At 61.1% G+C, this 48339-nt stretch carries 50 protein-coding genes and 1 pseudogene; 25 read left to right on the top strand and 26 right to left on the bottom strand.

All coding sequences use genetic code 11. The features are described 5' to 3' along the window. Nucleotides 1–177 precede the first annotated feature (177 nt). Together IIE29_RS16375 and IIE29_RS16370 are read left to right on the top strand one after the other, a co-directional pair. Nucleotides 178–420 (top strand): hypothetical protein, encoded by a 243-nt coding sequence (locus IIE29_RS16375; RefSeq protein WP_137826639.1) that lies wholly within the window; start codon nt 178–180, stop codon nt 418–420. Nucleotides 421–623: 203 nt separating this feature from the next. Further along, a complete protein-coding gene (locus IIE29_RS16370; RefSeq protein WP_209326361.1) occupies nt 624–1097 on the top strand; it encodes a hypothetical protein in 474 nt (157 codons plus the stop codon). A gap of 12 nt (nt 1098–1109) precedes the next feature. On the opposite strand, the gene IIE29_RS16365 is transcribed toward IIE29_RS16370, so the two are convergent. Together IIE29_RS16365 and IIE29_RS16360 are read right to left on the bottom strand one after the other, a co-directional pair. Further along, nucleotides 1110–1652, bottom strand: a complete 543-nt coding sequence (locus IIE29_RS16365) for a hypothetical protein (protein ID WP_209326360.1) — start codon at nt 1650–1652, stop codon at nt 1110–1112. Between the two features lie 15 nt (nt 1653–1667). Then, complete coding sequence (locus IIE29_RS16360; RefSeq protein ID WP_209326359.1) at nt 1668–2252, bottom strand: prepilin peptidase; 585 nt, start codon at nt 2250–2252, stop codon at nt 1668–1670. Nucleotides 2253–2373: 121 nt separating this feature from the next. Here IIE29_RS16360 and IIE29_RS16355 point away from each other — a divergent pair, with 121 nt between their 5' ends. Beyond that, nucleotides 2374–3576, top strand: a complete 1203-nt coding sequence (locus IIE29_RS16355; RefSeq protein ID WP_209326358.1) for a hypothetical protein — start codon at nt 2374–2376, stop codon at nt 3574–3576. On the opposite strand, the gene IIE29_RS16350 is transcribed toward IIE29_RS16355, so the two are convergent. The 3 genes from IIE29_RS16350 to IIE29_RS16340 all read right to left on the bottom strand — a co-directional run bounded on the left by IIE29_RS16350 (nt 3562) and on the right by IIE29_RS16340 (nt 10073). Further along, nucleotides 3562–4137, bottom strand: a complete 576-nt coding sequence (locus tag IIE29_RS16350) for a helix-turn-helix domain-containing protein (protein WP_137210839.1) — start codon at nt 4135–4137, stop codon at nt 3562–3564. The genes IIE29_RS16355 and IIE29_RS16350 overlap by 15 nt on opposite strands. Further along, complete coding sequence (locus IIE29_RS16345) at nt 4134–9170, bottom strand: hypothetical protein (RefSeq protein WP_209326357.1); 5037 nt, start codon at nt 9168–9170, stop codon at nt 4134–4136. Before IIE29_RS16345 ends, IIE29_RS16350 begins: the two co-directional genes overlap by 4 nt. Nucleotides 9171–9869: 699 nt before the next feature. Further along, nucleotides 9870–10073 (bottom strand): hypothetical protein, encoded by a 204-nt coding sequence (locus IIE29_RS16340; RefSeq protein WP_246476015.1) that lies wholly within the window; start codon nt 10071–10073, stop codon nt 9870–9872. A gap of 596 nt (nt 10074–10669) precedes the next feature. On the opposite strand from IIE29_RS16340, the gene IIE29_RS16335 reads away from it, so the two are divergent. Next, nucleotides 10670–11338, top strand: coding sequence for a hypothetical protein (locus IIE29_RS16335; RefSeq protein ID WP_209326355.1), 669 nt, complete (start codon nt 10670–10672; stop codon nt 11336–11338). A gap of 117 nt (nt 11339–11455) precedes the next feature. Here the strand turns inward: IIE29_RS16335 and IIE29_RS17275 are convergent, their stop codons facing one another. From IIE29_RS17275 to IIE29_RS16320, 3 genes are all read right to left on the bottom strand, one after another. Beyond that, on the bottom strand, nt 11456–12217 hold the full coding sequence (locus tag IIE29_RS17275) for an endonuclease domain-containing protein (protein WP_425491482.1): 762 nt from the start codon (nt 12215–12217) through the stop codon (nt 11456–11458). Between the two features lie 106 nt (nt 12218–12323). After that, complete coding sequence (locus IIE29_RS16325; RefSeq protein ID WP_209326353.1) at nt 12324–12833, bottom strand: hypothetical protein; 510 nt, start codon at nt 12831–12833, stop codon at nt 12324–12326. Between the two features lie 416 nt (nt 12834–13249). Continuing rightward, the gene (locus IIE29_RS16320; protein ID WP_209326352.1) at nt 13250–13627 is read right to left on the bottom strand and encodes a hypothetical protein; all 378 of its coding nucleotides are present in this window, start codon (nt 13625–13627) and stop codon (nt 13250–13252) included. Nucleotides 13628–13857: 230 nt separating this feature from the next. Here IIE29_RS16320 and IIE29_RS16315 point away from each other — a divergent pair, with 230 nt between their 5' ends. The 3 genes from IIE29_RS16315 (at nt 13858) to IIE29_RS16305 (ending at nt 16515) form a co-directional block, all read left to right on the top strand. Further along, a complete protein-coding gene (locus tag IIE29_RS16315) occupies nt 13858–14283 on the top strand; it encodes a LexA family protein (protein WP_137826651.1) in 426 nt (141 codons plus the stop codon). After that, nucleotides 14273–15559, top strand: coding sequence for a Y-family DNA polymerase (locus IIE29_RS16310; protein ID WP_209326351.1), 1287 nt, complete (start codon nt 14273–14275; stop codon nt 15557–15559). Before IIE29_RS16315 ends, IIE29_RS16310 begins: the two co-directional genes overlap by 11 nt. Before the next feature lie 266 nt (nt 15560–15825). Then, nucleotides 15826–16515 carry an SOS response-associated peptidase gene (locus IIE29_RS16305; protein WP_137210826.1) on the top strand — a complete coding sequence of 230 codons (690 nt, stop codon included), beginning with the start codon at nt 15826–15828 and terminating at the stop codon, nt 16513–16515. A gap of 59 nt (nt 16516–16574) precedes the next feature. Here the strand turns inward: IIE29_RS16305 and IIE29_RS16300 are convergent, their stop codons facing one another. Next, a complete protein-coding gene (locus IIE29_RS16300; protein WP_023164785.1) occupies nt 16575–16802 on the bottom strand; it encodes a hypothetical protein in 228 nt (75 codons plus the stop codon). Between the two features lie 529 nt (nt 16803–17331). Between IIE29_RS16300 and IIE29_RS16295 the strand changes: the two genes are divergently transcribed. The 4 genes from IIE29_RS16295 to IIE29_RS16280 all read left to right on the top strand — a co-directional run bounded on the left by IIE29_RS16295 (nt 17332) and on the right by IIE29_RS16280 (nt 19420). Continuing rightward, nucleotides 17332–17931, top strand: a complete 600-nt coding sequence (locus tag IIE29_RS16295; protein ID WP_209326349.1) for a hypothetical protein — start codon at nt 17332–17334, stop codon at nt 17929–17931. 122 nt (nt 17932–18053) lie between these two features. Continuing rightward, nucleotides 18054–18389: a hypothetical protein gene (locus IIE29_RS16290; RefSeq protein ID WP_209326348.1), complete on the top strand. Its 336-nt coding sequence runs from the start codon at nt 18054–18056 to the stop codon at nt 18387–18389. Nucleotides 18390–18516: 127 nt separating this feature from the next. Then, nucleotides 18517–18918: a hypothetical protein gene (locus tag IIE29_RS16285; RefSeq protein ID WP_209326347.1), complete on the top strand. Its 402-nt coding sequence runs from the start codon at nt 18517–18519 to the stop codon at nt 18916–18918. Between the two features lie 85 nt (nt 18919–19003). Beyond that, complete coding sequence (locus IIE29_RS16280) at nt 19004–19420, top strand: hypothetical protein (protein ID WP_209326346.1); 417 nt, start codon at nt 19004–19006, stop codon at nt 19418–19420. A 32-nt stretch (nt 19421–19452) separates the two neighbouring features. Here IIE29_RS16280 and IIE29_RS16275 read toward each other — a convergent pair whose 3' ends face one another. Then, complete coding sequence (locus IIE29_RS16275) at nt 19453–20019, bottom strand: hypothetical protein (RefSeq protein WP_137210821.1); 567 nt, start codon at nt 20017–20019, stop codon at nt 19453–19455. A 139-nt stretch (nt 20020–20158) separates the two neighbouring features. Here IIE29_RS16275 and IIE29_RS16270 point away from each other — a divergent pair, with 139 nt between their 5' ends. From IIE29_RS16270 to IIE29_RS16255, 4 genes are all read left to right on the top strand, one after another. Beyond that, nucleotides 20159–20425 (top strand): hypothetical protein, encoded by a 267-nt coding sequence (locus tag IIE29_RS16270; RefSeq protein ID WP_209326345.1) that lies wholly within the window; start codon nt 20159–20161, stop codon nt 20423–20425. A 285-nt stretch (nt 20426–20710) separates the two neighbouring features. Further along, nucleotides 20711–21235: a hypothetical protein gene (locus IIE29_RS16265; RefSeq protein WP_209326344.1), complete on the top strand. Its 525-nt coding sequence runs from the start codon at nt 20711–20713 to the stop codon at nt 21233–21235. Between the two features lie 41 nt (nt 21236–21276). Beyond that, nucleotides 21277–22236 carry a helix-turn-helix transcriptional regulator gene (locus IIE29_RS16260; RefSeq protein ID WP_209326343.1) on the top strand — a complete coding sequence of 320 codons (960 nt, stop codon included), beginning with the start codon at nt 21277–21279 and terminating at the stop codon, nt 22234–22236. Then, entirely contained in the window at nt 22233–23093 is an 861-nt protein-coding gene (locus IIE29_RS16255; RefSeq protein WP_209326342.1) for a hypothetical protein, read from the top strand. Before IIE29_RS16260 ends, IIE29_RS16255 begins: the two co-directional genes overlap by 4 nt. 15 nt (nt 23094–23108) lie before the next feature. Here the strand turns inward: IIE29_RS16255 and IIE29_RS16250 are convergent, their stop codons facing one another. The 16 genes from IIE29_RS16250 to IIE29_RS16175 all read right to left on the bottom strand — a co-directional run bounded on the left by IIE29_RS16250 (nt 23109) and on the right by IIE29_RS16175 (nt 36983). Beyond that, the gene (locus IIE29_RS16250; protein WP_209326341.1) at nt 23109–23348 is read right to left on the bottom strand and encodes a hypothetical protein; all 240 of its coding nucleotides are present in this window, start codon (nt 23346–23348) and stop codon (nt 23109–23111) included. Between the two features lie 194 nt (nt 23349–23542). Then, nucleotides 23543–24490, bottom strand: coding sequence for a hypothetical protein (locus IIE29_RS16245; protein WP_209326340.1), 948 nt, complete (start codon nt 24488–24490; stop codon nt 23543–23545). Further along, entirely contained in the window at nt 24484–25032 is a 549-nt protein-coding gene (locus IIE29_RS16240) for a hypothetical protein (RefSeq protein ID WP_209326339.1), read from the bottom strand. Before IIE29_RS16240 ends, IIE29_RS16245 begins: the two co-directional genes overlap by 7 nt. Before the next feature lie 11 nt (nt 25033–25043). Continuing rightward, nucleotides 25044–27860 carry an AfsR/SARP family transcriptional regulator gene (locus IIE29_RS16235; RefSeq protein ID WP_209326338.1) on the bottom strand — a complete coding sequence of 939 codons (2817 nt, stop codon included), beginning with the start codon at nt 27858–27860 and terminating at the stop codon, nt 25044–25046. Next, nucleotides 27860–28285, bottom strand: coding sequence for a pilus assembly protein TadG-related protein (locus IIE29_RS16230; RefSeq protein ID WP_281389175.1), 426 nt, complete (start codon nt 28283–28285; stop codon nt 27860–27862). Before IIE29_RS16230 ends, IIE29_RS16235 begins: the two co-directional genes overlap by 1 nt. After that, a complete protein-coding gene (locus tag IIE29_RS16225; protein ID WP_137210806.1) occupies nt 28282–28713 on the bottom strand; it encodes a TadE/TadG family type IV pilus assembly protein in 432 nt (143 codons plus the stop codon). Before IIE29_RS16225 ends, IIE29_RS16230 begins: the two co-directional genes overlap by 4 nt. Beyond that, nucleotides 28710–29123, bottom strand: coding sequence for a TadE family protein (locus IIE29_RS16220; RefSeq protein ID WP_209326336.1), 414 nt, complete (start codon nt 29121–29123; stop codon nt 28710–28712). The genes IIE29_RS16225 and IIE29_RS16220 overlap by 4 nt, the downstream gene beginning before the upstream one ends. Further along, the gene (locus tag IIE29_RS16215; RefSeq protein ID WP_209326335.1) at nt 29099–29359 is read right to left on the bottom strand and encodes a hypothetical protein; all 261 of its coding nucleotides are present in this window, start codon (nt 29357–29359) and stop codon (nt 29099–29101) included. The genes IIE29_RS16220 and IIE29_RS16215 overlap by 25 nt, the downstream gene beginning before the upstream one ends. 130 nt (nt 29360–29489) lie before the next feature. Next, the gene (locus IIE29_RS16210) at nt 29490–30371 is read right to left on the bottom strand and encodes a type II secretion system F family protein (protein WP_209326334.1); all 882 of its coding nucleotides are present in this window, start codon (nt 30369–30371) and stop codon (nt 29490–29492) included. Next, entirely contained in the window at nt 30368–31207 is an 840-nt protein-coding gene (locus tag IIE29_RS16205; protein ID WP_209326333.1) for a type II secretion system F family protein, read from the bottom strand. The genes IIE29_RS16210 and IIE29_RS16205 overlap by 4 nt, the downstream gene beginning before the upstream one ends. Beyond that, nucleotides 31204–32730, bottom strand: a complete 1527-nt coding sequence (locus tag IIE29_RS16200) for a TadA family conjugal transfer-associated ATPase (RefSeq protein ID WP_209326332.1) — start codon at nt 32728–32730, stop codon at nt 31204–31206. Before IIE29_RS16200 ends, IIE29_RS16205 begins: the two co-directional genes overlap by 4 nt. Beyond that, complete coding sequence (locus IIE29_RS16195; RefSeq protein WP_023164811.1) at nt 32727–33551, bottom strand: CpaE/TadZ family protein; 825 nt, start codon at nt 33549–33551, stop codon at nt 32727–32729. The genes IIE29_RS16200 and IIE29_RS16195 overlap by 4 nt, the downstream gene beginning before the upstream one ends. Beyond that, the gene (locus tag IIE29_RS16190; RefSeq protein WP_209326331.1) at nt 33544–34233 is read right to left on the bottom strand and encodes an SAF domain-containing protein; all 690 of its coding nucleotides are present in this window, start codon (nt 34231–34233) and stop codon (nt 33544–33546) included. The genes IIE29_RS16195 and IIE29_RS16190 overlap by 8 nt, the downstream gene beginning before the upstream one ends. A gap of 9 nt (nt 34234–34242) precedes the next feature. Continuing rightward, nucleotides 34243–34695, bottom strand: a complete 453-nt coding sequence (locus IIE29_RS16185) for a hypothetical protein (RefSeq protein ID WP_209326330.1) — start codon at nt 34693–34695, stop codon at nt 34243–34245. Nucleotides 34696–34928: 233 nt separating this feature from the next. Continuing rightward, nucleotides 34929–35828, bottom strand: coding sequence for a ParA family protein (locus IIE29_RS16180; RefSeq protein WP_137825992.1), 900 nt, complete (start codon nt 35826–35828; stop codon nt 34929–34931). Between the two features lie 369 nt (nt 35829–36197). Then, nucleotides 36198–36983 carry a hypothetical protein gene (locus tag IIE29_RS16175; protein ID WP_137210793.1) on the bottom strand — a complete coding sequence of 262 codons (786 nt, stop codon included), beginning with the start codon at nt 36981–36983 and terminating at the stop codon, nt 36198–36200. Between the two features lie 561 nt (nt 36984–37544). Between IIE29_RS16175 and IIE29_RS16170 the strand changes: the two genes are divergently transcribed. From IIE29_RS16170 to IIE29_RS16960, 10 genes and pseudogenes are all read left to right on the top strand, one after another. After that, complete coding sequence (locus IIE29_RS16170; RefSeq protein ID WP_209326329.1) at nt 37545–38693, top strand: conjugal transfer protein; 1149 nt, start codon at nt 37545–37547, stop codon at nt 38691–38693. A gap of 15 nt (nt 38694–38708) precedes the next feature. Then, on the top strand, nt 38709–39050 hold the full coding sequence (locus tag IIE29_RS16165; RefSeq protein ID WP_209326328.1) for a hypothetical protein: 342 nt from the start codon (nt 38709–38711) through the stop codon (nt 39048–39050). Then, on the top strand, nt 39047–39646 hold the full coding sequence (locus tag IIE29_RS16160; protein WP_209326327.1) for a hypothetical protein: 600 nt from the start codon (nt 39047–39049) through the stop codon (nt 39644–39646). Before IIE29_RS16165 ends, IIE29_RS16160 begins: the two co-directional genes overlap by 4 nt. A gap of 1 nt (nt 39647) precedes the next feature. Next, nucleotides 39648–42239, top strand: a complete 2592-nt coding sequence (locus IIE29_RS16155) for an ATP-binding protein (RefSeq protein ID WP_209326326.1) — start codon at nt 39648–39650, stop codon at nt 42237–42239. A gap of 2 nt (nt 42240–42241) precedes the next feature. Continuing rightward, nucleotides 42242–44341, top strand: a complete 2100-nt coding sequence (locus IIE29_RS16150) for a hypothetical protein (protein WP_209326325.1) — start codon at nt 42242–42244, stop codon at nt 44339–44341. Between the two features lie 3 nt (nt 44342–44344). Beyond that, nucleotides 44345–45457 (top strand): M15 family metallopeptidase, encoded by a 1113-nt coding sequence (locus tag IIE29_RS16145; protein WP_246476014.1) that lies wholly within the window; start codon nt 44345–44347, stop codon nt 45455–45457. Nucleotides 45458–45491: 34 nt separating this feature from the next. Continuing rightward, entirely contained in the window at nt 45492–46055 is a 564-nt protein-coding gene (locus IIE29_RS16140) for a hypothetical protein (RefSeq protein ID WP_209326324.1), read from the top strand. 347 nt (nt 46056–46402) lie between these two features. Next, nucleotides 46403–47101, top strand: a complete 699-nt coding sequence (locus IIE29_RS16135) for a TnsA-like heteromeric transposase endonuclease subunit (RefSeq protein ID WP_209326323.1) — start codon at nt 46403–46405, stop codon at nt 47099–47101. Continuing rightward, nucleotides 47085–47678: a COG3415 family protein gene (locus tag IIE29_RS16965; RefSeq protein ID WP_246476013.1), complete on the top strand. Its 594-nt coding sequence runs from the start codon at nt 47085–47087 to the stop codon at nt 47676–47678. The genes IIE29_RS16135 and IIE29_RS16965 overlap by 17 nt, the downstream gene beginning before the upstream one ends. 192 nt (nt 47679–47870) lie before the next feature. Continuing rightward, nucleotides 47871–48339, top strand: a pseudogene (locus tag IIE29_RS16960) (hypothetical protein); the annotation flags it as partial.

The following is a 48339-nucleotide window of genomic DNA, read 5'->3' as shown; positions in this document are numbered from 1 at the left end:
CCGTGCGGATGCACGTAGCAGCTGCGCCTCACTCAGGCATCGCGTACGGGATCGGCAAGCCGATCCCCGATAGGCTTTGTTTTCAAGCTGTGGAGGTAGGTGAGGGATGGAGGGTACGTTACTCAAGTGTTATGTTTGGCGGATTTGGTAATCTATGTGAAGTAGATCTGAGGAGCAATGATGAAAATTGAGGACCGCAAAAGCTTGGTGAGCGTGGCAGAGATCGCGGAGATGATGGAGGTCTCTCCTGCCACGGTCCGTTCGTATGCCTGGCGTGATCCGCAGTTTCCGGAGGTCAAGGAGCGTGTGGGGCGATCGCCAATGCGGGATAAGGCCGAAGTGGAGGCGTATATCTCAGCTCGGCATGGGCGGGTCAACGGTGGCCGCCGTGGGAACTGGTGGCGAGAGAGTCCGAAATGACCGATGGGCTCGCTCCTCCGTGGGTGGCTCTGGCCATTCTGAAATACGGTGCCTCTCCTCGTGGGGGAGTGAATACCGCGGTGATGGCTCGCCGGCTACGGGTCTCTCAGCGGACTGTGCAGCGTTGGCTCCACGATGGGATTCCGGCGAAGCGGGAAAGGAACCTGTGGCGGGGTTGGCACCCCCGCCGGGATCTCTTGTCGATGGAGCGTGAGAAGCTGCGCAATGCCCTCGGCGCGAAAGATGCTCTGAAGGTGGGGCGCCAGCGGGGGATCCTGCCTTCGTGGAGGGCGCAGGGGTTCCTCGAGGAGCATGTGGTGTGGATTCGGCAAATGGGTCCCCGGCGCAATCGAATTCCGGTCCTGCGCATTCAGTCCTCTAGACATGATGCTGATGCGGGGTTGCGGGTTCTCTCCTGGTTGGAGACCTACACTGCGGCGGCTACTGCTCTAGGTGAGGCCGGAGGTCTTCCTGCTGAGTTTATGGAGGAGACTGGCGTGCGTGCTCTGATTCGGGTTCCGACAGCGTTCGATGGCGAGATCGTCAAATATAGCACCCTGCATGCTGCTGGCGATTATCGGATTCGGGGGCGCAAAATCGGTGTGATGGGGTCCCGCCACAGTTTGATGTGGCTCGATGGTGGTCCGGAGGTTTGTCTTGGCGATTACGCTCGCTGATAGACACTCGGACTATTTGCTGTACTTGGCCCAGAGCAACAGGGCTGCTGCTCCCGCGATGATGACGAAGGTCAGGGCGGCTACGCTCATTGGGATGCTGGCAGCCACTCTGGTGTAGGCGTCATTGGCGAGGCCACCTGCTGCGAGCACGGTTGGGATAGCGAAAGCGGCAAGTCCGACCCCCCAGTGGGTGTCCAGGTCGACAATTGCTCGATATACGGCGAGGACGCCGGCGATGAGGTAGGGCGAGACGGCAGCTGCGCGCCACTGGAACTCGGCGTCCATGTGCCGGGGGATGTCCGCGGGCAAGAGGATGAAGGCGTAGAAGAGCAGGACGAGCGTGGTGAGGATGCCGAGGCCGCCGAGGATGCGCATAACTGGGTGTTCATAGCTGCCGAACGTGAGGTCGAAGAGGACCTCACCGACTTTGTCGACATAGATGAAGATCGTGAGGCCGATAAGGGCGATCAGGCTGTAGATGATCCATTCCGTGAGGCTCCAGATCTCGAATTCGACGGCGGGGGTTTCGTTGATGGTGTTGAAGAACGTGATCATGGTGCCCTCCTCGGGTCAGACAGAGGTGAGTAGTCCGGTGATGATGGTCGCGCTTAGGAGGAAGGGGCCGAAAGCGAGCTCGGCCGATGCTGGCTGTCTCAGGCGCATGATTGCGGCGCAGATGGCTCCGCAGATGAATGCGCCCGCGAAGGCGGCCAAGAGTGTCTGGGCGCCGAGCGGGCCGATAACGAGTCCCATGACGGCTGAGAGCTTGATGTCTCCCAGGCCCATTCCCGCTTTCGTGAGGATGGAAAGGGCGTAGAAGGCCACGGTAGCGATGGCTGCGGCAATGGCGCCAGAGAAGAGCGGGGCCCAGTTGTGGGTGAACGCGCAGATCAGAGTCATGCCGATGGCTGCGATGATGCCCCAGATGAGAGTCAGAAGGTCTGGGAGTCGGTGTTCGCGCACGTCGACTGCGGCCATGGTGGGGCCGAGGAGGGCTATTGCGATGAAGCCTGGAGACGATGGTGAGGTCAGGTCTGTCAGGGTGGCTGTTCCGGCGGCGAGCACTATGCTGCCGCCTGCGATGGCCAGGAGCGTGCTCTTATGCGGGCCGGGTGGAGTGAAGATCCGATGCCATTGCTGCTGAGTCTCGGTCATGGTGACCTATCGCCGGAGGGGTACGGTGTCGGATGTCGCCCTGACACCCATTCGTTTAGTTATAGCTATCGTATCAATAAACTTAGATATAGAGTAGCAGTATCCAAACGAAGGAGTGGTGATGGGACCTTACACATCAATCGACAGCCCTCTCAGCATCTATGGTGCTCTGGCAGTCGCTTACGACCATGGAACGCGGTTGACGCTACCTACGTTTCGTGGGTACGTCAGCAATGGCGATGCGCCTAAGCCTGCTGCACATGTCGGTAGGCAACCTTTCTGGGAGAGGTCCGAGATCACGGCCTGGGCCTCGGAATTCCTCCGCGATGCGAGGAAGCAGGAACCTGTGCAGGGTCCCGGCCGGCTTGAGCTGGAAATCATCGATCATCTCAATGCGCAGTGGCTCGAGCTCGACTCAGAGCAGATCGAAGTGATGAGTGATGCTGAACTGGCCTTCGAATGTTGGAAACGACTCCCTGGCCTCATCAGCAGGCTTCGGAACCTGCAGCAGTCCTGGGCGCAGAAAGTCAAGTGGCATGCAGATGAGCTCGAGCTGTACTCCGAACGGCCGGGGCTTCCCTCCTTGGCGACGGTGCTGCAATGGATGGGAGATCGTCGAGTAGCTCGGCAATGCCAGGAAGAGCTGGAAAGGGTGCAGGAGAAGCACCTGCATACGTCCAATCTGCTGTCCATCGCGGAAAAGGACCTTGATCGGTGTGAGACCTGGTTGGCTCAGTTGAGGGGGTGGGCGCGCTGGTCCGAAACTCTGCAGCGAGATGCTAGAGAGTCCGCGGCTTTAGAGCGATGGTGGGATGCGCTCGATGCCGAGGTCGAAAGGTGGTCAGGTCGTGCAGTTCCGATGAAAGAATTCGCGATGAGCAGTCCCGATCATGTCTCGTATGTGATGGATGAAGGTGACTGGGGAACGTTGTCGGAGCAACAGAGAAATGCTGCCGACAGTGGTGCGATTGTGCTTAGCGGGGCTGACTATGGGTACTACTGGACTGTGCCGGGATGGAGCGGACGGTGGCGGCTGAGCTGGATCCTAAGTTCGGGAGAGCTCTATCTGGAGTACCGCAATCCTCACGAAGCGCTCGTTGTAATCCCAGTAGCGAAGACCCCGGCACAAGGCCGAACCACCAGCATGGCTGATGTGTCGAGATGGTTGGAACCCTTCGAAAGGATCCAACGACGCAAAGGAGCTCTAGGGCTGCTTGCTCGAGAGATCGAGGTGCAGAGCAAGCTTGGGTGGCCGAGCCTGGTGCGTGACGAGCATCGGGCCGGATTCCTGGAAGCCTTTGTGGACCGTTCAGGGGCGGTCTGAGAGGTTGATGTCGTAAATCTCTCCGAAGTCCCAGTCCTCGAGGTATCGGTCACCGTAGAGGTCGCGCAGCTGTTCCATGGCGGCGTCATCTCCTCCCTCAGCCCAGGCGTCGAGGAGCATGTTGGTGTCATCAGGGCTCAGTGGTCCCGGAAGGGTGACGTCCCGGTCACGAAAGTACTCGGTGCCGGCTTTCCGTGGGCCCTGCATCGCTCCGATCGACACGTACTTGCCGCGCTTGATCCCGGATTTCAGGCCCTTGACGATCGCACGGCGACCACGCTTGGTTGTCGCTGCCTGTCGAGATCTCTGGTTGATGGTCTTCAGGTGTTTCGACGATGGGCGGTTCGTCTCTTTGCCGGAGGTGGTGATCCACCGCTGCACGGTGCGCTGAGAGACTCCGAGTTTCTGTGCCGCGGTCTTGGTATCGACGCCTCCCCTGCGGTTGGTGCCGAACGCGGCCTGGAGCTTCTCGCGAATGTTGCCTGATCCTTCACCGGTGACGTCTCCGCCGCGGCCGGTGAAAGCGTTGAAGAACAGGCCTCTGCGCTTCTTGTCGCTCATTTCAGGCTCTCCATCCACTCAGCGTGGTCGATCAGTTCGTCCTTGCCTTCCCACTTCCCGCCGCCGAGGTGGGGCAGGTGATCGGCGAGGAGACCGGACTTCTCACATGTGAGCTTCCCGAGCTTGAAATCGAGATCTTCGGGTCGTCCTGGCCATGCGGTGATCGGGTTCGGGTCGTTGCTCGCGTACACGATCGTGTCTGTACCGACTGCTACCGGCCAGGCGCCTGAGTTCGAACCAATCGTGGTGATCTTGCGCAGGATGTTGGCCCGCGCCTTGGCTACGATCGAGAACCAGCGTTCCGGCGCAAACCCATCTTTCGTCGAGTGCTTGCGTGAGGCGAATGTGCCGAAAGTCGTGGTGTAGATGCGCTTGACCATGTCGGAGACGATGAGATCGGCGTGAGCGGGATCCTTGGCCGCGTTGCGGGCATCCCGGAGGATCTTGTACCAGGGCTCGAGGATACGCAGGTGCTCTTCCCAGACCCAGGCCTCATGGATCTGCGGGTCGACCCCGAGGTCTCGAGCGATCTCGAGCGTGGGAGTTGTGACCCAGAACGTTCCGTCCTCTGCGAGATGCCGGGGTGGATTGAGCGGGTGCGGGATCCTCCAGTCGCCGGCATCGACTCCGGTGATCTTCCAGATACCGGGGATCTTCGGGTCGAAGGTGGGCGTTGTGGTGTGGCTGGGTTCTCCATAGCCGAGTTCCAGCCCGGAGGTCACGGACAGGTAGGACCCGGACCGGTCGTAAGCGTGGACATAGGTCATGGTGGCTTCGTCCTCGGTGGGTGGCCTCGACCAGGAGAAATCGACCTCGAGATTCGCCGTCTCGAGTGGTTCGGGTGGAGTATGCGGAGTGAAGAGCTCGAGGCGCTTGTTCTTCGCTCGTGTGGTCTTGAGCAGGTCGATACCGGTGACCGAGGCACCGTGGGAGAAGGGCCTGCGCAGTGCTCGGGCGATGCGCAAGAGCCGGTCGGCGAGCTCGCCGGGAGCGGGATCATCAGCGAGGAGCTCGAGCGTATGGTCGACCAGTGCGGTGACGACGACCATGACTCTCTGGGACCGGTCAGTGGCCGAGGACGGCCACAGGCGAGTCCACCCGGTCATCGCATCAGCATCGCCTCCGAGTGACCAGTCGGAGGTGGAGAGGAAGCTGATGCCCTTGGTCGCGTCCTTGAAGGCTTGAGTCCGTCGAGCGGGACGCACATCGTCGATGGCATCGATGGGTATCCCAAGATTTAGGGCTACGGCATCAGTGAGCCAGATCTGGCCCTCGTAGTGGTGGTAGTCGTCATAGTCGAATCCAAGGCCGTGGTCGAGGGCCAGCTGAGCGACATCACCAATCGTGTTGATGTCGGTGACTTCGTAGTGGATGCCACCAGGCAGGTGCAGCCCATCGGTATGCAGGACTGCGGCCGGGATCCCGACCGCCGGCGCCGGCGCCGGCTTCTGCGCTGTCGGTGTCTGCTGTTTCGGAGCCTCGCTGGTCGTCCGTGGTGCCGGGGTGGGCTGGAGTGCCGCTGTGCGTGCGTCCAATGCCGCTTCTCGGCGTTGACGGGTCGAATCCACCCAGCAGGTCACGTGGAGCGGGAATCGGCCGTCGAAGCGCAGCATGGTGGGTTCCTGGCATCGCAGGCATGCTTCCTGGGTGCCGATGGTGGGAGCAACCCGGTGTCCCTCGGCATCGTCGAAGACCATCGAGGCGGCATCTTCAGGAGTTATGCCATCGACTTCTTCGGGGCTCGCGCCCATGGCGTCTGAGTTGTCGTCGGTGGGGGCCGGAGGGGTGGGGTCGGCGAAGGTGAGGACCTCGGTGGGGGTTGGGCCACCATCGAGGGGGAGCATTCCCTGAGGATCCTCGGTGCCAGGTTCGTCGCCGAGGATCCGGTCGAGGTCGAGGACGGCGAATCTGCGACGGGCGCCGAGGGCGGGGATGTTGCGCACGAGAGTGAAGCGCGGGGTTGTGCCTTTGCGCTCTTCTGCCTTGAGGTAGCCCTCGTTGTAGAGAGCTCGGCGGGCGGTGCGTTCGTCGACGGAGATCATTTCCGGGACGAGGCTGAGAGCAGCTTTGAGAATGACACCGAGCTGCCGTTCGGGCAGGAGAAGTTCGGAGGAGCCGTCTTGGCGAATCGCGACATAGCCGTGGTGGCGGCCGAGAGGCTCGGGAGCGGCTTGTTCTCCGTCGTACCCTCCGCGGGTGGGTCGTCTCCAGCCGAGGCGGCGGTAGTGCTCGGAGGGGCACCCGCCTTCGATGGCTTCGACGTGCCCGTGGCCTCCTTCGAACCAGGTCACGAGGAGGGAGCGGATACGGGCGCCGGTGCGCATGGGGGCATCGGGGTCGACTGCGGCTTCGGAGGCCGTGGTGAGGGCGGAGAAGACGAGTTGCGCGGTCTGGTCGGCTTCCGTCTCGGTGATGGTGTTTGTCTCGGTGAGGAACTCCAGGAACGCCTCCCAGGCCGCGGCGAGTCTGCTGGTCGCTGCAGCGATGTCGTCGGAGACGTGGCGGGCCCGGAAATCGACCTCGAGGTGAGCGGCGCGTTCGGCGAACTCACGCTGTTTGGTGTGGAGGTCATTGGCCACGATCCACTGCACGAAGCTGCTCATGAGGAGGTTTCGGTCCTCGCGAGCTTCGGGGCGGTCTAGAGCGATGATCTTGTCGAGTTCGGTGTCGTTGGCATCGATCGGCACGCTGAAGGCACGCCGTTCGTCGCTGAAGTTGGCGGGAGGGATCTCGGAGGAGATGATCGCCGAGGTGTGTGGGGGCAGGGACGAGGAGATCTTCTGCCCGGTGCGGTCAGCCCGGTCGCGGGCGACAGCTCCAAAGATGGACCGGATGAAGCGGCCCATGGCCTTCTCTGCTGCGGCTTGGCCGTCAACGCTGGGAGTGACGTCATCGGCGAAGAGGCAGGTGTCTCGGGCGTGCATCGTCTTGAACCGTGCGACGGTGGCGGTGTCGCCGATGCCGGTGAGTGAGAGTGTCGGAGTCTTCCGGTCCCAGCTGGTTCCGAAGTGGTGCATGGCCAGGGTGGCTACACCGGTCTTGCGGGATCCGGGGAGACCGACGAGGACAAGAGAGTAGTCCATGGGGCCGAACACGGAGCCGAAGACCTGGCCGAGGAGGGGCGCGGCGATCCGGTGAGGCAGACCGTTGAGCATGCCGCCGGCTCCGCCGCGGCCGAGAGCCTGGCGAAGAGCTGCACGGTCGGTGGTTGGTGTCATCAACGAGTAGCGGCCGAGGGAGGAATGGAGGTTCGTGGGGATCTCGACGGGCCCGTGGGCGGTGATGGCGCCGCCGGCGTGAACGAATCCGATTCCGTGGCCATCGATGTCATGCCAACCGGTGGACTGGTAGATCGATCGGTGGTCCCAGATCCCTGAGACAGCCTTGATCGCGTCCCAGACTTCAGCGCGGCCGTTCTTCGTCGACGAGTAGGTGACACCGGGCAGTGCCAGGCCTTCGAGCCACACTGATTCACGTGCATCGTCGAGAGTGACCCTCTTGAGGTACTTCTCTCTGCTGAGCGGGTGCACGTACTCGAAGACGAAGTGGGTGACGGGTACATAGTCTTCGATCGTCGCGGAAGTCGGATCGGTCCCGAGTTCGGGATCGGCGGCGGCTCCGGCGATGACCTCGGCAGCGGGGGCTTCGACCGAGACCACGCGGACGTCGAGGTTGATGATGAGCTTCTTGGTCTTGTCGAAGTCACCATCCTGGTTCGGCTTGTAGGTGACCTTGTAGATTGCGCCGTCGTTGAGTTCGTAGCGAGGACCGCCTTCGGGGATGGCATCCAGCGCGGTGCGGTGGCGTTCGGTCCGAACTTCGCTGAGCTCGATAGGTGCGACGAAATCGTCTGCAGGTGGCTCCTCACCGGTGATGGGATCAGTGTCGGCAGGGACGGGGAGTCCAGCGAGCTCGTGAGCGGTCCGAGTAGCGACCTTGGCTGCGGCGAGGTCCTCATCGACAGCGGCAATGATCTCGTCGACTCCGTCGAGGCGCTTGGCCATTTTCTGCAGGGTCGCGTAGTCGTCGGTTGCCTGCTCGAACTTGCGGCCGGTATCGGCTGCCCACCAGGAGACCGCCTTCGTGTGCTCGTCAGCCTTCTTCGGGTCGGCCTCGGCTGCGGCTGTCCGCGCCTGAGCTTCATCGAGTGAGGTCTGGATCTTGGCGCAAAGCTCGTGGAATTCGGCTGCGTGCCACATCAGCTCGAGCGTTGGGAGGGAAACCGGGATGAAGTCATCGACGCCGAAACCAGCCTCGATGTGGTCTGTGAAGTCTGCCTTGGCTGAGTCGACCTTGGGCAGGAGCAGAGTGACGGAGGCCCCTCGGGAAAGGAGCTGCTGGTGCAGGCCCACGCCGCGCTTGTATCCGGCGAGATCCCTGTCGATCACGATGCGGACCTCGGCGTCGAGGAAGATCGGCAACAGGGTCTCGGGGAACGATCCTGCGCCCTGTGTGTTGGTGGTCGCGACGAGGCCGAGCGTTTCGGCGGTTTCGACGTCCTTTTCGCCCTCGAGGCACCAAACGGGGGTCTGGGCGTCGATGGCCTCAAGGATCTGGGGGTGGCGGTAGAGGACGGGCTGGAAATCGAGTGGCTTCGTCGTCGCCCATTCCGTGCCGGCCCAGAATTCCTGCTTGAAAGACTTGTGGCGGGCGCCGGAATCGTCGTGAGCTTCGAGGCGATGGACGCGCTGGGTTTCGGTGCCCTCGGCATTGAAGTACCGGTAGGTGTGCGTCTGTTCCCAGGTCAGTGTTGAGGGATCGATCTTCTCGGGCGCGGTGAGGCGGCGTGGGGGGCGTCCGGACTTCTTTCGTCCGGTGCCGGCGCGGCGCTGTCGAGGGCTCCTGCTGGATCGGGGTCCTGCCTTCTTGGGCAGTGGTTCGTCGAAGAGATCGGCCTGCGTGAGGCCCAGAGCGCTCGTGAGGTCGTCGATCGGGGTGTCCGGTGCGGACATGAGGTGGAGGAGAGTCGCACCGTTCTTCCATGTGACGTGAAGACTTGGCGTGCGTTCGTCGAAGAGGGGGTTGAAAGCCATGAAGTCGCGGGATCCGCGGCCTTTGCTTGGCTGGAGGCCCATGTCGGTCAGAGCGTCCCATACGCGATCAATCGAGGCAAATGCCTGTGATTGAGGGTGTGGTGCCCCTTCATTGGGCGAAACTGTCATGGTAAAATTCCTAGTGACTTCCTGATATAGCTTGTCGGCTTGTTAGGTTCCTAGTCCGGATGGAGTTCCCGCTCCATCCGGACATTTTTTTGCGCTACTTGTCTCTGATCTCCCTGGCTCGCTCCGCGAAGGTTCTGCGTACGTCCGGATCCGTCAGATACGCGTCGACAAATGCGCGCGTGAGATGCCCTATGGTTACGCCGTCTTGGGCGGCGGCCACTTTGAATGCTTGGTACTGATCTGACTCGATGTCCGCGTTGAGGCGTTTGGAGGATGCTGGCATCGCCTGAGTTTTCTCCTGGAGTAAGAGCATCTGGCTGCCTCCCTCTCATTGCAGAATCTATACGTGTACACACTTGAGTATATGAGTAAATGAGTGAAAGGCAAGAGGTAGACACGCCCTGTAACCGAGGCTGGAGATCCCGTACTTCGAAGCTGCGCCCGGGTAAAATGGGTACAACAAAGGCGCTCGTGTTGATGTGAGAACTCAGCGCGGAGCGTGCATAAGAAGTAATTTCGAGGATTCCCCTGTATGCGGCCAGGCATGCGGGGGTTTCTTGTGTCTGGAGGTCAGACTGCCACGGGCAGCACCTCCTTCTGCTGCTCATCGAGGTAAGCCGGTACGGATAGATCGTGGGCCTTGGCCATGATGAGCGCGAGGTAGTCAGATAGCTCGAGACCTTGGCGTCGAGCTTCGTCGCGGTATCGCTTGAAGTGCTCGGTAGGGAAGCGCGCCGTGGTTGCGACGCGGTCGCCTTTTGATCGTCTAGCCATGGTCCCCATTCAAACTGAATCTGATTCAGATTGACGGTTCCTGCTGCGCGTGTCGCCAAGTTTCTCGTCCCCCTTGTTGTTCTTTGCCCATGTAAGCGAGCGGATTGAACGGATCTGACAGGATCCAGAAATTTTTCTCGAGGCCTCAGGGAGGCTGCGTCTGCGAAAAGTAGGCGTCCTGTCTCACCCTTCAGCTAGATGTGTTCTAAGGCTGTGGTTATGGTGATTGTGGTGACGGGAGATCATCGTTCCAGGTCAAGTGGCATAAATGGCCGATTTTGGAAGTGGTGAGCAGGGGTGCCTCTCGGCTGCCACTGAAGGGGCATATTCCCAGGTCAAGGCATGTAAATGGGTGCTCACCACTCGAAGTGGTGAGCGAGTGGTGATTTTGTGGTGATTCAAGCGAAATCACCACAAAATGGCGAAAAGTAGGCGTTTCGAGGAGACTAGTTTTAGATACCGTTTGATGCATCTAGATGTGTACAAAGTTTTATGATGCTTTCGACTGCTCTTCTACATTATGAGAGAAGTATGTTGCGGTGTGATGCCATGTCGAGGAGTGCCGTGAGTGGTGGTATGTCCCTACGCTTGTACATATGAGCGGCAGCCGGCGGTTTCTTTTCGACGAGTGGGAGCGTGAAGCCGAATCCTGGTATCAGGGTCATGGCTTTGCGAGGACGCGCGTTGCCGAGAAGATGGAGCCAGCTGGTTGGGCGGCGTTGTGGGCAGGGTGCGATATCGCTACGGCGCATCCTCAGCTGGACGATCTGAGGTCAGTAGCTGCAGCCCATCGCGGCAGTAGCGATTGGATCGATGTGGGCTTCGCGCTGGCTGGCCATGAGCTCGCATGCTTCAAAGGGGTACTTCCCCAGTCCGAGATCCCTCTTGTCATCGACCTCTCGGTTGCAGAGATCCGGAAGGCGCTGCAGGCGGCACGATCTGGACATGCTGAGCCGAACCGTGGCGTTGTGCAGTGGGCGCTCGAGCCGGATTCGTTGCCGGATAATCCGTACCTGCGATTGCTTGAGGTGGTGTCGCTTTTGAGCCAGTGGGAGAAGGCCCACAAGCTGCTGCGGGCGACCATGGACTCTTGGCTGACGCGAATGGCGTGGAGGCAGGGAGTGCCGCTGACGAGTTTGGCAGACGCCGCGGGGCGCCCAGCGGCATGGGTCCGCCATAAAGTTGGGGGCACTCCCCCGCCGCAGCCAGTGGTCACTCTCGATTGGTGGCGAGGCGAGAAGCAGCGTCGAGCGCGCTCAGGATGAGCCGCGGATCTCCCCGGTCAGCGCAAAGTTGCGCCAATTGCTCCAGACTTCTGAGAAGGGCACTGACGGCCCGAAGAGTGTTGATGCTGATTTCGCGCTACAGAGTTCGTTGGGGCTCTAGGTGTGGTGATTGGGGTGGCGGATCTGTCCTGTGACTGGAGGCGAGTTCAGATACTCGGCGTAGGGACATACCGAGAGGTGGAGGCATTCGTCGACGTGGCGATTGCAATATCGGCACAGCAAACCGCGCACATTCCCTGTGGAATGGTCATGATCGATGATCGATCCAACTTCGTTATGGCAGATTGAGCATGCCAGCCCCTGGAACGCGATGAGATCAGCATAGATCTTCGCGAGCTTCGCGGATCTGTGATGGATCAGAGGATCGGTCGGCGGCCAAATCGGGAGCTCTGGTCGGCAGCGAAGATTCTCCGGGACTAGCTCAGAGGGAAAGTCCAAGTGTCTCGGCCGAGGAACACGGAGAGGTGAATCGGCATGGTGATCTACGCAGATGAACGCCTTCGTTCTCGGATCGAATAGGTGATACCGGCCATCGAACCCTTCTCTGGCTTCGATCTCGGTCGGCGTCCGATCGCGATCACGAGGAGGAATCGGACAGGGATGCAGACTGATGCGAGCAACGGCCTGGTCGAATTCGCAGCCGCGGAACTCACACCGGTTTGAGTACCAGCGAAGCCCATGATGTTGGACCCAGGACCGCCGAGCGGGTGGCAAGTCGGAAAGGGCGAGGATGGGTACATAGGAACGCCCGGTGAAGCGGCGGGGATTCGCCCTGCTCACGATCTTTCGCGCAGTGCCCGGGGCGATTCCGTAGGCGGCACCAACCGCTCGGGCGGAGAGCTGATGCTTCTCGGCCATCCAAGCGATTGCGGCATCTGTGATCTCGTCGGATCTGAATGGTCGTGGCATGGAGGGTATCCCAACAGAGTCGGCCGTCGTTGGCAGGAGTTCGGTTCTAGTGGCTTCAGAGACAGAGTTCCCCTACTGAGGAGTCCTGATCGGGTGTGGCTGTCAGGAACTCTGTGGGGTGGAAGGTGGGGAACTCATCGCCGAGCGCAGCTTGGAGAGGGCGAGTGAGTGGTGTGTAGTTGCTTGCTGTGATGAAGCGGCGGGCGTCGACGGCGGCGATGGCGTCGGCGCTGAGGTGCCAGACCGTTGACCAGAGATCCTGCCATTCTGGGTTCGATGAGATGAGCTCGGGTCCGACCCACTGTCCGCGGGCTTTCAGTGCGTCCCCGGCGGCTACCGCTGGCTCAACTCCGGCGCGAAATGCTGCTTCCCAGGTGTTGTCCCACGGCGATTGTTCACGCCGGTCATATGCGGTGTTCCAGGCTTGAGTGCCCGTCGCAAAGCGGAGCTGCGCTCGGAAGTCGTCGTTGTCGAAGCTGGCGATCGTGCGAGCTTCGGAGAGCGTGAGGTGGGCGATCCGCTCAAGGAGGTGTGTGGCCTCGGGTGTTTCTGGTGTCCCAGCCATGGTGCCGTCCTTCGGTGGGGTGATTGTGCTGCTTGGAGCTCACAGGATACGGCGTGGCTCTGACATGCTGTCCGGTGTCCTATTGCGGTGGGGCTGTGGTGCGGGTTGACATTCGGGTGTGCAAGATTTCGAGGATCTTTGCGCGGTCTTCCGAGCAGAGATGTTTGGTTGCAGAGGCTTGTTCGATGTCGGCCAGAGTGGTCGACGTAATCCGTTGTTGGGCGACCTCATCGGCCAGTCTGATCAGCTCAGGAAGACTCTTCATGTCTTCGATCTTCCCAGAATCCTTGCGGTGATGTCGGTCGTCATTGCTGCCCACGGCGGACGGCCCGGGCGTTGATCTTCTCTGCCCGGGCGATTGTTGCGGCGAAGCTGGTGGGGTCGAGGACCCAGGTGGTCTCAGGCATCAGTGCTCCTCACGAGCAGTCGAGTTCGGGCCGATCCTTGTAGAGGATCTGAACGGCGCCAGCGAACGGGATTCCGAAATCAGCCAGCGGACCGAACGCAGCGTCTTCATCGTCGGAGCCTGCGATGTAGGTGACATATCCGCCGTAGTAGTAGTTCCCGTCGTCGTCATACATGCGGAAGCGCACCCGGTGTGAACCGGACTTCTGGACGATTTCGAGAAGGTGATCGTCGGCGTTTGAAGGACCGAGGCGGCCCTTGCTCCGGCCGTTTTCGATGCGGTCTTCAGTGATCACCCAGGCGTATGTTGCGGCGGTAGCGTCGATGCTTCCGTCGATCGTGGGGATCCAGGTCTGCTTGACCATTCCGAGCGGGGTGGTGGGTGTCATCACTGCTCCTTAAGCTATGTGACATAGACAAATATAACCAATGATATATCGCTGCGCAAGCGGGAGGGACATACCACTCCGCGCGGCGAGGTGGAGGCCTCTTGGTTGATATAGGCCACCAGCCTGCGCGGGTCTGACATGACTCTTGCGAATCCTCCGCCCCTCTCGTGGTGGTCACAGGGGAATGCTCTACAGTATTAGAACTGAAGTTCTATTGATGGTGGTGTGTGATGACCTTGACCGTGCTTCCCCTCAGAGCGCGCACTCCCCTGCAGCTCGTCTATCCTCTCGAGGCGATTCGAGCAGGATTCCCCTCTCCGGCGCAGGACTACGCGGACTCTTCGATCGACCTCAACGAGGTGCTCATCGCCGACAAGACGTCGACTTTCATCGTGAGAGTGGCTGGTGATTCGATGGAGGGTGCCGGCATTTTCGACGGTGACGAGATCCTCGTCGACCGGTCACTGGAACCGAGGTCCGGTGATGTCGTCGTGGCCGTCGTGGATGGGGAGCTCACACTCAAACGGTTGATCATCGATGCTCGCGGTGCCCACCTCGAGGCAGAGAACGCTGCCTATCCCCCGATCTATGTGTCTGAGCTCTCGGAGCTCTCGGTGTGGGGCGTGGTTACCTACGGGATCCGCCATGTCCGATGATCGAACGCAGCAGATTGCCCTCGTCGACTGCAACAGCTTCTACGCTTCGGCGGAGCGAGTCTTCGACCCCACGCTCGAGGGCAGGCCTGTCGTGGTGCTCTCGAACAACGACGGATGCGCAGTCGCGATGTCGGCTGAGGCGAAACGCCTCGGGATCCCGATGGGCGAGCCGTGGTTCAAGCTCGAGCCTGATGCGGCCCGACTCGGTCTCGTGGCGAGATCATCGAACTACGAGCTCTACGGAGATCTCTCCTCACGAGTGATGGAGTTGCTTGGCCGGTTCTCGGCTTGGCAGGAGGTCTATTCCATCGACGAAGCATTCCTTGGTCTCACCGGCACCCTCGGCGAGCTGGGAGACACCGGTCGATCAATGAAGGCTGCTGTGGCCAGGAATGTCGGCCTTCCGGTCTGTGTGGGAATCGCGCCCACCAAAACCCTGGCGAAGATGGCCAACAAGTGGGCGAAGACCGTGCCCAGCTTCGGCGGTGTGTGCGTGTGGGAGCAGGTGCCGGCAGATGACCGCCAGGCGCTCATGCGGCGGCTTCCGGTCACGGAGATCTGGGGTGTTGCTGGTCGGCTCGGCGCCCGCCTCGCGGGCCTTGGTATCTACACGGTCGCTGACCTTGCCGAGGAGGACCCGGCAATCATGCGCCGGCGCTTCTCCGTTGTCCTCGAGCGCACGATCAGGGAACTCAACGGTGTCCCGTGCATCGCATTTGAGACGCCGAAAGAGGGCAAGGACCAGCTGATCTTCTCGAGGTCGTTTTCGAAGAAGATCACCGAGGTGAATGAGATCCGCCAGGTCCTCTCGATCTACGCACAACAGGCTGCCGCGCGGCTGGCGCGTCATCGGCAACAGGCCAAGCAGCTGCTTGCTTTCGCGGGGACATCCCATTTCGTCGCCGCGGCCGATCGCCACCACCCGAGCGTATCCGTTCCACTCCCCGTGCCGACTGCCGATCCCGTCGACCTCACCAAAGCTGCGTTGAGGATCCTCCCCGAGATCCGCCAGGGCGCCCGCTACGCCCGGGCCGGAGTCATCGTCACAGATCTCTCCCCCGCTGGGGTGCAGCCAACGTTGCCGGGGTTCACCTCGGAGATGGAGGCCAAGCAGATCGCAACCATCATCGACGAGGTGACGACCAAGCTCGGCCGTGACAATCTCGGCCTTGGATTCGGCGGGCTGAAGTCAGGGGTGGACTGGCAGATGGCCCGAAACATGCTCTCGCCGAGGTGCACGACTCATTGGAGCGAGCTCGCTATCGTCAGGGCCTGATCCGAGGGGCCGGCGCTGGAGATGTCAGAGCAGCGTGATAGATCTGAGGGCATGTCGACTCTTGGCCCCTATCAGGACCCCGCCGTACGTGAGTGGTTCGATTCTCTGCCCAACCCGGACTACTGGGAGAACTGCCGGCGAATGGGAGAAGAAAGCCTGGCGCGGGCGAGAGCAGAGCATGCGGCGCAACGCGGAGAATAGCGCGCACAGCATGTCGACTGAAAGCTGCCCGTGACTGTTGGCCGTAGCCATGGGAGACTGCGAGCATGTGCGGACGATACACGCTGGATGTGACCTCAGCCGAGCTTGGACAGATGCTCGACGGCGATATGACGGTGGAATGGACCCCGTCATGGAACATCAAGCCGACTCAACGAGTGCCGGTCTTTCGCGAAACAGTATCGGACGATGGCGAGATCCGCCGAGTCGGTGATCTCGCACGCTGGTCGCTTCTCCCTCCCTGGGCGACTGAACCAAAGCTGAAATTTCCCACGTTCAATGCCCGCAGCGAAGGATTGGCCGCGAAAGCGACATGGCGCGGCCCTATCAAACGATCAAGGGCGATTCTCCCCGCAAGCGGCTACTACGAGTGGAAGACGGACGGGAAGGTCAAGACACCGCACTACATTCACCTCCCCGAGGGCGAGCTCCTGTTCTTCGCGGGATTGTATTCGTGGTGGAGGCCGAAGGGCTCGGACGATGAGTGGATGCTCACCGCGACGATCATTACCCGGCCCTCGTGCGGGCCTGCTGGGGAGCTGCATGATCGGGCGCCCGTCGTTCTCCCGGCAGATTTCGTCAATGAGTGGCTGGACCCTCTCACGGAAGGCGATCAAGGCCTCGTCGACGCCGCAGTCTCGGCAAGCACGCCGCAGATCGAAGCTCTCCAGTTTCATGAGGTCGGGAAGATCAGCGGGGACATACCAGAACTCACCGAGCCGGTGGCCGACTCTTGAGCAGTCGGCGAGGTCGACCCGAGCCCCGAAGCACGATCTGCAACGCCCACGGAAACAGGTCACGAGGGGGCGATGAGCGTGTGCAGGGCAGAGGCGGCTGACAGTGCTGCGGTGAGCCCTGTGATGATTCCGGCGAATCCGGCTCCGCCGGCGCTCCACCCGTTCTCGATGCAGGTGAGCATCGCAATTCCGCCTGCGGCGGCTCCGAGTACGCCGGCAACGATCAGAATGACGGCGGCGCGGAGGGTGAGCAATGGGGCCTTGGGCTCTGGAGGCTGCGAGGTCATGAGCGATCCTTTCCTGCGGGTCCACTTCAGAATGCCCTGCGATCGCGTCCGCCGCGAGCGGGCGGAATGGTAAGATTAACCCGCCAGTCAGTTAGCCATATAAGCTATATACAGGCGGGTTAATCCATTGGGGTTAGTAAGCAAAAGTTCTGTGGAAAATCTTTCGGAGGCGTTCGGGATGGAGACGAAGCGGCAACGTCGTGAGTGGGCGCAGAGAACAAAGACCTGGAGCGGAGTCAAGACGTCAGCGGAAGCTGCCACGGGAGTGTTGGCGGACTATGTCGATGACGTGGCGAGTCCTGTGCGGTTCCGGCGAGGACTTTCATGTTTGTCCGTTCGAATCGCCGACCCTAATGTGTCGGACCGGAATGCTCCACCACGTGACCTGAGGCCTCCTGCCACCAGGTTGATCACTTCTCGTGGCATTGCGCTGCAGTTCGCGCTCATCGCGTTTGCTGTGACACAACAAGGGAATGCGGATCTCCCGATCCGTCCTCGGAGTGGGGATGCTAGGGGGTGGACGGACCTGGTGGCCTCGCCTGTGCTGGAGAGCAGGGATGGGTCTGGGATCCTGCGTGGCATCCCAGAGAAGAAGCGGCAGCAGATCAAGACCGCACTGAAGAGTATGAGCGGGGCCGGGCTGGTGCATCTTGGCGCCAGTGGGAGGGAGTATGAAGGGTTCCAGCTCTACGAAGAGTCAGGAGTTGCCGAGCGAGGTGACCTGATTCCTTACAAGCCACCAAAGCGCAAAGAGCCAAACGTGTTCAGTCTCCCCCGGGGGTTTATGACCAATGGGTGGGTTCATGTGCTCACTGACAGCGAGCTCGCGGTCGTCTTGATGCTCTCGTGTCGAGTGTTAGCGCATGAGGGTGCAGAGCCTGGGTTCGTATGGTTCGAAGCCAGTGATCGGGTTCTTCACTACGGTCTCGGGCGGGAATCGTTTGGGCCTGCTCTCAAACCGTTGGAGAAGCTGGGCCTGTTGGAGGTGCGAAGCATCAATCGGCACCCGGACGGGCATGTGATCGGATTCTCGACGGACGGGCTGGACGCTCGTCCGCATCGACTTCGATTGATCAAGGAAGGCTTTGACGAACCTGCCTGGCAGGTGGCTGCCGAAGTATTTGGCTGATCGCCGCCTGGTGATTTCAGCCTAACCGTGGTCGACGACGATGGTCTGTCCCCAAGGGGTTGCGCCTCAAAGGGAGTGCATTTAGACTCTAAATACACAAATCATCGAATGAAGGAGTCGAAGTGAGTACTGCAGCAGAGGTGATCCGTTCGCAGATCAATCCCATGGTTCTGATGAGCCTCGGTGCGAGTGAGCTCGTGTCCACTGAGGCGAATGAGGGCAGGCCAGCGCTGGCCTTCTGGGCGAGGATCCTGCCATTCAACGCGAAAGGCAAGCGGCTGAGCCGCCCAGCGAAAATGCGGGTCTACATCGAACTGACACCCGCGGATCTCTATGACATCACAGTGGTGCACTCGAAGGCCGGCGAGTACGGGGTTCACTTCGAGATGGAAGGTGTGGGCGCCGAGGACCTCAATCGAGTATTGCTCTCGCTCGACTCGGATGGAGATCGGGAGTAAGAGCGAAGCGAAGCGGCACCCTGGGGAGGGTGCCGCTTCTACACAAATCATCGCTATGAGGGCGATGTTGCTGGGTATCACTCCAGCAGAACCAGACTACCGAATGACCAAGCTGAAGGGGAACGTCATGGCAAGAGTTCAGGCCTCGGAGGAAATGCTCTCCCGGCGTGTGAGGAAAGGCATTCGAGTAGATCTCGAAGCAATGGATCTGGCCAAGGGTGCCTGGCTATGGGCTTATGAGAACCGGGTCACCGATGCCCCCTCGTTCGGCGACTGGGTGAACGAGGCGATCGCCAGGCACCACGGCGCCGATCCGGTCGAAGGGAAGAGCTCGAGCGAGTGGATGAGCGCGCGCATGTATTGGATCGACAAGGACAAGCTCGATCTCCTCGGGGATAACGCCGGTCGAGTCTTCCGTGGTGCCGTCGCCGCGGCCGCCGAGGAGATCGTCACCGAGGCGCGGACTCGGGGCGTGGAGATCCGGCCGCTCGCGGGTCGACTGCCATCGAAGGTGTGGCGGAAATCTTGATGAGTGCGCGAAGAGGGGTTGCGTGCCGCGAATTGTGCATTTAGACTCTAAATACACAGATCATCGAATGCAGGAGGGACATACCATGACCGGAGGCAAGGCACCTGAAGACATGACCCTGGCCGAGCTCGAAGCAGAGCTGGCTGGCCCGATCGAGCGTGACCGAGAAGAAGTGGTCTCGGCCTCCTACTATGCGCGGATGGATGACCTGCGGGCGCTGACGGTTCGTGCTGTTACTGAGTTTCTGGGGGGCTTGTCGCAGGATGACTTCGACACACTCGTGCGCCCGATCCTCGACGAAGATGAGTATGGCGCCGAAGACCGGGCAGTGATGCGGGAATATGCGGCCCAGGCGGCTGTGACGGCCCCCGACGCCGACGAGCTTCTCGCCGAGCGCAAGCGCCAGGAGCGCGAGCGGGTTCGCGCAGAGGAACGTCAGGCACAGGCGGAACATGATCGCGAAGTCATCCGCCGAGCGCTGGGACCGAGACAGGGCGAGTGAGATCTCGAAATATCTCTGGGGCTCGGGTGAAGCTACGGCTTTGCCCGAGCCACAAACCATTTATCGGCCCTCTTGGATGCAGGGTGAGATCTCGTTTGCACCCAATCGGCCATGGCTCCGGCTCCCTCGCGTCCTTCAGGGATGCCCCGCAGATCGCCGAGGTCCGCGGCGTGCGTGATGAGCCCGTGTGAGGCTCCGGCAAGGAGCTTTCCGGTATAGCCGATAATCAGGCAGCCGGGTGGTGCTGCATGCTCCCAGCGGCCAGCTTCTTGCCAGCATGATCCGACGACGAGGATCTCAAGAGCAGATTCCCTCAGCCCCAGGTCGATCGGATCGAGGAGAGTTTCAGTTGATCCGAGGCAGAGACTCCCTCGTGAGCCATGGGCGTCGATCAAGGTCGCAGCGCACTTCTTTATCGTGGATATGGCTGGAGCGAGTAGATCGAGCGAGTCGATATCGAATGATGCGAGTTCGGTGCCGAGCTTCTTTGCGTGCTGCTGTGCTGCGCAGTGGATGTGGTTGCCGGGCGCTTCGAGATCGTAAGTCGACGATTCCCTGTCTTCGCTGAAAGGCAGAGAGAGCAGTCCATGAGTGCACATGGTGGGAGGCTACCTCAGGGGGTCACCGGCTGCGTATCAGTAGAGCTGGGAGGGGGACATACCAGGCCGGTCGCAGGGCTCATCGAAGCCGGGTGCCCATCCGCCTGCAATCTGATTAGAGGTCGGCACAGTGGGAATCATGGATACCAAACCACTGGCACAGGATCAGTTCACTTGGCTCGGCTTCATCATCGTGGCACTCACGCCGGCGTTCCCCGCTGACGTGCAGCCGGCGATTGGCAGCGTGGGGCAATTCGTTGCGGCAGTTTCGATCATCAGGCTCCACCTCGGAGACGAGGCGGCGGCCATGGTGGGGCACCGCTTCAATAAAGGTTGTCAACGACAACAATTAACGATAGAGTGGGGATCAAAGTTCATAGAGGAAGGGGGTGATCCCCATCGATAAGCGAGTGAAATCGCTCATCAAAGCCCTGGAAGGACAAGGGTGGCGGTGCAAGGAATCCCGCAAAGGCTTCATGTGCTATCCACCCGATGTGAATCAGACACCAGTCGCGATCCACAAGACACCTTCCGACTCCCGCTGGTACAAGAACACCTTGAGCCAGCTGAGGCGCAGGGGCTTCACGGAGTGAATCCGGCGGGGTGTTGGTCCGAGAATCGGGCCGGCGCCCCGGCCGGTGGCCTCTCGCATATCGATCGGAATTGCCCATGACACAAGGAAGGAGCAGCAATGACTAGATGGCATGCAGCAGTCACGTTCACCACGGCCGGAGGATTCGGTGAGGACGAGGCGCTCGAGGCCCTCGACGCGCTCGTCGAACACGGTGCTGCGGTTTCGCCGGCAGCTGATGCTCGAGGCGGAGAAATCGCATTGAGCGTCACGGCCGAGTCGGCGGTCGCCGCCGCCGTGGAGGCCGAGCGGGTCGTGACCGGCGCGGTACGTCCCCTGGCGGGCGCGGTTGACGTGGTGGCGATAGAGGCCTCCACAGAGGAGGCCATGGACCGGCGGCTGGCGGAGCCGATCTTCCCCGATGTGGTTGGCTTCGCGGAGATCGCGGACATGGCGGGGGTCACCCGGCAGCGCGCTCGCGCATTCGCGAAGATCGACGGGTTCCCTGCCCCGGTGATCACCACGGCGCAGGGAGCCCTCATGACTCGGGCGGCGGTGGCCAGGTGGCTGGAAACGCGGTCGACGCGGCCCGGTCGGCCTCGGAAAGCAGCGGCCGAGGGTGCGGATGCCTCGCCGTTAGAATGAGAGTAGAATTGCATATACGCAAACGTTAGGAGGTGGCAGATATGGAAGCAGCAGCGATCATCAAGAAGATCCGTGCCATGAGCGGGATCACCAGGAAAGAGCTGGCGCAGCTTGCCGATGTGTCGCCATCTACGATCAGCCGCATCGAACGCGGCGAGATGGATCCCACCTGGGGCACGATGCAGAAGATCTTCTCCGCCACGGGATACCAGCTCAACGGGACCTCCGTGGTCTCTAGCGGGGACACCTCGGCGATCCAGGCCGCGAACGTCTACCTCGAACCGCTCCTCAGGCAGGCTCTCGCGCCGATGGCTGGCACCGTCCGGGCAACGGCAGCGTCCTCGGGGAACGTGCTGACTGAGGCGGCTCGCACGGCAATAGGATCCGCCGCGGGGAAAGCAAGCTCTGCTGTGGCGGCAGCGGTTGCGGAGGCCGTGAGGGAACCCATGAGGGCAGCGGCGTCCCCGGCGGTCCAGGAGCTCCTGTCGAATGTGAAGATCCCTACCGGTGAGTGGGCTGATCGGTGGAAGAGGACCGGGTGGCTGAAAGACTCGGCTGGAGTCGATGATCTGGTGGCGATCGCTGTGACTGCCGGCAATGCTGGGAAGGTTGCCAGGCGTCGCGGTGCCCGGGTCCCGGTCGAGATCCCGAAAGGATGGCGTGACCTCGTCGACCGGCTGGAGGAAACAGGCGTGGACTATGCCGTGTCCGGGATCGTTGCCACTTGGGAGGACCGATCTGATGCGCAGGCAGGTGCTCCGTTGATCTATGTGAGCGATCCCCGCGGCGTGGCTGAGCAGCTCGGGTTGGAACGGGCTCGGCCGGGGCGGGGAGTCCTGCTCCTGGAGGCCATGAGCGGTGAACTCGACGATGTCGAGAACGAAGGCGGCATCCGGTTCGTCCCGCGGTCGAGGGCTCTGCTTGATGCCTTCTCTGGCCCCGGTCGGGATCCGGACAAGGCGGAGGATTTGCTCCGAGCGATCTGGCAGGACGCATCATGAGCGGCGATTTCGACCTGATCGATCCGGGCACAGTGCTCTCCCGACGAGCGCTCATCGATGTCATTGTCGGCTTGTCCGAGCACCTGGAGGCCCTGACGGTATTGGGTGGCCACGCAGTGATCGAGATGACCTGGCATCTTGATGCTCTGCCGGTGCCGGACACGACTCAGGACGGGGACCTCGGTGTGGCCCCGCAGCTCCTTGCTGACAGTCCCCTGCTGTTCGAGAAGATGACTGAGCTCGGTTTCGAAGCTGCCCGACCCGATCGTCCGGGTATCTGGTCTCCGATCGAGCAGAGGGACCTACCACCGCACGAGCGGGCGAGCGTGGATCTCATCGCCCCGCGGGCGGTGGCGGCAGAGAACATTCGGCGGCCGATTCGAGCGGCCAGGGTTGGTGCCCACGGTAAGCATTCGGTGTCGGCCACTGAGGGGACCGAGCTCAGTCTCCTCGATCGCAGTTCGAGGGTGCTGCGTTCCTTCGATACAGGCCCGAGCGTGGAGGCCTACGTGGCGGGGCCCACGGCACTGCTGTGTGCGAAGGCGTACAAGCTCCACGACCGAATGGATCCCAGCGAGTTGAGCCGGAACCGTGAGCGACTGCGCCCCAAGGACTTCGCGGATGTCTACCGGCTGTTGCATGCCATATCCGGCGAGGAAGCAGCGAGAGTGTTCGAGCAGGGGGCGGCTGACGAGCGCATCGGAACGGCGGTGGGCCTCGGCCGCGACTACCTCATCGAATTGTTGCGGGGTCCCTCAGCTGTGGCCGGGCCCGTCGCTGAGTCATGGGCTGCGCCTGAACTCGAGGACGAAATGACCGACCGTATTCGTTTCTGGCTGGAGCGTTTCCTGGGGTAGTTGGCTGCTCTCTGGTCAGGAAGCGTGCTCGCCCTTGGCCAGAGCCTCGCGGGTGCGCTTGATCCTTACAGAGATCACGCCCTGCTTGGTGTCGAGAACGTCAGCGATCTCCGTCTGCAGATGCTCCTTCTCGTACTTGAGGATCTTCAGATCGTGTTGCCACTTGGCCTCCTTGATCTGGGCGTCGAGCTCCTCAATATGTGCCTTCGAAGACTTCAGGTCTTCCACCCAGTCTTCGGCGTCGAGTGCGGTCATGGGTCCTCCTTCCTGACGAGCAAGTATATCTGCATATATATCTCATCGTAGCCCTTGCTGCACTGCGACGCACACGATTCAGGGACATACCATTTTCCTGCCATGAATGGCACAGGCGGCCAGGGTTCCCTGGCCGCCTGTGCGTGGTAGGTCCCTGGCTCGAGAGTCGCTGCACTCGAGGAGGGGACCTACCATCAATTGACGACGACGGTCTGTGCCTCGGTTACGTGCATCGTCTCCGGGTCCGAGGTCAGAGGTAGCGTGATCGTGCCTCGCATTCCCCCGCCTTCCCATTCGACCTTCCAGGTCGTTGTTGCGGTGACCTCGTACTTGCCCGACTTCATGTAGTTGTATCCGCAGTCGGACGGTGAGTCACCGGTCATGCCCTTCTTCCAGGGGGTTCCCTTGCCGTTACAGCGCACGGCTTTCCCATCGCCCATGGACCACTTGTAGGATCCGACCTTGGCCTTCAGGTTCACGGTGATGCCTTGGTCGCTCGCGCTGGCTTCGGCGGGGCCTGTGGTGTTGTCGGCGGGGTTGGATGCCCAGAGCCAGATCGGCATTCCGACGATTCCCTGGTCCTTAGGCACATCGCTGGTCTTGGGGGCGATGCCGACGTCGATCGGGGAGAGCTTGAGCTTCGCGAGAGCTTCCCGTGCGAGGTCTTCTGGGTTGACTGGTGGGAAGGATGAATCGATGACCTCGTCGGGGTCTTCGTTGAAGGTCGAGGATCCGCCGCCGGGCTTAGTGCAGGTGTACTCTTTCAATCCGTTGTTCTTCGCCTGCCATTTGGCCTTTTCTTCGGGGGTCATGTCATCCCAGTTATCGGGTTTGGCAATGTCCCCGGTTTCCTTCACGTAGCACTGGCGTTTGTGTGACCATCGGCCGTCGCCGGTTGCGCAGGGAATGTCTTTGCCGTTGTAGACGCAGGTCGACGAGCTGGAGCCGCCGGCGTTGCCGTCGTCGTCACCGCCACCGCCGCCACCACCACCGCCGCCACCGTCACCGTCGCCAACTGAGCAGTTCCCGAAACGGTCGCATTGGCCGGGCTCGGCTGAGGCGGGAGTCGGGCCGTAGGCCACTCCCAACGCGAGGAGCAGGACGGCGAGAGCAAGGAGAGCCGTGAATTTGTGGGTCAGCATGGCTTATCCCCTGCGCTGTCGTATTTGACGACCATCCACTTGTCCTTGACCTGGTCGAATTCGACGGTGTAAGTCTTGACCGCCTTCAGTGGAATCTGGGCTTTCACCTTGACATCGGAGCCGTCAGAATTGTGCAGTTTCACCTGGGTGGTGTCGACACAGACTTCGGCGTCGACGGTCTTTTCCTTCACGTCGACATCCGTGGCTTTGTAGTCGTTGAGAACCGTCTCCCCCGTCCCAAATTGACCCTTCTCCTTGTACTGAGCGCCGAACTCCTTCTCAGCGTCAGCGACATCACCCTTGGCGTAGTCATCGAGTGGGCTTAGATCCTTCCAGCCGTCCTTCGCGACTTCATCGAAAGACTTGTGCATGCCCTTGATGGCTTCAAACGCCTCGTCCTGGGCTTCCTGGGCTGGATCTGCTGTCGGAGTAGGTGTAGAGGCTTCTGTCGGCTTCTCGGTGCTGTCTCCGCCGTTGCAGCCGGATAGGACGAGGGCGGCCGCGACGGTGATGCCTGCGAAAATTCGTGTAGGGGTGCGCATATTTCTCTCCTTCAGCCGGCATTCCGGATCTGGTCGATGAGTTCCTCGGTCTCGTCGGTGAGGTCGATGTCGACGTCGGAGTCTTCGTTGGTCAATGACTTGATGATCTCAGCCACCTTTTCACGGTTGCCCGCTGCGTGCTCAATCAGTAAGGTGTCTCGCCACAAGAACTCGTGTTCAGGTCCGACCATGCGTGCGGTCGCGAGGGCAACACGAGCGGTGGCGTAGTCCTTGGTCCGCAGGCACCTAGCAGCGATTTCATGAGCAACGTCGGTGAGGGTCTGGATGATCTCTTCGCGCAGAGGTTCCGCCCAAGCCCACGATGAGCCGAACTTCCGCGCGGGTGGCAGCCCACTGATGGGTGGTCCTTCGACGAGGCGCATGGCCTGTGCCAGGCGTGCTGTCGGCGTGTCTGCGATCGATTCTCCGATGAGGCCCTGGACGACCTGCCAGTCGGTCTGCACGTCGGGGTGGAGCCGGTACATATCGGTGGGGTTGTAGCGGGGAAAATTTGGGGTTGCGTCGTCGGCCTCGGCGAGCCATTTCCGTAGCTTTGAAGAGGGATCGTTGAAGCGACCATACTTGCCGTCCTGAGGGTCGGCTTTCGGCCACAGTGCGGTGTGGATGTTCTCCCGCGACGCTCCTGGGTGGGTGGCGAGGTAAGCGGCCATCGCGGTGCAGATTCCGATGCTCGAGTTGCCTGCGGAGACCGGTTCCGGGCCCTTGGCGCCGATGATGCGGACTTGGCCGAGAATCCTGACGACAGGCATTTTGGGATGGACCCGGATGATATCGGCCGCGAGGGAGTCTTCGGGAACCTCCTCGGTGATTTCCTCCGGCGGGGTCGGCATCTCCACGACGGTGATGTCCCTGCTCTCTCCCGTGTTACCGGTAGCTGATATGGGCTGTGCAGTGGAGTCCGCTGGAGCGTCTTGAGTAGGAGCTTCGGGAAAGGCGATGGGAGCGAAGATATCCGGGGTAACGGACATCGTTGTGGTCCAAGTCGGTCCAGGTTCTTCGGTGAAATCGTCGGCGGTGATGTAGAGGTCCCGGAGAGCGTCGTACTGGTCGGGGCTGATCCTCTGCGGATTGACGCTGATCCCGGCGGGGTCGAGGCTGGCGGTCTCTTCTGTGACAGTCAGTGTCCATCCCACGCCGAGAGGCGTTGTCGACGCGATCGCGAGGCCCGTCCGTGGCAGCTGGCCGACGAGGCCGGCAAGCTGCTCGGTCTGAGCTGACGACAGCTCGGTGGCGATGAAGACAATCTCTGGAGACCAGGTGTCGGGGGCCACTCCGCGAGTACGGGCATCGGCAATGTCGGTGGCTTCGTCCTCGGCCAGTGCAGCTTCGGCATCGGCTTTACGGTTGGTGAGGATCTTGATGAGCTGGTCGACGTCGGAGAGGGTCCGGCACTTGTCGGGTCCGATGATCTGGGGTAGGTCGGTGTCCATGCCGACGAGGGTGATCTGGAGGTCATCAGCCCAGGGGCTAACCCCGAGCTCGAGGCACAGTGCCAGGAGCACGTTGGCAGCGTCCGGGCCGACGATGTTGAGAGCTCCGGTGGATTCGAGGTCGACGAGGACCTGGCCGCCTGCTTCGTCGATGCCGATGGTGGACATGGTTGGCCAGGGAGCAGGGATCTCGGCGTCCTCGGCGAGGGTCGGGGTGTCGTCGGTGGCTACCACCCACGCCGTGCCGTCCTCGGCGGTCTTGCGCATCGGGGCGGGGAAGTCGGCTGGGTCGGTGAGGTAGAGCTCAACGCCATCGGTGGACAGACGGCCGGCGAAGGGCGCCGGCATTGTCTTACCTGCCGACCGGCAGTAGTCTGCCAGCCAGCGCAGGGTGGTGTCGATGTGGGCGATGGTGGCGGGGTCTTCGACTTCCCGCAGTTCACGTTCCACGCTTGATGCTTCCAGCGCTGGTTGTGCGACGCGCGTGCCGGGGGTTCTCTTCGCCCGTTGTCTGCGGCGCTTGGCGGCGAGTACGCCGATGAGGCCCGCGGCGAGGAGAGTCCCCACACCGGCGGTGGTGACAAGCGACGGTGACAGCGGGGCATCATCGGCCTCGGTGGCCTCCTCGGCCGCGGGGGCTTCCTCCGCGGCATCGTCGACCGATGACGGATGCGGGATGGCATCTGCTCCTGGGTGCGCATCTGGGGCAGTGTCCGGTGCCGGCTCCGGTTCCTCGGTGACAGGTGCTTCGACTTCGACGTCGGGCACAGTGAGGATCTCCCCGGTGTGGATGATGTCCGGGTCGGCGAGATCGTTCGCCTCCGCAATCTCGGGGTACCGGTCAGGATCTCCATATTTGCTGTCGGCGATCTTCCACAAGGAATCACCGTGCTCGATCGTGTACTTCTGGTCCTCCGTGACCTTCTTTGCCTGAGATCCGGTGTCGGAGTCGGTATGAGCGGCTGCGGTCACTGAAACCGGTGCGACGTTGACGGGTGCTGGCTCGGCAGCCATGGCTGCTCCCCCACCGAAGAGCGCAGTGATGCCGATGGTGATGGCGCTGAGAAGAGACGCAGCAGCTTTTCGCTGCACCTGCAGCCCCGGGATGGTGGGGATCTTGATCTTGGTGAATGCGGAGGGGATCTCGATGAGGATGGCCAGGGCGAAGGTTGCCCAGGCGATCCACCCGATGGCGGGCAGAATCGTATGGATGAGCAGCCCGCCGGTGTAGTCAGGATGGATGATCGCGGAAACAAGACCCCCGGCCGGAACGATGTTCGAGGAGAAGAAGGCCAGGAGGATCGGCGCTCCGATGAGGATGAGGAGCGTGGTGATCAGCGCGGCAAGGCCGCGGGCGATGAGTCCGAGGCGTTTCATCAGTCTTCTCCTGGTGCGACGAGGCGGGCAGTGGCGTGACCATCGACGGGTAGTGATTTGATGCCGATGGCAGTGAGGAATACGGGTTTGTAGGTGCCGGTGGTGGTGACGGTGACCTCACGGCCGGTGACGGTGACTTCGCCTTGATAGCCGGCCACCGAGATGTTTTTCTCGGCGGCGTTCTGGGCGCGGGCGAAGCCGAGATGGATGTCTCCGATTTTGGATGGAGAGTAGTCGAGCGCATTCGCTCCTGCCCGGGCGGCTTCACCGGCGACGGCCTCGGCACGGTTGGCGGCTTGGAGTTTCCCTCCCGTGTCGACGCTGACGCCGACGAAGAGGAACGCCGCCATGACGATCATGAGGAACCAGGGTGTTGCACTCCCCCGGTCCTGCTCCTGCTTCCGAAGTCGATGTGCTCCGCTCATCGTCGTTGCCTCCACGGATCAATCGGGCTCAGCCCTGTGCGGGTGAGGGTGTGCGATCCGGGCAGCGCAGGGATGCCTGTGAGATCGGCGAGCTTCACACTGCACGAGACTGTGGCTTCGACGGAGCCCGTGGCGCCCAGGGTGGTGGTGAACCCTTCGACGTCGACGGATACTGACATGGACTCGCACACCAAGGAGGTGTTGCCCAGGGCGATACGGGCTTCATTCTCAGCGGCGATCTTCGCTTGTTGTGGGGTCCGCTCGAGGGAGGCGGTACGTGCGGCGGCATCGGCGATGTCCGTGACCGAATTCCCGGCTTGAGCGTTTCGTGCCGCGAAGAACAGGATCCCGATCACCGCGATGATCACCGGTGCGAGAATGACGAGCTCGAGGGATACCGAACCACGGTCAGTTGGCTGTTGTCTCACGGTGCCGTGGTCCTCTCCTTCGGGCCGCGGACTTCGCTGGTCACCGTCGAGATCTTCCCTGGGACGAACGACATCGAGCGGCCGGTGATGCGCACTGTCACAGTTTCACCGGTGACGTTGACGGAGACGTTTGAGTCTTTGAGCATCGTGGAGTTGTCCTGCAGGATCTTCTGAGCTGCCGCGGTGCCTGAAGCTTCGGACCCTTCAAGTCTGCGGGCATCGGTGAGCGCGGCCGATGATGCTGCGTGGGCGATGGATGATGCCTGACTCCACACGGCGATGTGGAAGATGACGAGCAGGCACAGCATGATCAGAGGTGCAATGATCGCCATCTCCATGGTGATCGACCCCTTGTCGCTGTTCTGTCTGCTCGTCACTGTCTGCATCACGTCGGGATCTTGTTGATCCATCCTTCGATGATGGGCTGGAGCAGAGCGATGATGGCGATCGCGATAACGGCGATACCACCGATCCAGATGATGGCTTCGAGGGTGGTGAAGCCTCCCTGTGGAGCAGCCTTCATCCGCTGATGAGCGAGAGCTGCTCGCTTGAACACTCGAGCGAGTGCGTTTTGAACGACACCGGTGGGGTCGGCGATGAGGGCCAGGAGGAAGGTGCCGAATGGGCTCCTGGTGTGCTTCTTCACGGGATTCTCCTTGTGTGTGGTGACAATCACGGCTGTCTTAGTGTCACATCTAGTGGGTCTACAGAGCTGTCTATGTATATAAGCGAAGGGAGAGCGGGGGATCTGACATCGTCATCCAGATTCTTTCTGCTCAGGCGGTCAGGAGGTTTATGAGCGATGGTCCAACGAGGATGAGCACGAAGACGATTCCGAGGAGTGTCATGGGGATCGTCATTCGCTCGGTGGCTTCGTTCGCGGTGACTGATTCGCGGTTGAGGATCCCGAGGCGCTGTGTTCGTCCCTTGGCTCGAAGTGACTCGTAGACGACTGACCCCTGCTCGGCGCCGACTCGCATGATGTCGGCGAGCTCGGTCAGCTCGGGAACGTCAGAGTCCTTGGCGAGGCGGGTGAGCCCCACCCACGGCTGTTCCGAGGCGAAGCGTGAGCGGAAGTTCGCGTTCTGCAGACGCTCGAAGACCCAGGAGTTTCCGCTTTCGGCTGCAACTTCAAGGGCTTGTGAGGGGCTGAGCCCTGCCTTGGCGGCCATCCCGGTGAGCTCGATGTAGGTCGCGACGGTGAGGTGGAACTCTTCTCGAGCATTGGCCGCTTGCTTGCTGAGGTCGAAGTCGGGGAGAAACCATCCGAGGAGTGCCAGTGGCAGGGACAGCAAGGTGATCTGAGGAATGGGTACCCCGATGACCCAGAGCGCGGCACTGACGAAGACTGGGGCGATCAGAAGGGCCCCGGCAACGGTGACCTTCTTGGTCAGGTGAGCAGCGTAGCTGGTGCCGACGATGTCGAGATTGCGGGTGGGCATGTGGGCCAGCAGAAGCGATGGAACGTGAGTGTAGAGCCACGACTCGATCTGGGCCTGCTGGCCGGTGGCCTTCGTATCGGAGTGGCGGCGGTCGGTGCCGCTGAAGTTCTTCATCGCTGCGCCGAGATCGGGAGTCGACGGTAGCAGCCGCCAGAGGAGGACTACGACCCCCAGAGCAATGCAGGCGCCTGAGGCGAGGATGAGTGGTGTGCTCATGATGCTGGTCCTTCCAAAATTCTGGGGGCCGGCTTGTCCTTGGCGATGTTCTTCATCCAGAGAAGCAGGAGGATGAAGCAGCCGATGAGGACAGCGAGGATGGCCTGTCCGGAGGCTGTTTCGGCGTAGGGGGCGAGGTATCCGGTGAGAGTGAAGCCGGCGAGTCCGGTAGCAACGATGATGGTGACCCAGCGAGCCGTGGACCGTGGTTTGGCCCTGTCGGCTTCGATCGTGCGGCGTGCCTGCGCCTCTTGCGCGACAATGCTGGCAAGGTCCTCAAGAGCGTCTGCCAGGCCGGGGCCGCGCATCGTCGTCGACATGGTCAGCACAGCCACGATGAAGTCGGCGGTGGGGTCGTCGAGCTCTTCCGCGAAGGCGGTAAGTGCCTGTGGAGTCGACCATCCCGCATCCATTCGTTGAATGAGGTGTTGCAGCTCGCTCTTGATCTCATTCGGCGCGGTGGAATAGCTGGCGGACAGTGCTTGTTCGATGGTCGCACCAGTGATGGTCAGACCGGTGAGGGTGCGGGTCCAGGCTTCGAGGGCTTCCAAGCGCTGGATCCGGTACCTTCCGTTTCCCCCACCGAGGAGATAGGGCACGCCCACAAAGGCCAGTGGAGTGATGATGACAGCGAGGACGAGGCCGGTGATCATGGCGATGATGATTCCGATGATGAGCCCAGCCCCGATCAGGACCAGCGTCTTCTTGCGCGCACCCGGAAGCGTGGATCGGGCTGTCTTCTTCCGGAGTGGTGAGACTCGGGTCGAGAGGACTGCCAGCAAGATTCCCGTGAGAATTGCCGCAGTCGACAGGGAGGCGATGAGGGCTGTCATCATGCGCTCCTGGTGAAGAAGTTCTCGGGTAGCCCAGCCCAGCCCAGTTCCTGCTTGACGGAGTCTGAGGGTGGGTGTGTGAGCTCTGCCGTGTAGGTGCGGCCGATGGTTTCGAAGATCGGATTGATCGTGGCACGGACCGGATCCGCGGAGGTCGGTACGACTTCGACGATGTCGGACAGCCACCTGTGGAGGACGTTCTTGTCGTCGATGACTTTGCGGACGTAGACAATGAAGTCGATGTGCGCCGCGATCTCGGAGTGCACCCATTCAGGGTTGACGTTGCCGGATTTGAGGGCCAGCCCTGCCATACGAGAGATGGCATCCCCGGCGCTGCGAGAGTGGATGGTGGACAGGGAGCCGGCGCCGGCCTGCATAACCTGGAACATGGCGTTGATTTCGCTTCCCAGGACTTCACCGACGATGACGCGCTGTGCACCAAGGCGCATGGAGTCTTCGACGAGATCGTCGGCAACGATCTCACCGGTACGTCGGCCTGTGACGTCGACCAGGCCCGCTCCAGGTTGGGCTTCGAGGCTCGTGGCGATCTGGTGGTGTCCGGTGAGGTCGAGGTGCAACTCTCTCTCCCCCTCGATGGTGACGAGAGGTTCGGCGGGGTCGAGGGCGTTGGCCAGCGCGCGCAGGAGCGTGGTTTTGCCGACGCCTCGGTCGCCGGCGACAACGATGTTCTTGTGAGCTCGAATGGCTGCACGGAGGAAGTCCGTGGCGCTGTGGGTGAGCATCCCCGTGCTGGCGAGAGACTCGAGGGTGGCACCGACCGTGCGGTGCATTCTTAGTTTGACGCTGACTCTGCGGGCGATGGGTGGGTGTTCGGCGGTGAGACGAACATGGGTACCCAAGGCCAGGCGGAGGCGGGGGTTGGCGCGGTCAAAAGCTCGGCCCTCTTTCGTGGCGAAGTATTGGACGAGGGCGATGAGATCGGTGTCGGATTCGGCCAGGGGCTCGAGCCACCGTTCGGGAGTGCCGTCCCCGCGGATGATCCACACGTTGTCGATGCCGTCGATATGGACATCGGTGATCGTCTCGTCATCGACGAACCTCTGGAATTGGGCGAGGCCGAAGATCGCATCGAACACGGCCTGGTGCAATCTGAAGGTGAAGCCGTCTGACCAGTTCTCCCCTCGGCTGATGGTGTCTCGGCGACGGCTTTGGACGGCGTCCTTGATGATGTCCTTGGCCGCGTGCTCGAGCTCGGCCCGGTTGGTCTCTGCGAAGACTTCCCCGAGGCTGGCATTGGTATGTCCGAAGCGGGCGGCGAGGGTTTCAGAAGCGCTGATGCGCAGCTCGGTGACGAGTTTCCAGTCGATGGGTGTGGAGTCGGTGTAAGCCGATTCCGATTCGCGAGTAGCGACGACCGGGACTGCACGAGGCGGTGCTGCGGGCGGGCGTGCGGCTGCAGCAAAGTGAGGGTTCGGTACAGTCGCCGACGCCGGCGCCCGGCGGGTGGTGAAATCGGGGATGCTGTCGAGAGTCGGTGCAGCGGGATCTTCGTTGCGGGGAGTCACAGGGCATCGGCTCCTTCCGGTGTGACGATCTGGGCATCGCGTTCGTCGCGGGCTTTGATCGATGCGTGCAAGGACTGAGCCGACCGCAGGAGCGGTGATTTGCGGATGGCCTTGCGCCGGTCTGCTCGGCTCTCGGCGAGGTCACGGGTGTGATGGGAGAACGCCATCGCTGTCTTCAGATCGTGCTTGACCCTCCCCCACACGGGCACTCCGATGCGGTGAGCAATCTCCCGGTCGGAGTAGTTCACGATCCCCGGTTGCTCTACGAGGATCAACCCCAGCCGGCTGTCGATCATGTCGGGGGGAAGGAGTTCGTCTAGGAAGGCGAGGGCTCCTTGGAGCGCGAGAACGTTGGGTAAGGTCGCCTGGCAGACGATCGCGAGATGAGAGACAGAGGTCAGGAGCCCCTGCCTGCGGTCCTGAGGGGAGAGTCGACCGAAGTCAATGATCGGAGTGACTCCCCCAGACATGGACCGTGTCCAATCGCCGAGAGTGGACCACACGGTGTGGTCGATTCCTTTCGCCGCGGTGGGGTCGTAGAGGCCTGGCATCAGGTACTGGCGACCATCGGAATCGATCTGCAGGACCTCTTCCCACAGGTCCTTGGGTTCGAGGCGATGAGTGCTTGATTTCATTGCGAGCTCGAGGATCCCGCGGTCGGGGGCGACTGTGCCTTGGAAGTAGCCCGATAGGATCGCTGAGGACCGCGACGTGTCTGCTTCGACGATCAGAGTGCTGGTCGTTGCGGTGTATGACATCGCGAGTGCGAGTGTGGTGACACCGGGGGCGCCTGCGATGCTGCTGAGTCCGATACTAGGCATCGTCAGAGCCTCCGCTCTCTTCACCGGGCGCATCGAGGATCAGCGCAATCGTTTCGGTTGACGCTCGGGCCGCCAGTTGGGGTGCGTCATCTGTGGAGACGAGCACGTCGACAAGCACCTTGCCGGACTGGTCGATGGTGCCGGTGGAGAGCACCTGCGCTGTCGTGGCCAGGGGCTTTCCTTCTGGCAGATCTCCTTGGGCGCCCGGGGTATCGACGATGCGAACAGCGTCACCGGCTGTGAGATCAGTGCTGGGGAGCTGGCCAGGTGCCAAGGACAAACCGACGACGGTATATCCCTTGGGAGGCGTGACGTTCGAACCGATTGACTCTGGGGTGATCAGTGAGCCCTTGGGTATGTCGACGAGAGCCTTCTGGCCGACGAGGTCCTGGATGGACTCAGCGGAGACGAATCCTCCGGCTTGGTCTTCGGGGATGTCGAATGCTGTGACGTCTCCGCCTTCGATAGTGTCTCCACGCTTGAGGGTGTCGGTGACTGCGACGACCTGCGTGGCGTTCGTGAATTGATTGGTCACGAAGTACACGCCGAGAGCACCGAGGATGATGAGCACCACGGCGCCGGCGACGTAGGTGAGATTCACTCTCTTCTTCGCCTTCCGAGCTGGGACCTCGGGGCTGGGGTTGGGTGCCTCGGTAGGACGGGGAGGCACTTCGGTGGTCATGCAGGGTCCTTACTCTTCATCGGTGATTGGGTAGTTGAGGTAGTGGCGTATTGCGGTGGTGATGAGCACGTTGCGTGATGGTGCGTTGAACTCTTCGACCAGACCGTCGAGGATGGCTGCGTTCGTCTTGGTGATCCGGAACTGGAGGTCGCCGTAGTCCTTCTTGTGGGTGGTGCGGGCGCGAGCCTGCGTCCCTGCGCGTTGGAACAGTGAAACCGTGGGGGTTTCCACGGGACGGGAGACGATCTGCCCCAGGATTTCGTCGAGGACGGGGTAGGCGACTTCGACCGCGGTGAAGGCCAGGCCCGGGTGGGTGGCACCTTCGGCCTTGGCGCGGCGTTTGAACTCGGCACGCAGATCGAGCGGCATGTAGAGAGTCACCAGCTCGGTGACGCGCTCTTTGCTATCCGACTGCGGCACCTCGGTCTCGTCATGAGTGGGCGTGGGCTCGGGCGGTTCCACTCCCCCGGTGTTTTCGGCCTTGCGAGGTCGGCTTTCTGTTGCTCTCTTCGTTCTCGCCTTTGTCGGTGTCTTCGGTTTGTTCTCGTGTGTGGTTTCCTCACCTGCAGATTCGGGTTTCGGCGCAGGAGCGGCTGCCGGGGCGGGCTGTTCGTCTTGTGCCGTCTTCTTCAGCATGGCGAAGGCGTTGGTCTGGTGTGTAGCTGGTGACCGATCTCGGCCGAGTCCCTCGGTGCTCATGCCTGGACTCCTTCAGCTCGAGCAGCTTCTTCTTCTGCGTTGGCCAGGGCCCGCACGATCTCCTCGGCGAGCCGCTTGTAGTCGTCTGCGAGCCCGATGACGCTCTTGGTGAGGTCAGAGGCGTCATGCTTTTCGATCAGAGCTTGTGCGAGTTCGGCAACGAGCTGTCCGCGTTCACGGCTGGCTCGGGCTGGCGACTCTGCGTATCGAATGAAGGTGTCGAAGACCGGGGCGACGTCGCCGAGGACTCCTTCGAGGTCCTTCCTCGCGTTGCCGACAATGCCGGATGCTGTCGATCGTCCTGAAGTGCCGAAGATGAGTGCTCCGAGCACGGTGAGGTTGGGGTTGTGCTCAGCGATCCGACCGATTCGTTGTGCGAGTCGCGTGAGACCGTCGATGGATTCGGAATCTGTGCGGGTTGGAATGAGGAGCCAGCGGGCGGCGAGGAGAGCCTGGTCCATGAGGACTGGTGAGTTCGGTGGCGTGTCGATGAGGACCACATCGTACCGAGGTGCCAGAGGTGCAAGAGTCTCGGCGAGCTGGGTGCCTACAGAATTACGATTCCGGGACTGGAAGAAGTCCGCAAGGTCTCCAGTGTGGTCTCCGGCGGGGATGACATCCAGGTTCGGTCGAACGTTCTTCAATGGCTGCAGTTCTTCACCGAACGAAACTGCCTTGTAGAGGGTTGCGCCGTTATCGCCGAGGCCGGCTGATTTGAAGCCAAGGTCAGCTCCGACGCTGCCCTGGGAGTCGAGATCGATGAGGCAGACCTTGAAGCCGTTCGAGGCAAGAGCGCCGGCGGTATTCGTCGATGTGGAGGTCTTGCCCACTCCCCCCTTCTGATTCATGATCGTGACGACGCGCCTGAGTGCGTTGGTCTGTGCCGCGGTGAGCATTGGTGTCCTCCCAGGATCTAAGGCTGTGTGCGGTGATGTGGGTGTATATCACCACATATATTAAAACATGTTGGGGATGATTGAAAGCAGCACCAGAAACATGGTGTGTAAGCCAAAGCAAGGGCTATTCATGCAGACGCATTGAGACCGTGCCAGAAAACTGGGGGACATACCAGAGGTCTGGCAAGATAACCAGAATCCGACAGACGCCACCATGAATAGCCAGATATATGGCTATATCACCAGAGTCAACAAGATATAACAAGATATAGCCCGGCGCGGCCGGAGGGGGCCAGTGTAAGCAAGATGTCAGGGTGCATAGCCAGTGACCGCCAGAGTACGCAGGGGGCGGCCACATGCAGGCAGGTGTCAGGAGATGTTGTCCTGCTTGATGTGGTTGGCGAGGGCGGACTGGAGGCGGGAGAGCAGCCGGTGAACCCGCTGGTACAGGGCATCACGACTGATTCCGAGGCGAGCCGCGAGTTCGATGCGAGCTTCATGGCCGGTGTGGGTGAGGTAGTAGGCCCGGACAAGCTCAATGTTCGCTGGGGTGAGGACGTCCTTCTCCTCAGCCCAGGTGAGGATGACGTCGACCTGTGCGGCAGCGGAGCGCGAATCGGTGTGCGGGGAGTCCTCAAAGGCTCTGTAGGTGTGGATTTCGTCGGGGGAGAGGCAGCAGGTTTCGTGTTTGGCGACCTTGCTGACGGTGTAGGGGACCGCGTGCTTGAGCATGCCCATTGCGAAGTTCGCGACGACCTTGGTGGAGAGGGCGAGGTTGTAAGTGCCGATGGTCTCCCAGGTGGCTGCGATGACATGTGCGTACATGTCGTTGCGATCGGTGTACTGGGCCTTCACCGAGGGGTGGTCGACCAGGCGGATGATGCGCGGGGCGAAGGCGGTCAGGATGCAACGGCCGGCAAGGGAATGCCCCGCCTGGGCGAGTGAGATGAGGCTGTGGAGGATGGCGTCGGCTTCGTTGCGGGGGAGTGTGGAGATCCGGAAGGGGATCTCTGCGAGCTCGAAGCCTCGCAGTGCCGGGTACTGGGCGGTCCATTCGTCGAAACGGTGTCGAGCTGCGTCGGAGTAGCGCCGTTCATTCCACTCTTCAGTGAGTTGGCGCAGAGAGTGCGGGGTGGTGGAGATCGTGCGTGACATGGGTGGCTCCTTGTTCGTGATGTGGTGCCACCCACGCTCCTCAGCCGCTCTCGGCTGGATTCTCGATTGTTGCGAAGTGTTCAAGGGACATACCACGCGATCCGGTCTCGTTTAACGGCATCGTTCCTGGTCAGAAGGCATGAAATCTGAGCGAAAAATTCTGGAGAAAGTTCTGCCACTGGTGTCAGATCTGGCCATTTCTGAGGGCTTATATCGGTAAAGGCCCGCCAGAGGAGGACTGATGACATCCGCGAATATCCCGGATATGGCGCTCACCGTGACCGCAGAGCAGAGGCTCAAGGAACTCGCTCAGGCGGTTGTGGAGCGCCCCTGGTCCTTCGCGTGTCAAGACGCTCTGTCGAACTTTCTGCAAGAGGATCTCCCGTGCGCTCGAGAAGCGGCTCATCGCATTTTGGCTGCGGAAGGAATCCCCGCAGTGACCAAAGCCAGCAGGATCGACGAGGTTTCCTGCACAAAACCAGCCAGTGGAGGCGGGACTCAAGGTGATGTGGCTCCTTCCGGGCCCGCTTCCACTGTGCTGCACAACGAGGAGGGAACATCATGCTCGGACTGCTGACGAAGACGAAAACGACCGAGGACACGGCCGATGATGCAGATGGTGTCGATGCAGGGGAGGAGCAACGTCGACCGCGGCGCTCCCGAAAGCAGCCGTTTCAGTTTCCGCAGGTCTTCGCGAAGAAGGCCGCGAAGAAGACCGCTGAGAGCGATGAAGAGGAACCACCGGCTGGCCGGGTGATGGTCTCTACCCAGCACAATGCGTGGATCCGCAGAGCTGTTGGGTACACAGTCATTGCAGCCATCGCTTGCGGGCCAGTCGCCCTCGTTCAGGTTCTTCAAGACGAGCCGGCCCCGCCTCCTCCGGCGGTAGAAGCGGGAACTGATGCGGCCGCACTGACTGAGCACGACCGTGCCGGCGCCTTCGGTGTCATGGTGGTCTCTAAGTGGCTGACCGCTACCCGCGCAGATTCTGACTCACTTGGACAGTACTTCGCGGATGCATCGACTCGAGGTTTTGAGACCAAGGCGATGGAGATTGCTCGTCCGTCTGTCGTCAGCGCTACGAAAAGCGAATCAGGTTTGTGGTCTGTCGTCGTTGCCGTGGACACAAAGTCCACCGAGAAGGTCAAGGGTCAGGACGACAAAGTCACATGGACCACCCGCCATTTCGAGATTCCCGTACACGTGGAATCCAGCGGTGAGGCAATTGCTCAACGGGCACCGTCGATGGTGTCTCTGCCATCTCCGGCACCCGGCACGGCGCCTGCTTACGGTGAGGACCTCAATGCCACTGGTGCCATCGCTGTGATGAGCGGCGAATTCCTCAACGCCCTGTTGGCCGGCGACGGAGACGTGTCCCGGCTGACAACCCCAGGAAGTGACATCGCTCCGGTCGACCCAGCTGCGTTCACTTCGGTGACCGTCTCTAAGGTGCAAGCCACTGCCGTTGAGGTCGATGAGCCGACTGCGGGGGATGCCAACGACATTCTGGTCACCGCCGTTGGCAAGACCGCGGCTGGGGAAAGCATTCCGTTGCAGTACTCGATGAGCATTCTCAGCCGAGACGGCCGCTGGGAAGTCAAAGCCCTGACGCAGCCGCCCGCTATGGAATCACCCGATGAGGCTGACGTCTCACCCTCAGAGCCCCCGTCGACCCAGACAGGGTCGTCGGAACCCACCCCCACCAATTGAAAGGGATGACCCATCATGTACACCGATATCGCGAACCTCGCATACACGGCACCAGCCGTTGTGGCAGAGGGCGGAGTGACTGGCTGGATTAACGATCAGGTGGACGAGTTCACCGAGTCGTTCGACGGACTCCTGCTGCTCATCGCCTCAATTCTGTGCTTGATTATTGCTTTCCGCACTCGAACCGTGCTGGGAGCAGTGACCGGATTCGTTCTTGGAGTATTGGTCTACTGGGGCGGAACCAACATCGACTTCGGCAAGGACAAGGTCGAGGAACAGGTCATGGGCACCCCCTCGTCGGCAGTGCTGATGATCGATGCAGCTGGGGATCTGCCAACGGTGGTTGATGTGGGATGAGCACGACGGATCGCCAGCAGACACCCGAGGTTGCGAAGTTCTTCAGTCAAGCTCGTCGAATTCCGATGCTTATCGGAAAAATGCCCGATGGGTCGAAGATCTGGGGCGGACCCTATACCGTTTACCAGCTCATCGCTCTCGTTATCGCTGGAGCCGGACTGTATCTCTTCCACGGTATGTGGTCGACGGGAGCGATCCTTGCCGACCTGCTGGTTGGCGCAGTCATAGCCATATCTGCGGCACTTCTGGCCGGTCAGATCCCTCTCGACGCACGCAATCCAACCGCGTTGGTGTCGAGCTTCGTTAACGCTCTGCAGTCACCACGGACGGGGACATACCACGGGAAAGCGCCTCGGCTACGTCGACCTCACCGAGCGAACGTTGCCATCTCCGTGCAGCCTCTCTTCCTTGAGGCCGATGCACTGGTTGATGGGGATCCCGTAACCGAAGCACCTGCGGAGGCAGACGTAGCTGTTGAACCAGACCCGACACCCACAACACAGGACGAGCCTGTATCACCTGAACCGCAGTCCGTGACAGAGCTCCCACGGACGGGTCTCGAGAGGCTTATCGCCCAATCACAGAAAGTGAGCTGACATGTTTACCGGCACCTCAACCCTCTACGACACCTACGCCCATCTCCAAGGTAATCTGCTCTGGACTCACAACGGCTCTGTCTGGGCCATGTGGCGCATGCGAGGCGTTGCCTACGGCCTGAGGAGCAAACGCGACCGAAAGACCGTCAGGGATCTGCACAAAGTCATGATGCAGCAGCTGCGCGGTGAAGTTCTGCTCTTCGGTCTGACTACAGCAGAAGGGCCCGCGGGGGTTGTGCGCCGGATGATTGAAGGCATCGATCTGAACGAAGCTCCGGAGTGGGCAGCGGAGGTCGAGGCGACCTGGGATGTGCTCGAGGACGTCCCGATGGGCTCACGAGCCTTCTGGATGGCCGTGCCCCTTTCCAACCCCGGGTTGAAGATGATCACCGAACCGCTCAAGGCGGGAGTGAGGCAAGCCACGCGAGCCGCAGATCTCGGTTCTGGGCTGCCGCCGCAGGAGGACATCGCATTCCGCATGGGACAGATGCGGGAAATCGAGGACTTCCTCCCGAAAGCTTTCAACCCTCGCCGTGCCACGGTCTCGGACTACGTCTGGATCGCCCACCACTCTCAGTCCAGGGGGCTGTCCGTCGACTTCGCGGTACCCGGAACGCGGATGGGGATCAACGAGAGAACAGACGAGGAGACCATCCTCCACGCACAGCAGGGATCGGTAATTCCGACTCCTGTAATCGATGAAGGAGCTCAGTCAGACGAGACTGCTCGGACGGTGCACATCGCGAAAACCCGGCCTGTACTGAAAGTGACCCAGCCCGGCTCAGACGAGTCTTCCTATCAGACGCTGCTGGCCCTGTCAGGGGTTCCCGCTGGAGGCGTCGAATTTCCTGGATCCGAGTACCTGAACAGGTTGGATGAAACAGGCCTAGAGGTCGATTTTGTCGACCGGTGGAAGATCTCAAGCAAGGAGAACGCAGCGCGGAAGAACCGTTCGGCATCGAAGAAGGTCTACGAGCAGGTCGACCAGCGGGAAGGCGACCAGGCGGCCCTCGGCCGGACCGACCTCGACCGCTCGATGGCCGAGCAACGAGCATATGTGGCTGAGCTCGACTCGACTGAAAACGAGGTCGAGGTCGAGGTGACCTCAATCTTCGCGGTATCTGGCGCCGACGTCGCCAGCAGTAAAGCCAACGCCAAGGCATTGTCGCAATGGTTCAAGAACGTCTTCGAGTACAAACTGCATATGCCCATCGGCGGCCAAGAAGAGCTGTGGGACGCGATGCAGCCAGGCTCCGTTAGATCCCGACTCGTCCGTGACTACGCACAGCTGACGACCTCTCGAAACGCCGCCAGCAGCGTCCCGATGGCCATGAACGCACTCGGAGACGATATCGGGATGTGCTTCGCCCTCAACCGGAGCGGCGGGCGCAACAACATCGTCATCCTCGACCTGGAGGGTGCCTCGACCACTCTCGAAGTGTCAGCCTCGATCGGGATCGCCGGCGAGCTCGGCGCCGGCAAATCATTTTGCATGAAGAAGATCGTGGGAGGCGTCGTCGACCGCGGTGGCTCGGCCTTCATGATCGACCACTCAGACTCGGCGGAATGGGCGATCTATCTCAAATCGGTAGTCGGGTCCGAAATCGTCGACTTCAAGGAACCGGAACGATCGATCGACCCGCTGCGGATCCTGGGCCAAGAAGAAGGGGGAGAGGCACTCCAGTCCTTCCTCGCGCCCCTGCTGAGCCTGGACCTGCGATCGACGGACGGCACGGCCCTGTCCGAACTCCTCGACCCGGAATACCTCACCGCGTTCGGGATCGACTCGACGACGACGCTTCTTGAGCACATGCTCAGCGATGCGTGCGAAGTCGAGAACGCGAAGGCCATCGGCAAGAAACTGCGCAACTTCGCTCAGAAGAAGTTCGCCCGGGCGATGTTTGATGACTTGCTCCCGCCATTGGACATCAGAGCGCGTGCCGTCGTCGCGGCCACCCGCGGCGTGAACTTGCCGACAAAGGACGAGTTGCAGAGCGAGCATTTGTTCACTCAGATGCGGTTGGACAAGATTTTCGGCCGTGCGGTCTACGCCCTGCTGGCTGCGCTGGGTCGACGGTACTGCTTCGCCGATCGCAGCAAGCTGGCCATCTTTGGAGTCGACGAAACACATCACGTGACAGGGTCGCCTGAGGGCGAGGCCGAGATCATGACGTTCATCCGTGAGGGACGCAAGGCTCTCGCGAGCGTTCTTCTCGGTTCGCACGATCCCGAGGCCGACTTCGGCTCTGACACCCTACGTGGGCTGATTCCCACCCGGATTGTGATGCGCCATCGCGACGACAATCTCGCGAGGAAATCCCTCAAATGGTTGGGCTTCAACGAAACAGACGACACCTTCGAAGACTTCGTCAAAGAGCTGACAGAGGACACCTCGCCAGTCACCGTGCTGGAAAACGGTGAAGACGGAGTCGACGAAAACCGCCGCGGTGAAGGATTCATGCGCGATTCCCGAGGCCGTCCCGGCCGAATCCAAGTGCTCCCACCAGCCCGAAAAATCCGGCACATCGCGGCAAAAGCCTCCCCTGGCGAAGCAGCTCTGCGGGAGCAGCAAGAGATGCTCGCGGAGGTATGACCATGAACGCAATTACCTACAAGCTGCGCCAGCTCCGAAAAGTCCGCAGCACGCTCTCCAGAATCAGCATGTGGCTGCGGACCACGCGGAAGGGCAGAATCCTCCTCGGAATCGGGCTGCTTCAGATACTCCTCTGGACGGCCGGCCCAGCCGTGGCCGATGGCCTCGTGGACTCCCGATCTCCCGCAGCGTTCCTCCCCGGCTTCAACATGGAAGACTCCCACGGAGTGAAGATGGGCTGGTTCCTCGACCTCGACATCGACGAGGGAGGAATGACGAACTGGACCGGGTTCCTAGCCTTCACCATCACCAACCTGCTCTGGGTCTGCTACTGCTACATCATCAGCCTGCTGCTCTACTTCGCCAAGACGATCTTCAACATGGAGTGGCTGGACTGGATCACACCACCAATTCAAGACGTGGCTGACGCTCTGGAGAAGTTCATCGGCTCGATCGGATGGGTCGGTCTGTTCGGTGTGATCGCCGGACTGATCGCCGGCATCATGGCGCTGAAAGGTGCTTCCATCCGCGCCCTGGGACAGATCTTCATCGCGATGATCGTCGCCGGTCTGGCCACAGGAGTCCTCTCCAACCCGGTCTCGTTGCTGACAGGCGATGACGGAGCTCTGATGAATGCCCAGAAGTACGGATCCGAGGCGGCTGTGGTCCTGGTCGACCCGGAAGCAGCCACCGGAGACAGCGACCTCAACGTCGACAACGCCATCATCGCCCCACTGATCGACATCTTCGTTCGCCAACCACACCAGGTGCTCTCATTCGGTCAGATCGTCGACGGGACGGACTGCGAGGAGACTTACACCGAAGCAGTCCAGGGGGATAAAGCCAAGATGGGCATCAAGGACGGTGCTGATCCTCGTGGGGCAATGGGCGACTGCCACAAGCCGCTGAAGGAATGGGCCGACAACACGTCGATGCTCTCCGCCGGCCTCGCTGTGATGGTGCTGCTGAGCAACAGTGTGCTCAACTTCTTCCTTGGGGGACTCCTGGCACTGCTCGTCTGGTCAGCGATCATGGCGATGTGGGAAGCCATCAAATTCATGTTCACAGCTCCCGGCGGCGTGATCTCAGGCGGGATCCGCGGCCTCGCATGGCGCAACATCTCACACGCGGGCCTCGAATGCCTCTACGTTGTTCTCTTCCTCGTCTTCATCGCCGTCTACATCAATCTGACCAGAGACTTCTTCGAAACGATCCCCACCCAGGTCTACGTGATCAGGCAGATCATGGTGAACGTCTTGCTCATCTTCGGTTTGATCATCGCGTTCGTGATGCGCAGAAAGCTGAAGAAGCAAGGAAATCGCCTCGGCGATGCGCTCAACCAGATGACAGGCGGAGGGGCGATGCCGGCACCGGTCCAGGCCAGCCCGTTCAAGGCGATGGCTGCGGTCGAGGCGGTCAAAGGTGCAGCGAGCCTGATGGCCAAGTTCAAGGGCTCCGGTTCGGGATCGTCGGCACCAAACACGGTGCCCCGTCCGGTCTCGGCACCTGCCGGCAAGACCTCGGTCGCTCCCAGCGGAGGGCCGTCAGGGCCCAGCGCACCTCCCGCGCCGACGCCTTCTGCGCCCAGTAATCCGTCCAACTCCCCGGTGACTCCAACAGCGGGAGCTGCGGAAAAACAGGTGATTCCGTCTCCACAGCCGACCGAGCTCACGTCGACACCGCAGCCCAGCTCCCAGCCCAAGGTCGAGGAGAAGCCGAAGACCAAGGCGGGAGCGAAGGTCGCTCGCGGTGTTCTCAAGGGTGCGGAGGTTGCCGGCCAGGTCATGACCTACATTCCACCGACTGCGGCAGTGGGCAAGGCCGTCACCATCGGCACCACGACGATTGGCGCCGCAGATCGTGTGAACCAGCGCCTGAAGCAGTCCAAGGGAGGCTCCTGGCCCCACGGATCCTCGAGCAGGAGGGCCGGCCCATCAGTGGTCAACCCCCGCAACCACAATTTGCCCGGCGGCAAGCCGAAGCAGATGGATGCGATGGACAAGGAGCTGCAGAAGATGATCGCGGATGCAGCGAACGCGAAGAAGTCAACACCTCCCGTGAGCCCGAGCGCCAGCAAGGGCAAGGCTATGGCTTCGGTGTAGGCGATGGCCAAGTTGCTGTGGACCATTGCCGGGTCAATCTTCGCCCTCGTCGTCATCGTCGGAACTGGCGGTCTGATCATGTTTGTGCCGCTGATGGCTGGCTCCGGCGAAGACTCGGGTGGCGGTGATTGCTCCGCGGTGGTCGAGGGCGATGACGTAGTCAAAGACGTCACCGCGCCGATGCGCAAGAACGCCGAAGCGATCATCGTGGTTGCCGAGGAGGAGAAGATGCCCGAGGAGGCCGCGGTCGTGGCAATCATGGTGGCGATGCAGGAATCTCAGCTGGGCGCGGCTCCGGGGATTGACCAGCCCAACGGGGACGGCGATGCAGGGGTCTTCCAACAGCGTCAGAAGCCAGGCTGGTACGGCACACTCGAACAGGTCACCGACATCGACTACGCAGCGAAGATCTTCTACAAAGGTGTCGACATCACTCTGGAGGGGTTGAGCGAAGCTGAGAAGTCCGCGGCCGCCGGACCCGAGGGCTATCACATCCCAGGCCTGACCAACATCGATGGGTGGGAAGAGATGAAGCCAGGCACTGCTGCCCAGAAGGTGCAGCGATCTGCGTTCCCCGATGCCTATGACAAACACGAAAGCGTAGCTCGTGCCTTGGTCGGAGGCACCACGGTGGAGTGCGACGACGGTGGCGGTGGAGGCTCCGGTGACTGGGACGACCGTGACGGGAAGACCAAACCCGGCAAATGGGGAGGCTATGACAACGGCACAATCCCGCTCGAGGAACTCGACGAGATCCCATGGGCGAAAGGCGAGTATCTACGACCCGATGCGGCCGCTGACTTCAACAAACTCAATGCCGCGTTCAAAGCCAAGTTCGGATACAACATCGGCGTCACCGACTCCTACCGGACCTACGCCGAACAGGTGGAGCTGAAGAAGCGCAAAGGGAAGTGGGCAGCGACTCCAGGCACTTCAAATCACGGGTGGGCAATGGCCGTGGACTTGGGCACCGGCATCAACAATTTTGGTTCGAAGGAATACAACTGGATGAAAGACAACGCCACGAAATATGGATGGAAGCATCCGGATTGGGCCGAGCCGGGCGGGTCCCTGCCTGAGCCCTGGCACTGGGAGTACTGGGGCTACCCGAAGTGAGCAGCCAGACACTCATGGCCAGCGATAGGAAGTGATGACAGTGAAACCATGGTCCTGGAAACAGTGGACAGCATTGGGAGTCTTCGTCGTGCTCGTCGGGGTTCTCATCTTCAACGGGCTCCGCAATCGAGACGAGACTCGAGCCGCTCAGGAAGTAGAAGAGGCTCCTTCGGCGACTGCGACTCCGTCCGAGGAGCCCGAGTTTGATCCGGATGAGATTGACCGGCTGACAGAGGAGCAGGGTGAGAGCGGAGAACCGGAATCGGGCCCGGGCGACCTTCCCGTCGACGAGCCATGGTTCAAGACCTGGAAGCAGGCAGCCGAGCAGCTGGCGATTGCGTTCGTCGACACGAGCGGGGGACAAGAAGAGTGGACCGACACGATGAGCGAGATGATGACCGATCGTCTCGCTGAATCATATGAGTCGGTCGACATCCGCAACGTTCCACAGGGGACATACCAAAGCGTGGAGCTCGACGAACAGGCCTCCACTGCAGACGCCGTGTGGGTGACCATCACCTATGACACCTTCACGATGAAGGTGCGATTGCGGCACCACAATGAGCGGTGGTTGGCCGAGGAGATCGAACCCGTGTAGCAGTCGATCTGGCAGACGCACAGAGAGGGCCGGCACCCAGTCATCGGGGGTGCCGGCCCTCTCTGTGCTCTCGTGCGAAAGTGCTTTGAATCGTCATGCTTCGCCAGGGAGAAGCCTGGTGATGTCTGGGGATGAAGGGGAGGGAAATACTTACACATCTGGTAGATCTAATTTTGGCCTCTGCCCTCCGGAGCGAGCTCCGTTTGACCGAGTCAAAATCGAGTCTAGCAGGTGGTGTCAAGTGTGCGGCCGGATGTAGGTTCTCGGTTTTCGTGTCGGAATCTCAATTTCGTGTCGGTGGCGTGTCGGAGTTCTCAATTTCATGTCGGAGCGAGGAAGCTGGAGGCATGACAACGAAGTCGTTGTTTGAGACGGAACTGGTCTATCTCACCGAGGAGGGCTCCTCGGTCACGACGACTGTTGGTGCCGTAGACACGACCCGGCTTTCGAAGGGTCTACCGGTCCGATCGCCCAGATCCTATGCACGTCAGCGTCACTACCCAGGCCTGTTCTGGTCTGCGACAACGGGCGGCCACGTACCGTACGAGAGCCGGTTGGAACTTGACCGACTGTGGGTGGCTGACTTCGACCCCCGGGTTGTCTGGATCTCCGGCCAACCGATGTGGTTGAGCGGCCGCGACGGGCAAGCGATTCGTCGGCACGTCCCTGATTTCCTGCTGACTGGATCGGATGGTCGATCGACCGTAGTCGATGTGAAACCCGCCGAATTCGTCAGTCGACCGAAAGTTGCGGCTGTATTCGCCTGGACACGACAGGTCTGCGAAGCGGCAGGTTGGCGATACGAAGTGTGGTCCGGCGACGATCCCCGCCGTTTGGCGAACATCAAGGCACTCGGAGCAAGTCGCCGTCTCCCAATGTTCGGGCCACAGGACGTACGACAAATTGACGGAGCAGGCGGCATGTCGTTTGGTGACCGCTATCGGGCGTGGTCAGGGGAAAACGAAATTGACCTCGATGCCCCGCTGGGGACATACCAGCGTGCAGGAACAATATTTGAGGAGATCGCCGATGGCGTCGGTTGTTGAACTCTCGGTGGGCAAACGAGTGTGGTTCGAAGGCGACATGTGGGAAATCGCTTCCATTTCTGCAGCCGCCGCACAACTGTCTCGTGGCGACAAGTTCCGTTCGGTGGCAACGCTGTCGCTGTTAGAGGGCGCGAAAATCATCGGTGCCGATACTCAGGCTGCAGAAGATGAGTGGTATCAGCCTGCATCGAATATTGTGTTGAGTGATTTGAGTCCGGCTCAGCGAGCGAAGTTGGATCAGCGTGCTGCGGTCGTACGCCCATTGTTGGAGTATGACGGTGATGTCTCGTTGAAGCAGCGACTGCGAGAGGCTGCAGCCTCGGCGCATGTGTCGACGCGCACGTTGGAGCGTTGGATGACCGGCTATCGTAGCGGCGGTTTGGCTGGTCTTGCTGACAGTCGAATGACTGGACGCTACGCCACGGGTATCGACTCGCGGTGGGATGCTGCCTGCGCCGAGGTTCTGGCGGAATATACGGCTCGGTCGACTCCGACGATGGGAGTTGTCTTAGACAAGATCCAGCAACGGGTTGACGAGCAGCACGGACCGGGAGTGGTGGGCACTCCGTCTCGGTAGAGTGCGTATCGTCGGCTGAAGGAGCTGTCGAAGGGTCGACATGCGTTCGGCAGTGGGAAACAGCGGCGGTCAGTTGCCGATCGTCCCCGGGGCCCGTACGGCCGGTTGCGGGCAACGCGGCCGGGTGAGTATGTGGTTCTGGATACGACGCCGCTAGACGTGTTCGCGATGGAACCGGTCACTTTGAGGTGGGTGCCTGTCGAACTGACTGTTGCTCAGGACCTGTTCACTCGTTGCATTCTGGGTCTATGTTTGACTCCGGTGTCGACGACCGCAGCGGATGTCGCGAATGTGCTGTACCAATGTGTGACTCCACAGCCGAACGGTGATGATGACGGTGCGTGGCCGTTCCATGGAGTTCCGCGCAATGTGCTAATTGGTACCGAAGAGCCGGATGGTGTGTTTCAAGAGCGAGTCGCTGGGTTGCCGGCGTGCTTGCCGGAAGCGATCGTTGTCGATCATGGGAAAGTCTACCTGTCCTCTCATGTGACCTCAGCTTGCGCGCGGCTGGGAATCACGATTCAGCCGGCAATTCCTCACAAACCCACCGATAAGCCAACAGTTGAGCGGTTCTTCAAGACATTGTGTCAAGCCCCGGGTTTGATGGAGAGTTTTCTACTTGGAATTCATCGGCTCATTTACGAGCTACCCAGCTCGTGGC

It is taken from the genome of Brevibacterium renqingii, from assembly GCF_017808095.1.
GTDB lineage: Bacteria > Actinomycetota > Actinomycetes > Actinomycetales > Brevibacteriaceae > Brevibacterium > Brevibacterium renqingii.
Note: the sequence above shows the minus strand (reverse complement) of the source record. Positions and strands in the feature narration are given on the sequence as shown.

What these genes read in the sequence shown, in the direction of transcription:
- IIE29_RS16250 (WP_209326341.1), bottom strand. Translation starts at nt 23,348, where the DNA reads ATGACCGCACTCGACGCCGAAGACTGGGTGGAAGACCTGAAGTCTTCG.
- IIE29_RS16205 (WP_209326333.1), bottom strand. Translation starts at nt 31,207, where the DNA reads ATGATGACAGCCCTCATCGCCTCCCTGTCGACTGCGGCAATTCTCACG.
- IIE29_RS16255 (WP_209326342.1), top strand. Translation starts at nt 22,233, where the DNA reads ATGAGCGGCGATTTCGACCTGATCGATCCGGGCACAGTGCTCTCCCGA.
- IIE29_RS16335 (WP_209326355.1), top strand. Translation starts at nt 10,670, where the DNA reads ATGAGCGGCAGCCGGCGGTTTCTTTTCGACGAGTGGGAGCGTGAAGCC.
- IIE29_RS16285 (WP_209326347.1), top strand. Translation starts at nt 18,517, where the DNA reads ATGGCAAGAGTTCAGGCCTCGGAGGAAATGCTCTCCCGGCGTGTGAGG.
- IIE29_RS16155 (WP_209326326.1), top strand. Translation starts at nt 39,648, where the DNA reads ATGTTTACCGGCACCTCAACCCTCTACGACACCTACGCCCATCTCCAA.
- IIE29_RS16270 (WP_209326345.1), top strand. Translation starts at nt 20,159, where the DNA reads ATGGATACCAAACCACTGGCACAGGATCAGTTCACTTGGCTCGGCTTC.
- IIE29_RS16245 (WP_209326340.1), bottom strand. Translation starts at nt 24,490, where the DNA reads ATGCTGACCCACAAATTCACGGCTCTCCTTGCTCTCGCCGTCCTGCTC.
- IIE29_RS16345 (WP_209326357.1), bottom strand. Translation starts at nt 9,170, where the DNA reads ATGGCTTTCAACCCCCTCTTCGACGAACGCACGCCAAGTCTTCACGTC.
- IIE29_RS16360 (WP_209326359.1), bottom strand. Translation starts at nt 2,252, where the DNA reads ATGACCGAGACTCAGCAGCAATGGCATCGGATCTTCACTCCACCCGGC.
- IIE29_RS16320 (WP_209326352.1), bottom strand. Translation starts at nt 13,627, where the DNA reads ATGACACCCACCACCCCGCTCGGAATGGTCAAGCAGACCTGGATCCCC.
- IIE29_RS16195 (WP_023164811.1), bottom strand. Translation starts at nt 33,551, where the DNA reads ATGCCTAGTATCGGACTCAGCAGCATCGCAGGCGCCCCCGGTGTCACC.
- IIE29_RS16365 (WP_209326360.1), bottom strand. Translation starts at nt 1,652, where the DNA reads ATGATCACGTTCTTCAACACCATCAACGAAACCCCCGCCGTCGAATTC.
- IIE29_RS16145 (WP_246476014.1), top strand. Translation starts at nt 44,345, where the DNA reads ATGGCCAAGTTGCTGTGGACCATTGCCGGGTCAATCTTCGCCCTCGTC.
- IIE29_RS16275 (WP_137210821.1), bottom strand. Translation starts at nt 20,019, where the DNA reads ATGTGCACTCATGGACTGCTCTCTCTGCCTTTCAGCGAAGACAGGGAA.
- IIE29_RS16140 (WP_209326324.1), top strand. Translation starts at nt 45,492, where the DNA reads ATGACAGTGAAACCATGGTCCTGGAAACAGTGGACAGCATTGGGAGTC.
- IIE29_RS16370 (WP_209326361.1), top strand. Translation starts at nt 624, where the DNA reads ATGGAGCGTGAGAAGCTGCGCAATGCCCTCGGCGCGAAAGATGCTCTG.
- IIE29_RS16150 (WP_209326325.1), top strand. Translation starts at nt 42,242, where the DNA reads ATGAACGCAATTACCTACAAGCTGCGCCAGCTCCGAAAAGTCCGCAGC.
- IIE29_RS16235 (WP_209326338.1), bottom strand. Translation starts at nt 27,860, where the DNA reads ATGAAACGCCTCGGACTCATCGCCCGCGGCCTTGCCGCGCTGATCACC.
- IIE29_RS16300 (WP_023164785.1), bottom strand. Translation starts at nt 16,802, where the DNA reads ATGACCTCGCAGCCTCCAGAGCCCAAGGCCCCATTGCTCACCCTCCGC.
- IIE29_RS16260 (WP_209326343.1), top strand. Translation starts at nt 21,277, where the DNA reads ATGGAAGCAGCAGCGATCATCAAGAAGATCCGTGCCATGAGCGGGATC.
- IIE29_RS16165 (WP_209326328.1), top strand. Translation starts at nt 38,709, where the DNA reads ATGTACACCGATATCGCGAACCTCGCATACACGGCACCAGCCGTTGTG.
- IIE29_RS16965 (WP_246476013.1), top strand. Translation starts at nt 47,085, where the DNA reads ATGGCGTCGGTTGTTGAACTCTCGGTGGGCAAACGAGTGTGGTTCGAA.
- IIE29_RS16180 (WP_137825992.1), bottom strand. Translation starts at nt 35,828, where the DNA reads ATGCTCACCGCGGCACAGACCAACGCACTCAGGCGCGTCGTCACGATC.
- IIE29_RS16220 (WP_209326336.1), bottom strand. Translation starts at nt 29,123, where the DNA reads ATGGATCAACAAGATCCCGACGTGATGCAGACAGTGACGAGCAGACAG.
- IIE29_RS16340 (WP_246476015.1), bottom strand. Translation starts at nt 10,073, where the DNA reads ATGGCTAGACGATCAAAAGGCGACCGCGTCGCAACCACGGCGCGCTTC.
- IIE29_RS16375 (WP_137826639.1), top strand. Translation starts at nt 178, where the DNA reads ATGATGAAAATTGAGGACCGCAAAAGCTTGGTGAGCGTGGCAGAGATC.
- IIE29_RS16315 (WP_137826651.1), top strand. Translation starts at nt 13,858, where the DNA reads ATGACCTTGACCGTGCTTCCCCTCAGAGCGCGCACTCCCCTGCAGCTC.
- IIE29_RS16350 (WP_137210839.1), bottom strand. Translation starts at nt 4,137, where the DNA reads ATGAGCGACAAGAAGCGCAGAGGCCTGTTCTTCAACGCTTTCACCGGC.
- IIE29_RS16310 (WP_209326351.1), top strand. Translation starts at nt 14,273, where the DNA reads ATGTCCGATGATCGAACGCAGCAGATTGCCCTCGTCGACTGCAACAGC.
- IIE29_RS16280 (WP_209326346.1), top strand. Translation starts at nt 19,004, where the DNA reads ATGACCGGAGGCAAGGCACCTGAAGACATGACCCTGGCCGAGCTCGAA.
- IIE29_RS16175 (WP_137210793.1), bottom strand. Translation starts at nt 36,983, where the DNA reads ATGTCACGCACGATCTCCACCACCCCGCACTCTCTGCGCCAACTCACT.
- IIE29_RS16190 (WP_209326331.1), bottom strand. Translation starts at nt 34,233, where the DNA reads ATGACCACCGAAGTGCCTCCCCGTCCTACCGAGGCACCCAACCCCAGC.
- IIE29_RS16265 (WP_209326344.1), top strand. Translation starts at nt 20,711, where the DNA reads ATGACTAGATGGCATGCAGCAGTCACGTTCACCACGGCCGGAGGATTC.
- IIE29_RS16170 (WP_209326329.1), top strand. Translation starts at nt 37,545, where the DNA reads ATGCTCGGACTGCTGACGAAGACGAAAACGACCGAGGACACGGCCGAT.
- IIE29_RS16305 (WP_137210826.1), top strand. Translation starts at nt 15,826, where the DNA reads ATGTGCGGACGATACACGCTGGATGTGACCTCAGCCGAGCTTGGACAG.
- IIE29_RS16230 (WP_281389175.1), bottom strand. Translation starts at nt 28,285, where the DNA reads ATGAGCGGAGCACATCGACTTCGGAAGCAGGAGCAGGACCGGGGGAGT.
- IIE29_RS16355 (WP_209326358.1), top strand. Translation starts at nt 2,374, where the DNA reads ATGGGACCTTACACATCAATCGACAGCCCTCTCAGCATCTATGGTGCT.
- IIE29_RS16135 (WP_209326323.1), top strand. Translation starts at nt 46,403, where the DNA reads ATGACAACGAAGTCGTTGTTTGAGACGGAACTGGTCTATCTCACCGAG.
- IIE29_RS16210 (WP_209326334.1), bottom strand. Translation starts at nt 30,371, where the DNA reads ATGAGCACACCACTCATCCTCGCCTCAGGCGCCTGCATTGCTCTGGGG.
- IIE29_RS16160 (WP_209326327.1), top strand. Translation starts at nt 39,047, where the DNA reads ATGAGCACGACGGATCGCCAGCAGACACCCGAGGTTGCGAAGTTCTTC.
- IIE29_RS17275 (WP_425491482.1), bottom strand. Translation starts at nt 12,217, where the DNA reads ATGGCCGAGAAGCATCAGCTCTCCGCCCGAGCGGTTGGTGCCGCCTAC.
- IIE29_RS16325 (WP_209326353.1), bottom strand. Translation starts at nt 12,833, where the DNA reads ATGGCTGGGACACCAGAAACACCCGAGGCCACACACCTCCTTGAGCGG.
- IIE29_RS16240 (WP_209326339.1), bottom strand. Translation starts at nt 25,032, where the DNA reads ATGCGCACCCCTACACGAATTTTCGCAGGCATCACCGTCGCGGCCGCC.